Source organism: Spirochaetota bacterium, assembly GCA_030154445.1.
GTDB lineage: Bacteria > Spirochaetota > Brevinematia > Brevinematales > Brevinemataceae > Brevinema_A.
In genome coordinates, this window is record JAGUQW010000004.1 from 1 (window position 1) to 57,671 (window position 57,671).

Below are 57,671 nucleotides of genomic sequence, written 5' to 3' on the forward strand. Positions count from 1 at the left end.
ACACTTTTGTGAACTCTACCCAATATACTCTCATTATTAATGAAGTATTTAATAATATCGCTCACTCAATGTTAGTTAGTATAACTCATTCAATTTCGTTTGTCAACCCTTTTCTAAAATAAATTTTATTTATTTTAGAAAAGGTGAATTCAAAACTGTATGATCACCAACTTAGTAATAAGTATATATTATAACGATCGCTCTTGTCAAGCTTTTTTTGAAATATATACGAATTATTTTTTGAACAGATGTAAATTCTATTTTAGAATTTTTTATATATATCATCAATATCAATAGCTGATTTTTTATCAATTTCAAAAAGATAAGGGCTTAAGCCTAAAAAATATTGTTGATCCAACATTAATTGTCGAGATGCTATATTTACTCCATTGGTAATGATATACCAGTTAGGTAAATTTTGAGATATTATATGATTTTCCATGGTATAATTCAATGGTTGATTTCCATCCCATATATATTCTTGTATCCTATTAACAGTAGCCAAAGAATCAAAATTAGTACTTCTACACACAATATCTATATATGTTTTTATAGTTTTTGTATACATTTCTTCATTAATTAATGGACAATACAAGGAGACCATATAATATGATCACCTTCAATGGCTTCCACAATATTAACAACAACCTCATTAAAAGAATAAGTTTTTTCATCAGCATACTCTACTAATCGTTTATGTGTTACTACACCTTCTGATTTTGCCATATCTAACATTAGATCACAATCTGAAGAAACTACAATAGAATTGATTAATGAAACTTGTTTTAACTGACGAATCTTATGGATGAGTAAATTGCTTTTTCCAAAAGGCAAAATATTTTTGTTTTTAATTCGTTGAGAACCTGCTCTCACTGGAATAATTGCTGTATATGTTTCTTTCATTTTATTTACTACCTCTTATCTAATATTTTACGATATATTTTTCGTATAATATAGTACACTTTATTTAAAACTGGTATATACTTCAACTTTTTAAGAGGATATATAATAATACCTATGATATTTTTATATAGTGTATATAATAAAAAAATATAAATATTAATATTCTGCTCATTTAACTTCAAATAGTCATCCAATATTTTTATATTCCTAAAGGCATCCTTATCTATTTTATTTTGAATCTTCTGACAGACAAGATTTTTTATAGGAATATAAGGATTATTATTTTGTAATGGTGCTAATGGTATCATTGTTGATAACACAGAGTTTTCAATAATAGAATAAAGATTAATCCCTGATAAAGAATTTATAAATTTAATTATAGCTTTATCAAAATTCAAATCGTGATAGAAATCAAATTCAATTTGATTCATAGGATTTTGAGGATCTTCGTAAGCGTATATCCATTTGTCTGTACTTTGAAATTCTATCCCTGTTAAATAAATTTCATTATAACCACAATAAACTGCGTTAATCAATGCACCTGTTCCTGAATTATACCATATATCTCTATCTCCAAAATGTTCTTTTCGATATTTTGTGATAAATTCAGATAATTCTTCTTTACTTGAATCATCTACCTCTATATAATACTTAGTATATAATTTTGAGATTATATTATTTCCTATCAATCCAGTACAGTAAACTTTATTTAATTGATAAAAACCATATGTTTCATAGGCTTTTGCTAATAAAAAAGTATCATATCTTTTTCCTCCGCCAATCATCAGGTAATCTACTTTTTTACCAAGATAATACTTGTCTTCTAACATAAAACGATTGCATCTAAAAACATCCCAATGCTCTGGCAGTCTTCTATAATCAATTTGAGCTAATGAAGGACCATTACCAGCAACAACAAAATTTTTTTTTCATAAAAACACCTATCATTTATTCATTTAATTTTTCTACTACATTATTTTTTTGAACATAACGAATATCATTTTAAAACATAGTTTATTGATTACAAAATCATTTTAAGTATCTATAGTACTGTCAAACTGAGCTGACACCTTATTGAAATAAAGCGTCGTTTTTCTTTTGAAGTTCAATGCCTTCTGATGTTTTCGTTACAATGTTTGTTTCTTGTAATATTTTTTCCAATACAACTACATTAGCATAATCTAAGGAAAAAGTGTCTGGAGTCATCTTTATAAACATATTGTCTGTATCTAATTCTGGAAAAACAAAGAATAGAAAATGATTACTTGAATCACTTGATCCAAAACGAAGAGTCAAATTAGGATTGTACACAGTTTTCTTTAAAAAATTGTTATCAACAACTGCATAAATAGGAAAAGTAGCTATATCTTTTGCATATTCTACTTTATTATTGATAGCAATTGTTCGCCATTCTTTATATTTTTTTATCGCAGCTAATACTTCAACTCTGTTTTCTTTTGAAAACAAAGCAGCATATTCTACCATCAGTGGTGCAAAATAAATAGCTCCAAAGATTTCCCCATCTTCTCCTACGACACCATTTATCTGTAGTTTAATCTCTGATGTCATTTTAAATATTGTATTATAGTGGTACGCTTTTAGATTTGTTAAGATAATCTCTTGTGAATACATAGGTGTTATTATTAAGAGCATAAATACCATTTTTATTATATTTTTCATTTCCTACCCCAAATTTTAATTCTCGTTAATAAATATTTGAAATTATTATAACATATACAAATAAAAAAGACTATATCTCTATAGTCTTTCTTACTTTAAAATATTTCTAACCAAGAGAATAAATTCCATTGTTTTTGCCAACCATTTTTTTTAAAAATAGCTTGAGCTTCTTTGCTATCCAAAAAATCATAAAATCCTTTAGAATCTTGATTTGTTAATCCCTTTTCTGTAAATGCTATACTTGTAGCACGATATATCCTGTATTCAGATTCTATTTCTACCATATCGGTAACATCTTGGGTTCTATCATACCAATGATTCCATATAATCCACGCATCAATGGTAGGTGTATTTTTCCATTCAGCAACAGCAATAGCACTATTTTTAGCAATAAATACCATGTTCTCACGAAAAATATTTATTTTATTAATATCTTTTGTTCTTCCTACAATATCTTCCCACAAACCTACTTGCCCCGCTCCTTGTACAACCATAATGTTCATGCCTTTTTGAAAAAGAGATTTCATGCCTTTAATATTTTTAGGATTACCCTTTCTAACAAGAATAACAGATGGTCTCAAATAAAGAGCTTTACTATTTTTAAGATTAAATTGAGAAGTGAAATCATCTAGCATAATTTCAGATCCTGAAAATACTAGATCTCCTTGAGATTGAGCATTAGTAGCCCACTTGTCTGTAGGACCAGCGATAATATTGACTTTAACTCCTGTTTTTATAGTATATAATTTAGCTACAGCCACCATTGCTGGAGCAGGACCTCCTGGACCAAACACATTCACTTCTGCCATTATATTTGTAGACACACCAAACATCATTATAAATAAAATATATAATTTCATAAAATTCTCCTTTGTATTACATTTCATTATAACTATAGTAATAAAAAATATTTTTGATATAAGATTAATTGACCAAATATTATATACACTCTGAATATGCTCCGAAAAAAAATATAGTTTGTTACAGTTTATCTCATCAAAGATTCTAATAAAGCTCAAAAGTTTTTAAATCGAATTCTATCTCTGTACCTGTTTTCATACTTTTACGCTTCATAATACCCTTTTTCAATTCAGGTTCACCACAGATCCATACATATTTAACATTAGATCTATTTGCATATTGAAGTTGTTTACCAAGATTCATAGTCATATCAGGATAAATTTCAACGCTATATTTTTTTGACTTGGAGTGACCAAGAAAATTTAATAAATCTGGTTCAAAATCAAAATTACCATCTTTTTCTTTGTCGAAGAAAGGGTTTTTTTCTAACAAGCTTGTTACTTTAGTAATAGAATCTTTCATCAGGTCTTTGTTATTGGCGTGGGATATCACAATATTTTCTAACATTCCTACACAATCTAAAAACACATTCTCCATTTCTTTAAGATGATCGGAGACTGTATGAAACATAGATAAGGGCAACTCAGCATCAATAGCTATCATATGTCTTTCTACTACAAGATCTTCATCTGATAACAATTTGTGTCCTCTCAAGAAGGATTCAAAAGTTACATCTCCTATAGCAAAACCAACTCCAGAAACTTCACTATTTTTATGAAAAATACCCACTAGATCGTCGTAACGACCTCCTCCAAATAATGCTCTTGGATTTTCAGGATTTTTGTCATAAGCTTCGAAAACTAATCCTGTATAATAAGCCAAACCCCTTACAATAGAAAAATCATAACGAAGTGGATTTTGAGTTTTGAATATTTTAGCACCTAGTTCTAAAATTTCTTTCAGTTCTTTTGCCCCTTCAGAATCAGGGACTAAATTCGAAGCCTCTTCAAAATTCATAGCAAAAACTTTATGAATTTTATCCACATAATTTTCATCAAATCCTTCTGCCATAAATAATTCAGCAAATTTCTCGTTGCTTATTTTATCTTTTTTATCTATTATTTTTGAAATAGCAAGCAATTTAAACTCTGGTATACCAATAAAATCCATCAACACATCTTTCAAAAATTGTCTATGATTGATCTTTATCTCATACATATCTGTTGTTGCTTCAAAAATACTAAAAATTGAATGCGCTACCCTTAATAATTCAAAATCAGCAAAAGAACCTTTTGCTCCTATCAAATCAACATTCACTTGATAAAATTCACGAAGTCTACCTTTTTGAGGTCTTTCATAACGCATGAAATTTTCTATAGAAAACCAGCGTTGAATACTAGACATTTCACCTATTTTAGCCGCATACATACGAGCAACAGTGGGGGTTAATTCAGGGCGAATTGCAACCTTTCTATCACCCTTATCAGTAAAAACATACAATTGCTGTTCTGCGATTTCTTCTCCACTTTTTGCCGCAAAAATATCAAAACTTTCTAATAAAGGACCTGATATTTTTTCATAAGAAAAACTTGATACTGCTTCTTCTATTAAAGAAAACATATATGATCTAAATCTCATATCTTGAGGGTAAAAATCTCTTGTTCCTGTATAAGAATTTGTAGGTAATTTTTGACTCATTCTTCTCTCTCTTCTTAATCTATTTATTTTACAATTAATTTAACAAAAACAGTAATACCTTCTATATAAATAACATGTACCAACTGTCCTTTTTCTATAATAATATCATCAATGCTACGCGCAGGAAAAGTATCACTAGCATTTTTTATTCTACCCTGTTCACTTGAATTATTAATAGTTTCTACTACTCTTAGTTTTTTTCCTATCAGAGCATCTTTTCCATTTTTGTAACCCACATCTTTTTGACTAGTAACAAATATTGGTCTAATTAATGCTATAGAACCTATAGATAGTATAAAAAAAAATATTCCTTGTACCACTATATTATCAATAAATAACGATGTAAATCCTATTAATAACGCAACAATTGCTGGAAAAATAAAAATTGTTGCGGGAGTAATAAGCTCTAAGAAAAAAAGTGCCCCAGCAATAGTCCACCAAAATATATATAATGTATTACTATCCATTTAAATCTCCTACCCATTATTTATATACTTAATAATCTTATGATTTGTATATTCTTTGCTTTTTTATTTTATTTGATTATATTCTATTATAATATGGAGGTGTTTTATGATTAAAAAAAATATTTCTATGTTAATTGTGTTGATTCTATTTTTGTTTGTATGTAATTTGTATATAAACAATATTGAAGGAGGCGAAAAACCTATAATGCCTTCTGAACCCCATGTTATACCAAAAAACTATTAAGAGGTTATCATATGAAATATATATTATTACTGTTAATAATATCAGGAAACATATGGGGAGTAGCTTCTAACCAAAAGATATACATTCCTATTGCTAGTGGAGAAAACATAGAAAATACTCTTGATTCAAATACTTCTACATCAACATCAAATTCTTTTTACATACAAGAGATAACAGCTGTACGAGCAGGACATATTCCCCAAGGTTCTCAACAAGATATAGCTGTATTTAATAAAGAACATAACTACAGATCTAGACCTTTCAGTAATAAAACCAACTCTTATTGGTTAGACCCTAATTTTCAATTTGGGCCAGGATCTGTTAATGATTTTGGTGGCAATCCTAATGCTGAACAAATGCTACAGCCTTATATTTTTTGATTATCATTACTTAGAAATAGCTAAAATCTCTTAACATTTTAAGAAACTTTTTTGAAATATCAGTATATTACTTAGATAAAGGTTTTTTCATAATCCATACAACAAGAGCAAAAATAATAGCCAACACAATTAATATTCTTGAATATAGTAATCCTTCTACAGGTCTGTTATAAAAAATTTCTACTTGCTTCGTTCCTGCTGGAAGATACATATATTGTTGAATACCATTTGCCTTATAGATATTTAGTGATTCGTTATCAGCTTTTGCCACCCATCCCTCATCAAATAAATCTCCAAAATAAAGTACTGTATCTTCTGTTACATTAACATCCAAGACATAATAATTATACTCAACCCTATCTGGTTCTATTACTAAAGGAGCTTGAATATTTTGATCTTCTAGTATTCCTACTCCAAAATCTTCTATAGGAAGAACAAAGTTTTCTATATCTTGAAGTGAATCTGAAAGATATTTGGGTAAAAACAAATCATATACAAGTTTGACATTATATATTAGTGCAAAGCGAGGTAATTTGTGTTTTAGTTCATAAATGGCCACAGATTGACCATAACTACCCCTAACATTTGTGATAAAAGTTGTATCTTTTTGTATTTGATTTTCAAATATTTTTTCATTGTCTACACCGACTAATAAATATTTAACATTACCTATATACCATAGTCTTTTATTCATTTCCCAGATATCATCATAACTTTGATAATTAGAAATACTCTCAAAAGCACTTTTGAAGAAATTTACATAATTATCATCCAAACGAGATACAGGAATCCGTCCAAACATATTGATATCATAGTAGGGAAAAGCAAAAGTTAGATCATTATTATTAAGAGGATACAGAACTTGCTCCACTACAGACCCCATAGGATTTGGTGAACCTGTTAAATTCGGTAAAAATAAAGAACCTGAAGCTCTATAGGCTTGCGTAAGATTATCTTCTAAAAATACAATCAACTCTGTTCTTGGATATGCTTCTTCCAAATTCACATAAGTTCTTTCTATATAAAAGCGATTTGATACATAAAGATTTTGCATAGCAAGTAAAATTATTACTATAGGGAAAAATTTAATAAATTTAGGTTTGACAAATAAAAAGCTGATTAATCCTGTAATAAAAACAAATAAAGAAGCCATACTTAATATAGAATTAACTCTTCCTGTTAAAGCAGCGTCTATCATTGCTCTATTTTCACGCCCTAATATTTTTCTTATCGTAGTAGCATCACCACCATCTGTGAAAAACAACAATACAAACCACAAAACAGCAATTACAGCTATAGAACCTAGAATAATACGGAAGTTTTTTTTAATTTTTTCTTGATTGGATTCTAATAATTCTTGTACAGAATCTAATCCAATCGCTGCAACAATACTCCAAGAAAGTCCTGTAATACTAAGAAACTTTGCTGGTATTCTTAATTTGTCCATTCCTGGAAGATTGTACCATAACCAAAAGAAAGCTTGTCCTGGAAAATATTTACCAAAAGATAATAACAAAGCTATTAACCCTGCAATAGTAAAAAATCTAAGACCTTTTTTCTGAGATTTCCAAGATAAAGCCACAGCACAAATCATAAAGAACATCAAGAAAAATCCTAAAGAATCTGAATTGCCAGACATTGGTTTATCTCCAATATAAGGAAATTCAGATTCTGTAGAACTTAGTCCATGATATCCAAAAGCAAAACTGTCCAGTAACTCTGAAGGAGGGAAAGACCAAGCCGTAGAAAATTCCCAAGACCCTTGCGTTGACAAAAATTCAGAATTAGCCCAAAATTTGATTGTTGATAGAAAAACACCCAGACCTACAATCACTATAATTAATAAATAAAGAATTTTGTTTTTGAATACTTTTGCGGTGATAAACTCTTGTGGTTTGGAAAAAAGAGCATTAAAAGAAATAGCTTTAGTTTGAACTAAGAGGTATATTGCCCAAGAAACTCCTAGCACAGTTCCATAAATACCTCGTTGTGGTTCACCTATCATCATCCAAGCCCAAAAAATACCACCCCAGAGCCCTGCAAGAATTTTAAAAACTTTAGAATCACTTTGTCCATCTAATAAAACGCTAATACACAATAAAAAAGCGGGAGTCATAGGAATAGCTTCTAAAGCCAACACATGCCCACTATATACCAAAGAAAGAACATGAGGTAAAAAAGTATAAGAAATAGATCCAAACATAGATCCAAGAGCAGAAACACCTAAGCGTTTGATCAATTTAAAAGTAACAAAACCAGAAAGCATCAATGCCAATACATAAACACCTATTACTTTTTCACTGCCTGTTAATTCTAATATCGTGTTATAAAAATCTGGATTAGGAACATTAAAAATAAAACCTATCCAGTAATTTGAAATAAAATGATATCCTTGTCCTGACAATAAAGAACGCACAATCACAGCTCTCATAGAAATATTATCATCCAAACCTTGTAAAATCATTCCTGATAAACTTTCTCTAAACAAAAATCCTATCATCGTTATTAAAATTCCACTAAGTACTATATAACACTTAGTATTAGTATTCAATTTGAACATAATTTTTCCTTGTTTGTTTTATTAATTATTATTTCTCTTCTATTTCTGTATTTTTGTACAAATGCATGAGATTTTTTTTGTAAGTAAGTTTTCTATCTTTATGTTCCAACAAAGCAACAATACGACCCGCATACATCAATCTATATATTCCATCTTTAGACGGATATTTGCATAGCTCTCTTACAAGTGGTTTTCCATGAAGTAAGTATTCTTTATCTCCTTCCCACTCTATTACAGGTAGAAATGCTAAAGCTTCTTCTGGAGAAATAAATTTTTCTTGCCATTTTGTTGCAATATCATCAAATTCAATCGTATCTTTGATATCAATCCCACCTGAAGATACTCTATGAAGAGATATTAAATGTCCCCCCGTCTGAAGCATTGTTGCTAAATCTTTACCGAGAGATCTGATATAAGTACCAGAGCCACAATGAATTCTTGCTTTGATAATATGTTTTTCTGCATCATAAGAGACTCTATCCCACATATAAACAATCACTTCTCTAGGTTTTAGAAGAATTTGTTTGCCTTTTCGAGCAAGATCATAAGCTCGTTGACCATCAATTTTTAGAGCAGAATATTGAGGAGGAATTTGAGAGATAGTACCAGTTAGTGATTCTATATGTGTTTTTATTTCTTCCAAAGAAATATCTTTTATAGGAAGAGTTTCTGTTATTTGTCCTTCTTTGTCATCAGTATCTGTAACAGATCCTAGTTGAATTTCTGTTTCATAAATCTTCACAGAATTCAATAACACATCAAAAAAAGCTGTTGCTTCATTGAACAAAATCGGCAACACTCCTGTAGCCATAGGGTCTAATGTTCCACCGTGTCCTATTTTTTTGATTCCTGTTTCGCGTTTGATTTGACGAACAACATCAAAAGAAGTCATCCCAGCAGGCTTATTCACACCTAAAATACCAATATTACTCATTTTACCTACAAATTATTATTATCTCGTATAACTATATTAAAATTATAATAAGATAATAAGTATACAGAGTTTTATAAAAAAACTCAAGAGATAAACAGATTGATAAACAATCCAGTATAATCCCACATATTTATTTTTGTGTTTTTTGATAAATAATGTTATACTAAAAATCATATCTCAATAAAAGAAGGTTTTATGCCAGCAAGTCATATTATTTCTAGAATACAATCTATAGAAAATCGTATCGTGGAAATTCAAAAAACAGGTCAAGCGTCTCCTAAAAAAACAGCCACTAAAATTGCGGAAGCTCGTCCTAATGGAGATACTTTTTCTGAAATTTTGAATGAAGTCATGCGATCTAAAAATAATTCACCATTAGATGTTATCAATGAAGGTAATGATATTCTTCCTAGCACATTACTTGGAAATCGTACTGACTCATTAATGCAATTGTACCAAGAATCTGGGATTATGCCTACTTCAAAACCAAAATCTATTATAGGTAATGAAATTCAATCAACAAATCCAAAAACATGGGATAATATTATAGAAAATGCAGCATCTGTTTATAAGGTAGATTCACGATTAATACATGCTGTTATACAGGCAGAATCAGCATATAATATTAATGCTGTTTCTCGTGTTGGAGCTGAAGGTTTGATGCAATTAATGCCTTATACAGCAAAACGAATGGGAGTAACAGATTCTTTTGATCCTGAACAAAACATCTACGGAGGGGCAAAAGTTCTTAAAGAAATGCTTACTCGTTATGATGGAGATCTTGTAAAATCATTAGCAGCTTATAATGCAGGACCAGATGCTGTTGACAAAGCTAATGGAATACCAAATTATAAAGAAACACAGGAATATGTCCCCCGTGTTTTGAATTATTATTATAATTTAAAACATAACTAAGTCTAACAAATAACGAGGAATATTATGGGTCAGTGGATAAAAGTTGCAATGTTATTACTTATTAACATTGCTATTGCAGGGTCAATGCTTTATTTTTTAGATTATATGAGAGTTATTAACTATTCAAGTATTGTCAGCCAAATTACCAAGCAAAAAATTTCTGCGCCTATACGCGTTGAAGATATTCTTTTATTAGAAAAAGAAGAACTCAACAAAAAATGGGAATTATTAACTATTAAAGAAGTTGAGTTATCTAATCAAGATCAAACAATTATTGCTAGTAATCTTAGTTTGGAAACAGAAAAGACAAAACTTCAAGATGAAAGAGAAGCCTTCTTAAATGAACAAGTATTAGTCAAAATACAAAAAGAAGAAGCAAATACTTATGATTTAAAAATTGCTGATGTTGCTACACAAATTTCAGGAATGCCTCCTCAGACTGCTGCAGAATTATTGAATTTGCAAGAAGATCTTCAAGTAGTTGATGTATTTAAAAAAATGGATGAACTAGCTATTGCTAATGGTCAAGCTTCTACCGTTCCTTTTTTGTTGACTCTACTCGATAGAGAAAAAGCTGCTCGTGTACAAACCTTTATGCTTGCTAGTCCAAATGATTTATAAATATTAAAATATAACACAATATATAGGAGTCTGGTATGTCATTAATCAAAAAGATTAGAGATTCTCAGTTTCAAACCTTTCAAACAGGACAAACAAAATCTTGGGAATTCCGAAAAACTCAATTAAAAAAATTGAAAAGTTTACTTATCCAACATCATGATGAAATTATTTTAGCATTAGCAAATGATCTCGGTAAAAGTGAATTTGAATCCATATCAGCTGAAATTCTTCTAATATTAGAAGAATTAAATATTTTTCTAAAACATGGTCAAGAGTGGAGTAAAACAAAAAAAGTTGCTCGAAACACGATTACATTAGATGGTCAAGGGGAAATCGTAATAAATCCCTTTGGTCTAGCATTAATCATTTCTCCTTGGAATTACCCTCTTCAATTAAGTTTAGTACCACTTGTAGCTGCTATAGGAGCTGGTAATTGTGTTATGTTAAAACCATCCCGAGATACTCCACACACATCTGCTATCATGGCAAAAATAATCAACAACAATTTTGATTCTTCTTATATTTCAGTTGTGTACGATGAAGTTAATACTCAAGAATTGCTTGAATTAGAATTCGATAAAATTTTCTTCACAGGTTCTCCTAAAGTTGGAACAATTGTTATGGAAAAAGCTGCTCAAAACCTTACAGATGTAACACTTGAGTTAGGCGGAAAATCACCGGCTATTATTGATAATCTTTCTACAACTAATTTGAAAAAAAGTTTGAAGCGTATTATTTGGGGTAAATTTCTTAATAGTGGACAAACATGTATTTGTCCAGACTATATTCTCTTGAATAAAGAATTGGAATCAACAGTCGCAAAATTACTGCCAGAAATCATGAAAGATTTTATTGCAGAAAAACCTCAATGTAAAATTATCAATAAAAAAAATTATGATAGAATGATGCATTATCTCAAAGATTGTGAAATAATATTTGGTGGAAAATCTTCAGAAGAAAATTTATCCATGGAATTAACTTTTGTCAAACCATCAAGTTTAGATGTTCCAGTAATGCAAGAAGAAATTTTTGGGCCTATTTTGCCTATTATTACATATACAGATATAAAAGATGCTCGCCGTCTTATTAACAAAATTTGCCCTTATCCATTGGCTATGTATATTTTTTCTGATAATAAAGAATTTACTAGTTACTTTTTAAATAACATTTCCTTTGGTGGTGCTTGTGTTAATGATACTATCTCCCATATTTTAGTACATGATTTACCATTTGGTGGTGTTAGAACAAGTGGAATAGGTTCTTATCATGGAAAATATGGTTTCTTATGTTTTTCTAGACAAACATCTATTTTTAGAAAAGGATTTGTATTTGAGCTACCATTCAGATACCCACCTTATTCTAAAAATTTGACTATGATCAAAAAAATTCTCAAAAAAGCTATGAAATAATATACAACACTCATCTTATTTCTATAGAAAAAATTATATTTAAAATAAAAGTCCCTCTCTAGTATAAAAACTAAGAGGGACTTTTATTTTTTTTAATTATAAACATATGTATGTGTAGTCTTAATATTATAGTTTCCAGGAAGAGACTGCATCTTTTCGAATGAATATTTTTCCTTCTCCATTATTAGTTCTATCTTCTTCTAAAATACTCCTATTACTATCTTCAATAAAATGATAATTTTCATTAATAAATGTCATAAATTTCATATCACTATTAAGTTGATGATCAAAAGTGAATTTTCTAATTATTAACACCTCAGGAAGATACTCGTAGACTTTATCTTGAAAACTTTGATCTAGAAAATGATAAAAATTATAATAAACATGTTTCCATCGTGTAGAATAAGTATATCCAGTCCATTGACTTAACATTACTGTAGGAGTCTTTGTTGGATTATTTATAGTGAGTTGTTTGAGTTGTTCAAAAAATTCTATTTTAAAACTAGTAACAAAATAACGAATAGGCATATTGATCGTTGTCATAAAAACGGCTAGTATCATCAAATACAAATAAGTTTTTTTTAATACAGGATACGAAGACAAAGTGTTCCATATCAATGGTATTGATAAAATAATAAAAGGAATTATATAGATATTATAAGAAGGATAAACTCTTATCAAACCTATTCGCGAAAGAATACACAAAACAGTAGTGAGCGTAAGTACTTTTTCTTGAGAAGATATTTTAGAAAGTTGCTTTTTATACAAAATTATTACCCAAGCTATAAACGGCATATAAATTATTAGATGTGCGGTAAATGAGTCTAAGTAGTTTAAACCTAGCACAATATTTCCACCTAACATACTCCATATCCCTAGGAATATTTTGTGTATCATACTTAAATCTCTAGGTTCTCCAAAAGTGTAAGCTCTTGAAGAATAGATACTCGTAGGGAAAGTAAAATTCCAATAAAACCAATCTGAGAAAGAGTTAGTACAATACAAATAAATCACAAAAGGAAGTAAGGCTAATAAAAAACCAATAAAAGCAATAATTCCTTTTTGAATAATATTCATAAAAATTTTATCTTTTTGATATTGTATTAATGCTAAAATAGGAATTATCAATACTAAAAAAGCATAAGGAGAAGAAATACTAAAACTAAAACCTAAAATCACCCCATAAATCATATAATAAAAAAGAGAGTTTTTGTGATATGTATTCATAATCACTAGAATCAATAAAAGATGCCCAAAAAGAGCAATTTGAGGTTGATTAATAAAATAAGAATGGGGTGGATACGCTATAAAAATTAAATATAAAAAAGAAGCACCTAATGATAATTTTTTATTATAAATAGGAAGTAAAATATGATAAATCATAATAGCCACTACAAAATACCATAGACTAAGAAAAATTGCTTGCCAAACAAAGAAAAATTCCATTGAAGAAAATAACAAAGCATAAGGAAAATAAATAATATAATAAAAAAAGAAGAAAAATCCTATATTCTTTGTATCAATAACATCTCTATAAAGAACGCCTCCACTAAACATGTTTTGAGCAATTTCAATATAAATATAAAGATCACCTATCCAGTTCATGTGTATTTGATTGAACAAAATAAAAGAAAAATAATATAAAACACTTAAAAACAAGATGATATAAGGATGGTTAATACAGAATTTTTGTATCTTTTGCATAAAGAGCTCCGATTTAATAATGAAGTATTGTAATATATTATATTTTATCTACGATCCTACAGATTTAAAATGTGTGAAAAAATTCCTTAATCACAAAACTACGAGTATCTTAAATTAAGGAGACCTATAGTGAAAAAATACCAAGTATTATTATTTCTTGTATTATATTTTGTATTATTGAATAATTGTACTTCCAATAATAATTCGTTTTTATCTAATATTCAAGGTTCTTATTCTTTAAACGAAGATCCTTATATTATTTTATTAATTTATCAAGATGGAAATATGTTCACTAATAATAACTTCATTTTCAAATTTGAAAAATCTATTGATAATTATTCTGCTATTTATCAAAACATAATAACATATAATTATTATCCTGTAAGATTATGTAATCAAAATTTATTAATGGGAGAAAATTATTTTTCTGAAAATCAAGTGCTTTTTAAAAATATGACACTTTTTGGATTTAAACAAAATTAATTTTTTGTAAAATTTCTTGCAATTTCATCCATATCAGAAACTAATGCTCGTTGTTGGGCTATTTTATATTTTTTTAATTCATTATTTTTTAAAATTTCTATAGATTTTTTATCTTTTACAAGTTTATTATATTTTATTCTTTCTTTTTCCATTTTTTTAAATTTTTCTTCAATTTGAGGATCTAAGGATCTAGTCAATTGATTGACCTGAACTTGAAGATGATCTAAATTTCTCAATGATTGTATAGATACTTCTTTTGTTTTCATTTCAGAGTATATAATTTCACGAGACAGAATCACTTTTTGAATATTATCATCTTTTCTTAACAATAATTGTTGATATTCAGAAGCTGCTTTTGTTAAGATATTTTTTTGTTCTAATTCTAGTTTTTCTCTTATATCTAAAATTTTTTGTAATTTAAAATTGAATTTACGCATAAAACATTTTACAAAAAAAACATAATAATATCAATCTTTTCACATATTAATGTGTATATTATAAATAACGGAGGTAAAAAAAATTCTACTTAGTCTATAATACTATAATTATTAAATTAAAAAATATTACTGTAACTATTGACTTATTGCAACATTGTATGTTACAATAAATCCTGTAAGGAATTATACTAAATGAAAAAATTACTAATTTTTGTTTTATCTGTATATCTATTGTTTCCAATATTTGTCTATAATATAAAAGATGTTTCCCGTGTTCATGTAATGAAATTTACTGGTTCTTTTGATATTGTATACCAAGATGTCAAACAACTTTCCAATGATCTAACAGTTATTCAAAATATTATCTTTGATAATGACTTTCATTTAAACAATCCAAATTTCTCTGACGAATTAAAAACATTCAAAAAAAATACCTATCATTCTAATGTGTCATATCTGGCACATTCACCTCGAGCTCCTCCTATTATTATATAAATTAATATTGTAAGTATATTACAAGTATTATATATATCATATTAGTGGAGTTTCTCATGAAAGAACTAAAAGAACACAAAGAATTTATTATTAAAACATCTATTGTTTTTAGTATTTTTGTAGGTGGCTTAGTCATTCTCAAAATTATTGAAGAAATATTCGATGTATTATTTGATATTATTGGTTTCTAAAGTAATATAATGCATACTTTTTTATTCTTACTTATTCTGTTTTCAACAACTTTTCTATGCTCTTCAAATATTTGGAGTGATGATATTTGGTTCATATTCCCTTCTAAGGGGCAACCTGTTTCAGGGATCATAGATATAAAAATTTATCCGCCACAGTCATCTGTATCTATTAATATTTGGATAGAGCATGATCAAACAGACTCTATAGTTTGGATGGGAACAGTAAGCTCAGAAAATAATTACACTATATCTGTAGATACAAAAAGATTCAAACCTGGTAAATACAAAATCGAAGCTCTCTATTATTTATATGGAAAAGATTACGATGGCGATATTGATATTTGGGTTAATGGACCATAGTACTTATCTTCTATAAGAATAAACACTTTTCTTATTACTATGAACTAAATATAAAAATTAAGGAAAAAATTATGAAAAATCTAAACAATCTTAAAAAAACAATCTTACTTGGAGCTCTTTTAATCTCTTCTACTACCGTATTTGCTGATGATATTTGGTTCATCTCTCCTCAGCCGGGTCAACCTATCCAAGGTAATGTTCAAATCAAAATTCAACCACCTTACGGAAATAATATTCCTGTAAATGTTTGGATGGAATACGATATGGGTAGAGAACATATTGTTTGGCAAGGTCAATTAACTCCTCAGAATAGTTATACTGCTACTGTTGATATTTCCAAATTTAAACCTGGTAAATATAAAATCGAAGCTCAATATTTCATTCAAGGTCGTGATTTTGATGGTGATGTTGAAGTTTGGATTGGTGGTAATACTGATCCTAATGGTCAATATTACCCTCAACAATAAATAATATAAATTAAGGGAATAATTATGAAAAATATACACAAAATATTTTTATTTGGAGCTATTTTACTCTCTTCAAACCGTTTATTTGCTGATGACATTTGGTTTATTTCTCCTCAACAAGGACTCTCTATCCAAGGACCATTAACTATTCAAGTTGCACCACCATATAATGGTAAAGCTACTGTTCATGTTAAAATAGAACACGGTAATGGTTGGGAAAGAACAATATGGAGAGGTAAATTAACTCCTAAGAATAATTATACCACCATAGTAGATACTTCTAAATTCAGACCAGGACCTTATGAATTAAAGGCCAAATATTGGATCTGGGCAGAAGATTTTGATGGTGATATTGAATTTTGGATTGGAGATCCTCAAGGTCAATACTATCCTCAATAAGAATTATCATTAATTAAAACAAATATTAGAAAAGCCCTACTAAAATTAGTAGGGCTTTTTTCTTTATAAAGACTATTTTTATATTTCTACAAATGATATTTATAAAATAAAATCATGACAATATAGTTAAAAGATCTACTTTATTAAAAATATATCACCTTTTGTTGTAGATTGTACTAAATCAGCGGCTACTACAGGTGCTGTTATTAACACATCATCTTTTTCTCCAAATCCTATACCTACATAAAAAGTTAGTCCATTATGTATAAAACTATATACTGCAACAATAGCATTTATTTCGATTTCTACAAAAGTAAAAGGAATTCCAGCAATAGTAAAAGCACCATTTTTATCTACATTTACAACAGTACCTGCAATTATACTCACAGTAGGAGTTAAAGATTTAAACCAAATAACAGACGGCTCACTTGTTTTCCATGTTCCTTGAAATTCAGTTAGAAAAATTAATCGAGGATCTGTTGTTTTTGAACATTGAGAAAATAATATTAATAAAAACAATATGCTTATATTTTGTTTCACCATCACCTCTTTTATATAAATAGTATTATAAAAATTATTTACTATATACTAATAATGATCAAAAATATCTTTAACAAAATTATTAACTCTTTTATCTAATATAGATTTATCTTGATTTATAGTAATATTAGATTTAAAAAAGGGAGATATTTTTAAAAGTTTCATCCCTGTAAATAATACCATCGCCTCTATCCATTTGGTATATTGTGAAAATTCTTCTTGTATAAAACCATCTTTAGAGTAGGCACTTTCAGGAGCACCTAGAGTCATAATGATAATCAATTCTTTATTCTTTAATTCAGAATTTTTATCAGAATCAGGTTCTGTATAAGCAAAATCTTTCAAAAAAACTTTCTCTCGCCAATGAGTTAATAGACTCGGCATTCCTACCCAATATACTGGAAAAAGCAAAATAATTCTATCTGTTTTACGAAGAATATCTTGTTCTATAGCTACATTAATATTAAAATCTGGATATAATTGATCAAGATTTCTAACATCTAATAAGAGATCCAAAGAATTAATTTTCTCAAGAATCATCTTATTTACAATAGATTTATCTTGATCAGGATGAGAAAACCATAGTGTTGTTTTCATTATTTCCTCCATATGTAAGATATTATATAATAAATAATTTTTGTTAATTATATCTAAAATAATGTGTTTATTTTATTCAATAAAGATACTACTTTTTCTTCTGTAGAAGATTCTGCAATCAATCGTATAATAGGTTCTGTATTTGACAAACGAAGATGTATCCAAGATCCGTCTTCTAAATCCAAACGCAATCCATCTTCTACATTGATGTCAGCATTAGGAAAGATAGATTTCATTTGATCAAATAATTTATTCAAATCGCCATTAAAGTTATATTTTTCTTTTTTCATTACTACAGGAGGTAATTGCGATACGATCTCAGAAAGTGATTTTTTTTCTTTTGCCAATAATTCCAGAATCAAGGCAATACCAACGAGAGAATCTCTTCCTGCATTAACAGCTGGATAAATAATTCCACCATTTCCTTCTATTCCATAAAAAGATTTTTCTAAGGCTACTTTTTTGACAACATTAGCCTCACCTACTTTGGATCTAAAATATTTTCCTTGATATTGTTTGTTAAGTAAAGCTCCAGCACTAGAAGTACTCATATTCAGTACAATACTACCGCGTTCCCCTCTCATTAAGAGGGCTTGTAATGCAAGAACAGGGGTAAGTTCTTCACTCAACACATATCCCTTTTCATCCGCTACAACCAAACGATCTGCATCCGGATCTTGAGCAAAAGCGACATCTACTTTTTTAGACAAAATAAGATCTTTCAAATGTGTTAAATGTACAGGAATAGGCTCAGCAGGTCTTTCGAAACATCCATGTGGTTCATCATAAATATAAAAAGCTTTTATTCCTAAAGAATCAAATAATTTTTTAGTAGTCATAGATCCAGAGCAATTGACAGGATCTAACAATACTGTCAATCCAGAATTTTTAATAAGATCTACATCTACTGCTTTCAAAACAGCTGAAAGGTGCTTATCCACTACGAAATCATCCATAGAATAAGAACCAACTTTATCCCATAAAGGCATCTTTAAAGGAGCTGCTATATATTTATTGATAATTACAAGATCGTCTTCATCCGTAAATACTCCACCCTTTTTGACAAATTTGAAAGCATTCCACTCCAAAGGATTGTGCGATGCTGAAATCATAATTCCTGCATCAAAACCACACTCACGAACTCCATACAAAATAGTTGGCGTAGGTACCATACCAGCATCAACAACATCCAAACCCATTATATTCAAGATGCTTGCAGATAAACGAGCCATAACATCTCCAGTAGGTCTACCATCACGCCCCATTAATACTTTTTTACCACCTTTTTCAAGAACATAGGCAGCAAAAGCATGAGAAAATTTGATAATAGTATCCATATCAAGACTATCGCCCCAAATACCACGGACTCCTGAAACACTAACTTTTAAACTCATCTTTTTTCCCTTGGGTCATTTGCCCTTTTACCTTAGAATATTCAATATAAATACATCTCTGATATATCATTATTTTTCTTCATATACCTTATCAAGGATAGATATTCTATTGGTATATAATATTATTTTTTAATTTATCTAAAATTCATTTTTTACTATACAAACAAATTTAAGACTCTCTAATAATTCTTGAATTCGTTGCTGAAGTAAAGTGATATCCTTATTAATTAATAAAATATCGAATTCTTTAATAGAATTAAGAAAGAGTATTCTCATATCACCGATATTTTGTTTTTGTTCTATTTGTGTATCTGTCTGTAAAAAATAGGAAACTTCTATATAAGTACTTATATAATAAATCATACAATCTCTTGTTTTATCCCTAGTAATCATACCACATTTAGAAATCAAACTTTGCAATTTAATAAAAAGATTCATGAATTCTTGATCTGTAATCTTATTCAAAACATATAATTGATCATCGATAAATTTATTGATATTTTGATAATGATCTTTAAGTTCTGATTTTTCTCTTAATTCATCTTCACGAATAAGATCTTCATGACGAATTCTTTTTATGTGTATGTTATTCCACATACTAAAAATAATCGCTATAATAGGAGCTATAGTTGTCCCAAGAATCCCAGCGTAATCCCATATATCTTTTTTGAGAGTAAAGCTAGATCCTTTTTCCATCAATAGATAAGTCATATTTGTTATTTCATTTGTTATTGTAAGCATTTGAGAATTCCTTAGGACATCTAATATTTATTATACCATACTATGTTTTCAAACTATTAATCTTTGGTTTTAATTCTAATAATAATAACGGAATCATTATACTCAAAATTAAATTTTCTACCCTACGATTCTTCAGTATATCTATGATAAACATATGAAATAAATAAATATAAAAACTATTTTTACCAATTAATCCCAAAATATCTAATACTATTGTTGCAAATCTATTATGAACAAATAGATAATATAAACATAGTAACAAATAAATAAATAACACCGCATACATATCTGTAGCATAAGAAAACCAATACCAATATGAAGGGAGTACTACATTTTTGAAATTTTTATATACTATCAAATACAATACAAAAGCACTAGCTATACTTAAAATCCAATAATGAAATTTTTTCCAGTTGTATAAATACTTGTATAAAAAATCTTTCAAAGATATATTATCTGTATTTAAATGTTGGAATAATACCCCTAAATATAAAAGCATTAAATGTCTAATAGGAACTAATAAAAACAAAAATAGGTACTGCTTGAATAATATAAAAACTATCATAGATTGCAAATCTTATATCGCCAGGAATTATGTGAGTTAATATAACTAGAATCATAGCTGTTCCTTTTAAGAAATCTAAACTATTATCTCTAAATATCATAAATCTCACCTCTTATCAACATTAATATATTATTATCTATTTTTATTTAATCGTCATTTTTAACTTCTTCTTGTTTGATTTTATCCAAAGCTAATGTTTCTTCGAGTAGAGCTACTAACATTTCATCTTTAGAATACTTTCCAATAACTTCTCCTTTGCGGAAAAGCACGGCACTAGTTTTACCAACAGCAATACCTAGATCAGCCTCTCTAGCTTCTCCAGGCCCATTGACTACACAACCCATAATAGCAACTCTAATATAAGATTTGATTTGACTTGTTTTTTCTTTAAAAGCATGCACCGCTTCCAAAACATCATATTCCACACGAGCACAAGTTGGACAAGAAATAATTTCTATGCCCTCTTGCCGTAGTCCTAAGGATCTCAAAATAAAACGACCTGCTTCTACTTCTTGTACAACATCTCCAGTAATAGAAACACGCAAAGTGTCTCCTATTCCCTCTTGTAACAAAGTACCCATACCGATAGCATTTTTGACAACAGCTTGCATTCCATCACCAGCTTCTGTTACCCCTAAATGAATAGGATAATTACAACGAGTCGCAAAAAGTCTATTTGCTTCTATCATGGTAAGCACATTACTCGATTTGAAAGATATTTTAATATCTTGAAAGTCCAAATCTTCTAGTAATTTGATATGTTCAAAAGAAGACTCTACCATCGCCTCTGCTGTTGGATGTGGATATTTGTGTGGATTAAGTGAACCAGCATTAACACCTATACGAATAGGCACATTTCTTTCTTTAGTAGCTTTGATAACATCTTTTACATGATTCAAATTAGATATATTACCAGGATTCAAACGCAAGCCATCCACCCCAGATTCTAAAGCAATAAGTGCCAATTTGTAATTAAAATGAATATCAGCAATTATAGGAAGAGGTGATAGCCTTTTAATCTCGGCTAAAGCTAAGGCTGAAGCTTCATCAGGAACACCTAAGCGAACAATATCACAACCAGCCGAGGACAAACGGAATAATTGATCCACAGAAGCTTGTACATCTACTGTTGGAACACTTAACATTGATTGTATTGATATTTGATTAGCATTACCTATTTTGACATCACCAACAGAAATTTCTCTTGTTTTTCTACGCTTAATATTACTCATTGTTTCCTCTATAATATTATACATAAAAGGGATTTGATAGACAAATCCCTTTTATGTATAATATTGTAATAATTTAAAATTTAACCACTTCAGATTGAAAAATTTCCCTAACTTCAGCCATTGAAAATGTACCATCATAAAGCGGTGCTTTCACAGCTGCTCCAATAAGACCTTGTGTTTCATACTGTGATAACATAGACAAATCTTCTTTGGTAGAAACATTATTAGCAATATACAAATCTACAATATCGAGATCTAGTAAATTTTCAATAGCATCCCTATCTGGATGAACCATAGGCCCATTTTCTGTGTGATTACAAAAGAATATTTCATCAATACCAAATTCAGGTAAAGATCGAACTAAATCTACAGTCCTTTTACCAATAGCATATGTCATATTTTTGGTATAAACAAAACCATCTAAAGAATCTATCCATAATGCTACAGGGCCTATATTGTTAGCTAATATGTTACGAAGAAATTTTTTATTTTCTATCAAGGAAGTTGCAGACACAATTTTTGTATATTTACGCTGTTCAAAAATACGAACACTACGCAAATCTCTAATACCACCACAATAATAAATTCTTTCTTTAGTATTATTATCTAAATAATCTAATTGTTTATTATATTGTGGTTTTCCAAGTACAACACCATCCATATCTTTTAGAAAAATCGATTTTGCACCCTGATCTATCCAATGCCTTATATGTAAGGTTGGATTTTTTATACGAGCTGACATACCTTGTCTCTCTGGTATCCCAAACTCTGTATTTCCCTGTTTAATCTCAACAATCGGAACAAGTTTCACGTTCCGCCTCCCAATCTAATACTAAACTCATATATATTTGAAATTTATATATTTTAGACTTATAGATTTTTTATAATTTACTCAATATATTTCTCATAGTAACCCCTCAATCACACACAAGAATCGCACAAATTATGCACAAATTATACACTTTTATTTAAGTTTGGTCAAGGATATTTTATAAAATAATATATATATTTTATCTTTATTACTATTGCTACTATTAATAAAAAATTTATTTGTCCGATAAGGAAAGACAAAGAGTATTTGTGAGGAAAAATTATGTCTTCAACGCCCTATCATATAGCCAACACTAATGATTTTATTCCAATCATTTTAGACATTATTAATCAAAAATATCCTAAAACAGTTGTATTACAAGGCGATCTTGGTGCTGGTAAAACAAGCTTTGTAAGAAGTTTTATAAATCAACTGCAGGATAACACAATCGTCTCTAGTCCTACTTTCACACTAATGAATATCTACCATATCCACAATCTTACCATACATCATTTTGATCTCTATAGACTGACTAGTGTAGAAGAAGTTTTGGAATGGGGTTTTGAAGAATTCGTTACAGAATGTGATTTCGCTTTTGTAGAATGGGCTGAAAGAGCTTGGGAATTAATACCCTCTCCCTATACTTTAATAAATCTGAAACATGGTGAGTCTGAAACAGAACGGACGCTTAACATTTCTATTATTACATAAATAAAAAAAAACTTTCTTATAGCTTAAGAAAGTTTTTTAATTGAAATATCACACAATAATTTTTAATTATCATATTTATTTTTTACTTACAATTATACGAGCTGCACCTCTATACAAAGCTCCTGATAAATATTTTGGATTTACACCCTTTTTGCTAGAATTACGGATCAAATCATTATAACGAACCATTCTTCCAGATTGATTCATAGAGTAAATTTCAGGATAAGAAAGATTCATTTTTGCACGAGCAACACCCCTACTACCATAATGAAGATATGTTATTGTTTGATTTTCATCAACGGATTCAACCACACCTATATGTGAAAATTCATCATCCCATAGACCATTTTTATTTTTATCATAAGTATTGTCAAAAAAAACAATATCGCCTGCTTGAAGATTTTTGTGATCCAGTAGTAAATTATTTATGTTCAAACCATCCCAAATAGCGCTAACACCGCTATCACCTTGTCCATATAAATTTAATAGATTCAATCCTGCTGCATGAAATAAAAACGCTATAAATCCTGAACAGTCCCCATTATATTTGAATCCATTGATAGTAGCAAATTCTTTGAGTCCCACTAATTTTGGAGATTTATTTAATAATTTATTATAAAAAGTAATGTTATCATTAGCAAAAATTGGAAAACTCACCATACATAACACCAAACTAGAAATAAATTTTTTCATTATTTCCTCCCATTTTTATAAACATCGGTATTTATGATAAAAAAACTATAATTAATTAGAGTCTTCTATTATTAATTCGATTTTATTTACTTTTCATAAAAATAAATATACAATATATACATATTAAGGAGAATTTATGTTAGGAATTATTGGCGCTATGCCTGAAGAAATTGTACTTATTTTAGAAAATATAGAGAATCCATCAGAATCTATTAAAGGGCATATGACATATTATACAGGAAAATTAGGCAATCAGCAAGTAGTTCTCTGTCAATCTGGTATTGGTAAAGTAAATTCAGCTCTTGTTGCTGCTACATTAATCTATAGTTTTAATGTTACAGCTATCGTTTTCACAGGAGTTGCGGGTGGGGTTTACCAAAAATTAAATCTTGGAGATATTGTAATCGGTACGGATTTTTTATATCATGATTTTGATGCTACTGCCATTGGTTACAAATTATCACAAATACCTGATGATAATGAAGTTTCTATATTTCAATCTGACACTCAATTATCTCAAAAATTCACAGATCTTGCTATTGAGATGTTTGGAAAAGACAAAATTTATCGTGGGCGTATTGTTAGTGGAGACGATTTTGTAGCCTCTCAAGTCAAAATTAACAAATTAAGAGAGCTATTTGATGCTTATGCTACAGATATGGAAAGTGCTTCTGTTGCTCATGTATCTAACAAATGTAATATTCCTTGTTGTATTATCAGAGCCATTAGCGACAAAGCCGATGGTGTTGCAGCGGATACTTATACTAATTTTTTCAAAGAAGCTGCCAAAAATTCTGCTACATTAGTAGTAGAATTCACTAAAAAATATTCTTTATAAAATTGATTTTATTAATTAACAAAAAAAAGACAGTAATATATTACTGTCTTTTTTTATATTTAAATATAATTTGCTATTCGTGCATAATACTAAAATTTCTCCAAGAAGATTTAGTTAAATGTTTACCTTTTTTATTAACATATATTACTTTTAACAAATATTTACCATTTGCCCAAGAGCTAATATCTATCGAGTCTTTATAATTTTGGTCAGGAGATAATAATAATGTTATCATATTTTTACCCTCTGATCTTTCAAAAATTTCTATATTGATATAGCGACCCGCCTCTATATCTTCTGGATTTGGTTCTATAAATACAAACAAACTATCTTTCTTAATAATAGAATGTTCTTGTGGTTGTAATATTTTAGGAGGTGTTCCCCAGATTATTTGAACAAAACCTAGCACTATTATCATATATATAATTCTTCTCATAATAACCTCTACTCTACTTTACTTTAAAATAGACACTATTAACGAAAAGATCAATTATATATAACTTCTATAGAGTGAAATTTATAAAAATTTGAAACATGTTATATATTAGGAATAAGTTTTGAATAACAAATTACCATCTTTATCTATCACAACACTAGTTGGTATTATAGATATAAATTCATTCAATGCTATATCAGATTCTTTGAAGTGCACTCTAATATAATTTTCTGTATAAGCCTCTCTAATACCTTGTTTCGCTGTTTCTGTCAAAGCTTTGTAAGGCTTGCCCAAACAATATTCTTGAGCAAATTTCAAGGCTGTTTCTTGATAAACAACACGGAGCCTTTCTTCTCTATTTTTTTTTATAGAGGGAGCAAAATCATGCATCCGAGCAGCTGTTGTCCCTTCACGACGAGAATAAGGAAAAATATGGATGCGAGAAAATTGTGCTTTACGAATAATTTCTAAAGTTTCTTCAAATTCTTCTTCTGTTTCATTTGGAAATCCAACAATAATATCTGTTGTAATTCCAGCATCAGGACGAATCGCTCTGATTTTTGAAATTAATGCTAAAAAAGTATGGGAGTCATAATGTCTAAACATTCTTTTCAACACACTATCCGATCCTGATTGCACTGATAAATGAAAATGTGGAGCCATTTTTGGATGAGCCAAACAATCCAACAAGATAGGATCAAATTCATCTGGTTGTAAGGAAGACAGTCTCACACGAAAATCACCATCAAAAGCTAATAAAGATTGCACCATAGTTCCTAGATAACCTTCTTCTGATGCATAATCACTGAGATTAATACCTGTAAGAACAATTTCTTTGTAACCAGCTTCAAGCAATAATTGAAATGCTTTACGAATTTTCTGAGGTGATTGACTTCTACTACGACCACGAGCAAAAGGAATTTTACAAAAAGAACAAAATTTATCACAACCGTCTTGAATTTTTAGAAAAGCTCTTGTTCTTTCAAATCCTGATACTTCAGGAAATTCTGTATCATCTTTCCCATCAACTAATTTTTGTCCTAAATTTAGAAGAGGTAAATACTCATGTATACTAAATTTTTGTTCATTTCTCAAAATAAGATCTATATAATTTTCTTCTGCTAATTCCATTCCATCGGTAGTGGCATAACAGCCTGTTGCTATTACTTTTTTACCTTGATTTTTGGCTCTACGCATATACTTACGGCCTTTATCATCTGCTTTAGCAGTAACAGTACAAGTATTCACAATGACAATATCTGCATCTTCTTGTTGATCACAGATTATATATCCCCTATCTTTGAGATTTGCTGTAATTGCATTTCCTTCAAAAGTATTTAATTTACAACCCATATTAATCATATGTATTTTTTGGGATTTATTTTCTATCATATTTGACCCTTAATATAAATTATCTAGTATTTCTTTGGTAAGATTTATTGCTTCAAATCCAAAATCTTTTAATAATCCTTCACGGGTATCTGTATTCGGAAATTGATCATTAATATTTTTAATCAATAAAGAAGTGTTTTTGTCTATTTTATTTTGCAAATATTCTCCTATACCACCAGTAGCGATCCCCTCTTCTAATAAAACAATATGTTTTTTCGCATTAAGATAGGTAATAACTGTATCATTGATAGGCTTTGCAAATCTCAAATGATAAATAGCGTAATTTTTATGATGTTCTGTTAATAATTTTTGTATCATTAAAGCTTCTTCTAATAAAGAGCCAAAAATCACAATCACTCCATCATTACCCGATACAAGTTCTATTCCTTGCCCTAAGATAATATCCTCTGTAGACTTATCCCAAATAGGTGCTATATCTTTAGGATAGCGTATTGCTACTGGTTTTCCCCAAATAAGTGCTTGCGTTAACATTAGTTGTAATTCTTTTTCAGTAAGAGGACTCATAATAATCATATTAGGAATAATACGAAGATAAGCAATATCAAAAATACCTTGGTGTGTTTTGCCATCACCAGGGACTAAACCCGATCTATCCAAACAAAAAATCACTGGATATTCTGCAATAGCAACATCGTGTAATACTTGATCATAAGCTCGTTGTAAAAAAGTAGAATATATTGCTACAATTGGTCTTTTACCTTGTATCGCAAGACCTGCTGCACAAGTAACTGCGTGTTGTTCTGCAATACCAACATCAATAAAACGATTAGGAAATTGTTTGGAATAATTAATAAGACCTGTTCCTTCCCGCATTGCGGCAGTAAGAACAATAATATCTTCATTCTTTTCTGCTAAAGTGCAAACTATCTCACCAAATATACTAGACCAAGATTTTCCTTTTTTTGGATTCAAAGAAATACTATCATCTTTGGCTGAGATTCCATGATAATTAATAGGATCTTTTAGTGCATCTACCGATCCTCTGCCTTTTTGGGTAAGTACATGAAGTAATAAAGTTGTTTTGTGATTTTTAACTTCTTCAAAAATACTAATCAATTGAGATAAATTATGTCCATCAAAAGGCCCTAAATAATGCACCCCGAGATTTTCAAAAATATTCTGTCTATTAAAAAATCGTTTTTTAATAGATGATTTTATGGCAAATAATAGATCATGAATCCAGCGTCCTATCTTAGTATAAGACAGGATGCCAGACACTTCTTTTTTTAAAGATAGGTACATTTTGTTCGTGCGTAGGATATTAAGATGTTTAGAAATACCACCTACATTTTCGGAAATAGACATTTTATTATCATTTAAAATAATCAATAAAGGAACTTCTCTCCAAGATGCATCATTCAAAGCTTCATAAACCATACCACTGGTAAAAGATCCATCACCGATAATAGCTACCGTTGAACTATTATTTTGATCAATTTTTTTTGCTGTTGCTATTCCCACTCCTAAGGATACAGAAGTAGAACTATGTCCTGCATGAACAATATCATGTTCACTTTCCATGGGCGAAGGATATCCAGACATGCCGTTTTTTTTACGAAGTGTTGGAAATTTATCTTGTCTTCCTGTAAGGATTTTATGTACATAAGATTGATGCCCTACATCCCAAATAAAAGCATCTTTAGGTGAGTCAAAAACATAATGTAAGGCTACAGTTAATTCTACAACACCCAAATTTGGAGCCAAATGTCCTCCAGTTTTGGTAACATTATCTATAAGAAAATCCCGAATTTCATCTGATAATAAAGACAATTCTGCGAGTGATAATTTTTTTAAATCTGAAAGATTATTAATTGTTGGTAATATACATTTATTCATAGATATTATTATAACATTTTATTATTTATTATTCAATAACAAATATTTATTAATATAAACAAAAAAAACCTCTCCTAAAATAAGAGAGGTTTTTATTATTATATCTATTTATCTACAAAAGATTATACTTTTGTTTCTTCTGTATTTTTTGCTAACACTTCAGATGCGTCATCTAAAGTGTTAATTGTTTCGATAGCAGGAAATACACGAGCAGGATGTGTTTTTCTAAATTCATCTAAAATTGGAAATTTAGGTCTATTAACATCACCTAATATAGCTATCACTTCAGTAGAAGAAAGTGTTTCTTTTTCTAACAAAACTTCAGCAAGATCTATTAATTTATCTTTATGTTCGTTTAACAAAATCAATGCTCTTGCATAAGCTTCAGAAACGATTCTTTTGATTTCTGTATCTATATCTTCATGTGTTTTTTCAGAGTATGTCTTTCGGCTTGAGATATCTTTTGCCAAGAATACAGGACCTTCACTTTCACCATACTGGATAGTACCTAAAAGATCACTCATCCCCCATTCACACACCATAGCTCTAGCATATTTTGTAACATGTTCTATATCTCCACGAGCACCTGCAGATATATATTCTTTACCGAACATAATTTCTTCAGCAACACGACCACTCAAAGCCATGATGATATTTTCTTCAACTTTTTTCTTAATAAAAGAATATTTATCATTTTGTGGAAGGAAAAAAGTAACTCCAAGTGCTTGACCTCTAGGAATAATCGTAACTTTATGAATAGGATCAACTAATGTCAAATAGTGCCCAGAGACAGCATGCCCAGCTTCATGATAAGCTGTTGTAAGCTTATCTTCGTCTGTCATTACCATAGAGCGTCTTTCTGGTCCCATCATGACTTTATCTTTTGCATATTCAAAATCATTGGCTGTTATTTCTTTTCGATTTTCACGACCAGCTTTTAAGGCAGCTTCATTAGCAAGATTCTCTAAATCTGCTCCTGTAAATCCTGGAGTACCTTTAGCGATTATAGAAAGATCTATATTTTCAGCTAATTTTTTCTTCTTTGAATGTACGACCAGAATAGCTTCTCTCGCTTTTACATCTGGTCTATCTACAATAACTTGTCTATCAAAACGACCTGGTCTTTTTAAAGCAGGATCGAGAATATCTGGTCTATTAGTAGCTGCGATAATAATTAATCCCTCAGAAGAATCAAAGCCATCCATCTCTACAAGAATTTGATTGAGTGTTTGTTCTCTTTCATCATGTGAACCACCCCAGCCTGATCCTCTAGCACGACCAACAGCATCAAGCTCATCTATAAAAATAATAGCAGGAGCTTTTTTACGCCCATTAGCAAAAAGATCTCTAACTCTTGAAGCACCAACACCAACAAACATTTCAACAAATTCAGAACCTGAAACACTGAAGAAAGGAACATTCGCTTCTCCAGCAACAGCTTTAGCTAAGAGTGTTTTACCTGTTCCTGGAGGGCCTACCAAAAGAACCCCTTTTGGTATTTTTGCTCCTAAATCTAGAAATTTCTTAGGGTGTTTTAAAAATTCTACAACTTCTTCCAAATCATCTTTGGCTTCTGTTACACCTGCAACATCTGAAAACATCTTTTTCTCACCAGTATCACTATGAAGTCTAGCTTTAGTTTTACCAAAATTCATTGCTTGACCTGGTCCACCACCACCACCGCCTTTAGAAAAAGAAGACCAAAGCATTAATACACCAGCAGAAATAATTAAAATCCACCAAAAAGAAGAACTAGTACCCGATGATTGGACAATCTTACCTTTAGTAAGAATGTTTTTTTCTTTTAAAAGTGGTAATAACATAGGATCATTCATAGGCATAATAGTCAAAAAGTTTTTGACTACATTTGTATTTTTACTAGTATATATACCTTCAATTTTTTGACCTTGAATAGAAATAGATTCAATATTATCATTTTCTAATTGTTGAAAAAACTTAGAATATTCAACTACTGTCGCTGGAGATTCAAGTTTTGACCATACCACAAAAAGACCTAAAGTGATTAATAAAAATACTCCTATAGTCAGTCCTTGATTTCCATTAGATGGGAGTTTTTTTTTAGTTTTCTTTTTATTCATTAGATATTCCTTGTTCAGTATTTTTATAGGTTTTTCAATGTCTTAATATAAATATACAAATCATTTACAATAAAAGTAAATGATCTTTACACCCAATAACCAATATATGGTAAATTTCTAAGATATTGATTGTCATCTAATCCATATCCAATAACAAAATGATTTGGAATGTCAAAGCCTATCCAATCAGCTTTAATATCAACTCTTCTATTTTCTATTTTGTTTAATAACACAGCTATCTTACAAGACATAGGGTTATGAAAATTCTTTATATGTTTCAAAATATGTTCAAAAGTTAAGCCTGTATCTAAAATATCTTCAATTATTACAATTTTTTTACCTTCAATATTTTCAGAAAGATCTCTTGTAATTTTAACATGACCTGAGCTTATATTATCTATATAACTCTGTGTTTCGATAAAATCCATACGAACTTTTCCCGTAAGACAACGAAATATATCTGCATAAAAAGGAATAGCACCCTTGAGATTAGCTATAATTACAGCCTCATCATCACCTATATAATCATTGATGTTTTGAGCTATCTCTTTGACTCGTTGTGCTATCTGCTCTTGAGTAAATAAAACTTCTAATTTTTTCATCCAAAATATTCCTTATGATAAAATAATATGTTTATAAGCTTTCTATATATAGTCCTAATTGACTATCTACAGCTCTTACACTAGGAATAATATAAACAAAATTATAAGCACACAAACCTACAACAAGATCATTTTTTATAATCACTTGTGCCAAAGATCTTTGAGATAGTGGAACTTTTTTGTCTTTTAGAATTTGTCTCATTGTTTTAGTACCTTCATTCCAAGAAATACGCTCTCCAACATAAGGTGATCTCAAAAACAACTCATCTTCTATCATATAAAATAGACCATATCCAACAACTTGCTTTATTTTCCATTCTAATAATTCTAATGATATTACTTTAGTATGAATGATAAATGATTTTTTTTCAAGCATTTTATATTGATTTTTTAAAATAATTACAATTTTACCTTGTTCTTTTAATATCTCACCACCAGAAGAACTATATAATACAATACTATGATCTTGATTGTCTTGTAACATAATAATAATTTTTAGCAATTGAGAACGAGAAATACTTACTCCAAAAGCATGTATTATTTTGTATTGTATCAATCGTTTTTGTATTATTACATGCTCTTGAAGAAATTGTTGTACGGAACATTTATTATTATGGAATAATTCTGATTCTTTTTTTTTTGTATAAGAGCACAGAAAATCTTCTTCTTCTACCCTCGATTCTGATAAGCTTATTATTTTGTTATCAAAACCATTTATTTTTTGTTTTAATAGAGGTATAATATTTAATCGTAAAAAATTACGAAGATAAATAGTGTTTTTATTAGAACTATCTTCTATATATAATATGTCGTTTTCTTTAATATAGGATTCGATTTCTTCTTTAGAAATAAAAAGCATAGGTCTTATTATTTCCAAAGAAGAAATATTATCTAATACTCGTTTATGAGGAATAAAAATATTTAATGATCCTCTTAAAATTTTTAAGAAAACTGTTTCTATAAGATCATCTTTGTGATGTGCTGTTAGAATTTTAGTAATATGGCGCATGTTAGCAGCTTCTGTAAAAAGTCTATAGCGTTCTTTTCTAGCATTATTTTCAAAATCAGCCATATTCAAAGACAAAGCTACTGCTGTCAACTCTTGAAATTCTATTCCTAAATTTTTACAATAAGTATTAATCGCTTCCGATTCATGTTTACATTCTAGTCTTGTTTGATGATTAACATGGAAGACAATAATATTTTTTGAAATAGTAGTACAAACATGAAGTAAAAACATAGAATCCTTCCCCCCAGAAACAGCAAGAGCTATTTTGGAAGAAGGTGAACTCTGTTTAAAAATCTCTACTAATAGATGAGTAAGTTTTATAATATTTGTCATTGCTCATTTTTGTGTTGCAAATTTTTGCATATTATCAAATAATCTATCATCGATTGAGTCATATCTGGAGACATTGATAAGGCTTGGACTTGTTGATTAATTTGCTCTCTATCCTCTTCTGATACATTTATAAAAGGGACTTGGGGTATATACGAAGGTTCTAGATCAATAAATGGATGATGAGATTGCTGAAAACGAAGAGCGTGTATTTTGAATCGATTGGGTATTTTTTCCAAATAGTCTGCTACATAAGCTGTTAGTGCTGTTTGTGTACTTCCATCAGTAACATGTACTAACAAGCGTCTTTTAATCTCTCCAGTTTCTTGACCATTTTCGTCTTTTTTGGGAATATACTCACACTTGGCTACTTGACTTCGTTGTGCCATTTTATCACCAACAATATCTTTCCATATTAGGCGGATTTCAGCAACAATTTTGACATTTAAGGGTATCCTTTTTTCTATCAAACGAACGAATTGTTTTAGAGCCTTAAAAGATGACGATTTATAATGCAAAGGATACCTCTTTATTGTGTATATTATCTCCTAAAAAGATAGCGTTTCAACATGTTTACACTCATCTATTTTAGGTATTTTGTAGTACCATCATATTACAAAGATAGATTTATTATTAGATTAAATTTTTACTAGACACCCAAACTATTAGACACTTATTGATTTGCTAAAATTATAATAAAAGTATTAATTATTGTTCTTACTTTTGATAAATTTTTGTACCATCTCTTGGACATCATCAATAGAACCTTTTTCTTCAAAAATATAGTAAGATACCAAATCTAAGTATTGAAGAATCAATTCTCCTCTATGAGTATGTGCTACAATATTAGGAACGGAAAGCTTAGTGTCTAAAGTCCAATACACATTAGGAAGCATAACTAATGTGTTTTTTTGAATAGGGTGCACTTGACAGTCGGGTCTTTTTACTAACTCTTCAAAGACTTCTTCCGTACAGTACAAATCTGGTTTGTAAGTATCTGTATCATGCATAATTTGAGAAATCACTTGTTCGATATTTTGTATGGTAGACATATAACACCTCTTAATTATATATTAAAACATATCTAATTATACTAAATATTAATAAAAAAAACAATAAAGATCTCATAAAAAAAGATAAAAAAAAACTAATGCTTCTTATAAATATTCCGATATTTATAGAGCAGTACTCTGTAGATTGAAAGAGAGAGTAATACTCTGGGAGGATACTATTATGATGCGTTCACTATGGACAGCAGCTTCTGGAATGGTTGGGGAACAATTCCATATAGATACAATTTCAAACAATTTAGCAAATATTAACACCACAGGATTCAAAAGAACTCGTGCTGAATTTGAAGATCTTCTATACCAAACACAACGCCTAGCTGGAACACCTTCTTCGGAAGTCACCCAAAATCCTATTGGAATCCAAACAGGCCTCGGCGTAAAAGTATCAGGAACACAAAAATTCTATACGCAAGGTAGTTTACAACAAACAGGGAATGTTCTTGATATTGCTATCGAAGATGAAGGATTTTTTGCTGTTGAAATGCCTGACGGTACTACCGCATATACAAGAGATGGTACTTTTAAAATAGACGCAAATAGAGATATTGTTACCTCTCAAGGTTATTATTTATTACCTAAAACTCAACTTCCTGATGATTTTGAAATCACCTCGCTAAGTATTACTCCAACAGGTACTGTTAGTGTGAAAGTTTCTGGTGAAAATGATCCTCGTGAAATTGGTAATATCACTTTACAGCGTTTTATCAATCCAACAGGATTAACTAATCTTGGAGAAAATCTTGTCAAAGAAAGCCCAGCTTCAGGATCTCCTGTAGAAGGAATTCCAACTCAGCAAGGTTTTGGCGCATTGAGACAAAGTTTTTTAGAAATGTCTAATGTCTCTGCTATTACTGAAATGGTAGATATGATCGTTGCACAAAGAGCTTATGAATTCAACTCTCGTGCTATCCAAACAAGTGATAACATGTTAGGTTCTGCCGTGTCTTTAAAAAGATAAATAATTAAATAAAAATATAGATAAAAACAACCAACATTAGTTTTGGTTGTTTTTTTATGTTTATTATTCTATAATGATACATATAAAAAATTAATATCATCCTTGAATTATTAGAGAGGTATCTATGAGATATCCTATGCAATTTATTTTACCTGCTTATACTTATAAAAATGTTAGTATCCATTCTGAAGATTTTCCACAAGATATTGATAAACAACTAACATTCTGTGGAAAACGGCATTGTTTTTCTACAGTCATATCATTACCCCCTGGAACTTATCATTATCAATTTGATGCAGATGGCGTGCTAATTCCTGATACCTTAAGAACTATCTCTAGTGAATTTGCGACTATACATATTGGATCTACAGATAATAACGGTATTATTTTTGATATTGACAAATCATTTGTAAAAAACAAGCATTTGGTCTTGCTCATAGGCTTGGACTGTACTGTTTGGAAAAATGCTGTTTTGAATATTCAAACCCTGCAAGGTATGCAAACAATACACGGACACAGTACTTTTATAGAAGGTTCTTTTGATTATCAAATGTTTGTTATTGATATCACTCAAGAAGAATCTTTATTCGCTTTTTTTGAATTAATAGGATATGCTGATAATTGTTTTTTTGGAGCTAATGGCATCAAACAAACAGAATGGGCTATTGAACCTTTCGAAATAAAAGAACATCTCTCCCCCCCTATCCCTCCCTCAGATATTGTTGGTATTTATCATTTATCAAATAAAAAATCTGTTGTAGATTTTGAAAAACATAATTCTTATTTCACCAAATTTCCTATAGATTATATTTCAGGAAATATTCCTGAAAATTCTCTATTAAAAAAAGAGTTTAATCAATTCACAAATCTCCAAAATATACTTCCTCTTACCTGTTTGTTGAGAGATATTTTCTTAGAAACAGAAGACTTTAATCCTAGCTTGGGTCTTTTAGGTCGTTTTGCTTATGAACACAGACAAGATATGGCAGAAATATCTTTCTCATTATCAGATGATCTTGTTTCTTTTTGGGATCTTACCAAAAGGAATTTTAAAGTAGCTGCACGAGGGATAGGATTTCAATTATTAGGATCTATGACCCCTCTTATTTATTTTGGGGAAGAAATTGGACTTCACAAAACAGGCGAAGATAGAAATATGCTCTGGACAAAAATAAAATGGAACAAAGATCTTTATAATTTCTATCAAAAACTATTGAAATTAAGAATAAAATATCCTGTATTAAGACAAGGTAGATTTAGACTCATTTTACAAGACTGTTGTTTGTGGGGAATTGAACGCTATATGGATGGGGAGGATTCTATTTATATTTTTGCCAATCATTCTAAAAATAATATTATTATTGACCTTACTCAAATAATCAGTTATTCAGGACCTATTATTGAATTACTTTCCAATCATCCTCTCAAGCGTAAAAAAGTATGCACTGTTTTTGGAGAATCTCTTGTAGCCTTCAAATCTAACAAATCTAAAAGTAAAATTATTTGTATAGGGCAAGAGGATGATGAAGAATAAGAGTATCTCTTAATTCATCACGAGAGACATGTGTATAAATTTCTGTTGTCGCCAAACTATTATGACCTAGTAACTCTTGTATCATTCTCAGATCAGCACCATGTGATAACATATGCGTTGCAAAAGCATGTCTTAACATATGAGGATGTAGTTTTGTAATATCCAAGTTTTTAGAATATTGATTAATTACTTTCCATACAAACATTCTTGACACATGTTTTCTAAATTTTGATGTAATCACAAAATTACACAAGATACCTTTCAAATACTCCTGTCGTACAGGAAAATACTTTCTAATCAGTTGTTTCAAACGATTTCCCATAGGAATAAGTCTTTCTTTGTTACCCTTTCCCAAAACTCGTATTATTTCTTCTTCTATATATATATTGTTTATTCTTAATTGGCATAATTCTGATACACGAATACCACAAGAATATAACAATTCAAAAATCATCGCATCTCTTAAAACAGGAAATGAACCGTCATTATTATCAAAAAATGCAAACACATCATCAAGCTCATCTTCACTTACGATATTAGGTAATTTCTGCACTAATTTAGGAAGATTTATTAATCCCATAGGATCATCATCCCTTATTTCCAAGCGTTGTAAATCTTTGTAAAAAGATCTAAAGCATGATATTTTTCGAGACATCGTTTTAGGGGAAAGAAACTCTCCATAGCTTTCTTTTGAATTTTTATTTAGCGTAATCAAATAATTAGTTATTTCTTGATAGACAACATCTTTAATATCCCGCCCTAAATATAATTCCAAATCTACAAGATCCTTCTGATAAGCAATTATTGTATTAAGAGAGTAATTCTTTTCATATTTGAGGCGTCTCAAATATTGAGTTATAGAATTTTTAACATTCATTATATTTTTCATTATATGTACTCTTTATATTTTTATACTTTATTAAAGGATCGGAGTTTTTTATCATTTGTATATATTTTTCTAATGTTTTTTTTAAAAAATCCGATGATTATAATAGGGAACAACTATTGAAAGAGAGGATACTGAAAATGGTAAAAAGTCTTTATACTGGTGCTAGTGCTATGATTGCACTTCAAGAATCCATGAATTCTATTTCACAAAATTTATCAAATGTTAATACAGATGGATATAAAAGAGAAACCGCAGTAATGAAAGCATTTCCAGAAATGCTTGCTCGAAGAGTTAATGATGATGGACAAGTCAAATTCCCACTAGGATCTTTTGACAAAGCTCCTATCGCTGGTAAAATTGGAACAGGTGTAGAATATAACGAATCCTATATTCGTTTTGAACAAGGTAGCTTATCTCAAACAGAGGGGCAATTTGATTTTGCTTTAGAAGGTGATGGATTTTTCTCTATAGAAACACCTAATGGTATTCGTTATGCGAGAAATGGTAAATTTACTATTTCAGGAGATGGTTTTGTTGTTGACAATAATGGAAACTATCTCTTGGGGGAAGAGGGTCGTCTTCAAGTAGCTCGTAACAACTTTAAAGTAGACAAAGAAGCTAATATTACTATAAACCCAACTATTCCATATGATGGATTTACAACAGTTGTTGGTAATGAATGGCAACCAGAACAATCACTAGGCAAATTAAAAATTGTTGATTTCAAACACTCTCGCTATCTTGTTCGTGAAGGTAATCACCTTTATGCGGAAAGTAAATTTTCAGGTAAAGCTCAAGATCTTGAAAAACCTCGTGTATTACAAGGATTTTTAGAGAAATCTACAGTGCAACCTGTTGATGAAATGGTGCGTATGATAGAAGTACAACGCTTGTATGAAGCCAACCAAAAAGTAATTCAAACAACAGATGACCTTCTTAGCCAAGCTGTTAACAAAGTATTAAAATAACAAAAAAGCTCCCTTTATAAAGGGAGCTTTTTTTTGTGATTTCTATTGTTTATTTCAATCCTATTGCATAACCCAAACTAGCATAAATACTATAATTAAATATATTTGAAGAATTATGACCATTGTAATTTACAAATAAATTATTTTTACCAGTAGGTATTACAAAGTCTATTTTATGTCTCAATCCTACCATCATACCTGTATTAAAAACTACTTGAAATCCACCAGGAAGAATTAATCCTACATTAAAATTATCGCCTAAGCGACTATGATCAACACTGTTATTATGAAAAAGCGTACTTCCTCCCATAGAGAACCCAACAATATCAGCCATAATACGGAAACGATCGAAAAGTTGACCCAACTGAAAAGTAGAACCTATAGAACCTGAATATCCTTTTAATTGAACTGTAGTATTATAGTCTTTTAAATATACATCACCAATACTACTAAGATTTGCAAAAGTCATTGCAAATCCTACACGAGTATCTGATCCATACACCATTTTGTCATTTGACATTTTATAGTACAAATATCCTAATTCTACATTAAACCCACCACCATTATATTTAGCTCTAGTATCATCAACTACACGATCTGTAATCCCAGATTTTTTTTGAGATTCGATCTGAAAATAATCATACCCACCACCAAAGTTAATCGTAAAGTTATGTGTTTTAACATTCGAGTACCCCTGATTTACTAATAGTAGGGACAATATTAGCAATATTTTTCTCATAGCTCTTCTCCTTAAGATATATTACATTTATATTACATTTGATTTTTTAAAAGCTGAATCTCATTTATATTAAAGTGTATAGTCCAAATATAATCATATTATTACCATAAGGGAAATTTTTGAATAAAATGAATTTTTATATTATAATTAATCTATGAAAAATAAAATAAAATACACTTTACAAAATCATCTATCACTCCCTTTATATCTTGCTATTAGAAGATTACTCCCCAAATCTAATTCACCAGGGGTCGTATTACTTCCTAGATTAGCCTTCCTTTCTATTGTCTTAGGTGTCTCAGCCTCTATATTAATTCTATCATTAACAAATGGATTGCATCATAATTATCTCCAAAAATTAGCTGAATCTGATTCGCATTTGTCTATTATCTCTATTGGAAAAGGCATTCCTGCTTATCAAGAAATCATTAAAAATATCAAAACACATCCTGAAATAGTAGCAGCATATCCCTATTCTCAAAATGAAGCCTTACTCAAGTATTATGGAGAAACTACAGGTATTGTTATAAAATCTTATCCTCAAGAATTTGTAAAAGATAGATCATTTAACACTTATTTTCGATTACTCAAAGGAGAGTGGAGTTTTAATAATCCTCGAACTATTGCTATTGGGGAAGCCCTCTCCAAAAACATGGCTATCTTTGTAGGGGATTTTGTAGAAATTATGACTTTTGATGAAGTGCTGGGAACAATTGTTTATCGTTTTAAAGTGTCTGGAATATTTACTGCTAATGATGGATTATTAGACAAAGGATTGGCTTTTATTGGTTTTGATGACGCTAGTGAGATTTTTGATTTTGAAGGTTACTCACCTTCTATTGGTATAAGAGTAATTGATTATCAAAAATCTGAAACAATTGCACAAAATTTGAGACAAAATTATAAAATACCTTTTAGTATTAGCACATGGAAAATCACCAATCTTAATACACTCTTGGCACTAGCTAATGAAAAACAAATAATTCGAGTTTTATTAATAATTTTTTTCTGTGTAGCTTTCTTTGGGATTTTGTCAGTAATGACAGCTCTTGTTACCGACAAAAGAGATGAGATTGCTCTTCTCAAAACACTAGGCATGACCCCTCAAGAAAACTTTAGATCTTTTGTATTCACAGGTTTGATCTTGGGCATAGCAGCATCTATTGTAGGAACAATCATAGGGATATTCATAAGTTTGAATTTTAATAATTTGATTTCAAGTATTGAATATATTATTAATTTTGTATTATCTATCATTGGCTACATCACACAAAAAAATATAAACACTTTTAATTTTTTAAATCAAAATGTATACTATCTAAAGAAATTTCCTATTCGTATTCAATTGATAGATATCATCTTTTCTTCTTTGTCTGCTATTTTGTGTACTCTACTGGCAGCTATTTATCCAGCTTATATTTCTAAAAATTTTAAACCTGCTGAAATATTACGTAAAAGAGCTTTTTAATATAAGGAATTATAATGAATATTATTTCAATAAACAATTTATCAAAAAGCTATAATTCTCCTCAAGGTAAAATATCTGTATTATCCAATGTTTTTCTTAATGTAAATCAAGGTGAATCGGTGGCTATTGTAGGAGAAAGTGGAAGAGGAAAAACTACTTTATTATATTTGTTATCAGGATTGGATCAAGCTGATCAGGGTAGTATTTTAATTAATAATTACCAAATAGACAAATTAAATGAAACTGAATTAGCATTATTCAGAGCTAATAATTTTGGATTTGTATTTCAGCATCATTTTTTACTTAATGATTTGGATGCTTTGGACAACACCATATTACCATTAAGAATTTCTAAAAAATTTACTAAAAACAGTCTGCAAGAAATTATAAAATTATTTCATTATTTTGGATTAGAAAAACGATTGTATCACTTTCCTGACGAATTATCAGGAGGGGAAAAGCAACGATTAGCCTTGATTAGGGCATTAGCTATTAAGCCTTTAATTATTTTTGCTGATGAACCAACAGGATCTTTAGACAAAGATAATGCTAAATTATTAGAAGATCTATTATTTGAATTAACAAGAGAACAAAAAACAACTCTTATTTTATCTACTCATAATAAAAATCTTGCTCAAAAATGTGATAAATTATATACTATAGATGATCTGGAGCAACAATAATGCACTTGATAGATAGCTTCACCTCTACTTCAAAAATCAATCTTTATCTTGATATTGTAGGAAGAGACCCTATAGATGGCTACCATTATATAGAAAGTATTTATTATGAAATCCCTTGGGGAGATGATTTTGAAATTTACTCTTCTCAACAAGATTATGTTGAATTTATTGATATTTCTTTGGAAGAAATTCCTCAAGAAAATACGGTTACTAAAGCATTAAAACTATTCAAAGAAAAATTCAAGATCACAGAATCTTATTATATCAAAATTAAAAAAAATGTTCCTATGGGAGCGGGATTGGGAGGAGGTAGTGGTGATGCTGGCTCTTTATTAAAATGGTTGGCTCGTAGATTTGATATAGAAATAACAAATTGTATTTCTATAGCTCAAAAGATAGGGAGTGATGTTCCCTTTTTTCTATATGGAAAGATGGCTTTAGTAGAAGGAAAAGGAGAAATAGTTACTCCTTTAGAAAACACTTTAAAAGGAATGCATCTTGTAATTATTTATCCCAATATTCATGTATCTACCAAAAAAGCCTTTGAAATTATAGCCCAAAATAATTGCATCACTAATAGCAAATCACAACAATTAAAAAATTTAAAAAAAAATAAATTAGAACTTGACAACCTAAAAAAATTAATATATAATATATTCAATAACAGTTTACAAATTTTAAATCAAGATTTGTATGAATTTCGAAAAAATTTAGATGATTTTTTATCTCCTGACATTATAATGATGACTGGTAGTGGATCAAGTTTTATTCTTTTTTATCAAGATAAAGAAAACATGGATCATATAAAAAAAAAGATAGCGCATAATATTAATCATTCAAAAATTTTTATCCATTCTATTTGAGCTCATCTTATGGATATGGAAGGAGACCCACATGGAAATTACAGATATCCGTATCAAAAAAGTTGAAGGCGATGCAAACAAATTACAAGCATACGCATCAATAACATTTGATGATAACTTTGTTATACATAATATCAAAATCATCGATGGACGCGAAGGATTATTTATTGCAATGCCTTCTCGTAAAACGCGTAGCGGAGATCTTAAGGATGTTGCACATCCTATCAACTCTGAATTCCGTGATCGTATGCAAAATGCTATTTTAGAAGCTTACCACGCTGAATAATAGCTTTTTATAAAGTATATAATACTTTGGGGTGTAGCCAAGTGGTAAGGCATCGGTTTTTGGTATCGACATTCGGTGGTTCGATCCCATCCACCCCAGATTAATCCCTATTCATATGAATAGGGATTTTTTATTTTATTTTTCTATTGAAAAATAAATCTCTATATTGTAAGATATATTATAATTATAACTCAAAGGAGAATTTATGAGTGGTAAATCTGGTTTGAAGCTAATTACTGGAAGAAGTAACCAAGCACTAGCAAAGAATATTTCCGCATATACTGGAATTCATTTAACAGAAACTTATATTACTGAATTTGCTGATGAAGAACTTTTCGTTCGTATTGAAGAAGATATCAGAGGTAGAGAAGTTTTTGTTATTCAATCCACATCTAATCCAGGGTATAAAAATATTTTTGAGTTATTGGTAATAGTTGATGCCCTTAAAAGAGCATCCGTCGGTCAAATAACAGCAGTAATACCTTATTATGGATATGCTCGTCAAGACAGAAAAACAGAATCTCGTGTTTCTATTACTGCCAAATTAGTTGCAAATCTCCTTGTTGAAGCAGGTGTACATAGAGTCATGACCTTAGATCTTCATGCTGCTCAAATTCAAGGATTTTTTGATATTCCTGTAGATCATCTATTCGCCTCTTCTATTTTTCATAAATATGCAGAATATCATCTAAAAGCAAATGAAGATTGGGTTGTTGTATCACCTGATGTTGGAGGATTAGAAAGAGCTCGTCATTTTGCAAAACTACTTAATGCAGGAATTGCTGTTTTTGACAAAAGACGCGAACAAAAAAATAAAGCTGAAATTCTAAATTTAATCGGTGAAATTAATGGTAAAAACACTATTCTTATTGATGATATTATAGATACAGCTGGAACTATCTGTCAGGCAGCAAATCGATTAAAAGTCTTAGGAGCAAAAAGTGTTCATATTATGGCATCTCATGGCGTATTCTCCAAAGAAGCCTCTACTCGATTAAAAGAAAGTAGTGCAGATAGTGTTATTATTACAGATACTATAGAAATACCAGATTATAAAAAAGAAATTATCGGTGATAAACTTCATGTATTAAGTTCTGCCGAATTATTTGGGGAAGCAATAGAGCGTATTCATATGAACAGATCTCTCAGCAATCTTTTTTATGAATCAAAAAAAGTATAATAATAATAAAGCTCCTTATTTGAAGTAAGGAGCTTTTTTTGTATTTAAAAGATATTGCTATAGTCTATTTTTAAAATTTTGAGAAACAACAAGATATTCAGATAATTTCATAATATCTTCATTATCTATCATTTGATCCAATACATCAATTTCTCTTTTAATAAAAGACAATGTTCTTCTAATATTATCAGAATTTTCAATAATACTTTGTGCAGAATATTGTTTTTTCGTACATGTTGGCATTAAAAAATTTCTAAGATCTTTATTATAAAATCCAAAAAACAATGTGTCTGCCCAGCTATCTTCTTGCAAAATATGAGTAAACATATGAGAAATCAATGCAACTGATTGAGATGTTTGAGATAATATTTCATCAAAAAATTCCGCAGAAGTAGGGACAATTTTAGCATCTACTATATTCCAAAATTCTCTCATGGTTTGTAATACTTTAGTACTGGTATCACTAATTATAGCCACTATCTGATCTTTAAATACATCACCTCTAATAGTGAATTCATTAGGAATATCATTTAAAAAAACAAAACAACTTACATAAGGATTGTGAGACTCTAATAAATCTAATATTTCTTCAAATAATTTAGATTTAACAGGTTGGAAATCTATGATATAAGTTCCTCTGGAGAGTAATGATTTGATATTTTTTATTGTTGTAACAGTTTCTTGTGAAGATTGATTTATAACAACAAAATCAGCTCCTTCATAAATCATTGTTTTTTGAGAAGGAGAATCTGAAATAAGGCCTTGTTGTTTTGCTTGTAATATTTGATCTGTAACAGAATCTGCACACAAAATCTCACACATAGGATATTTTTTTTTAATACCTTCAACTAAAGAAGCTGTAAAATTATCCCAGCCTATAATAACAATTTTTTCTATTTCGATTACAGACATTTAACCCTCTAATTTTAATATTATTACATATAGATATATAAATTATTCTATATTATTTTTGTTGAAAAATCAATTTATTTACAATTTCATTATACAAGTAAATCGTTTGCAAGAATTTGATTAATGAGTTATACTATGTGTAATATTTTTATTTGAGGTTTCTTTATGAATTACCAAACACAAACATTGAAACAAAAAATTTCTATTATATTATTATCTATTATTATTATGATATTAGCGATTATTCCTGCAGTTAATAATTACAAATACAATGACCATAGCAAAAATTGGTTAAATCATGATTATGGAAAAAATTTATTATCTTCTACAGAAGAATATTCTGTCTTTATGACAGAAGGCGGTGATAATCAAGTGTTTTCATCTCTATATTTCACCTATGCCGTAAAATTAAGACAAGATCTTTTTCCTTATGACCAAAAAGGAAATATTTTTAAAAAAATCTATGGAGATCTTCGTTATATTATCTATGATAATTTACAAATAAGATCTGATATCGTAAATAAAGCTCTTTTTACAGGACAAGAACCTTTTTATGTAGATATTAGAAGTCAAAAAAATCCTTATTTCGTCCCTTATGCTTTGGGGAAACCAGCTACTTATCTTACATGGGAATTAGCAAATCAACATATTTTAGGGAATTTCTATTATAAAAATTACGGACTAATGCATAAAGCACAAGAAATACGATATGCTATTATTGATTATATAGAAACACTTGGTTCTGCTAATATTAATGAAATCAAAATATATCTTAAAGAAAAACTAGGACGAAATATCAATGATATTGAATTTAATTTTTGGTTAGATCAATTAAAACAAGATGATTATATTTCTCAAAAAAACAACATTATCATATTTCTAAAATCTTATCCAAAACCTTTTAAAAAACAGCCTATTGATAATTTTATTATTAGATGGCAAGAAATAAAAAATCTTGAATATTATGATTATCTTTCTCGTGAAATTGTTATAAGTTATTCTTATGAACAAGTTAATTTATTAAAAAATCAAATTATAGAATTACAAAAAATAAGAAGAGTAGAAAATTCTAAAAACAAACAAGAACAACTTGATAAAAAAATATCTACTCTTTGGAATCAATTAACAAAATACGCTGAAACTATCAAAAAAGTTGGATATGACTCTGCTGGAACATTGCACAATCTTGGTATTTTTTATTTAAATGTTCCAGAAACATTTGATTTTATTACCAATGATTATGTTCCTATCGCTATAGAAACATGGGAACAAGCTCTTAATAGTGCTCCTTACTCTTGGTCTACCTATAATATATTATTATGGGCTTATGTAAAACAGGCAATTATAGAACCTCAAAATTCAGATTTTTATTTTGAAAAATTTGATTATTATGTAAATAGTATGACAAATAATATGACTCATTGGAAATCTATGAGTAAAAATATTTCCAAAAACAAAGTATACAAAGCTATTGAACAATTAATTAATATAAGACAACAAAGTTCAAAATTGACTGGCGAACATCTTATAAAACAAAAAGAACAAATTACTCAAATGATTAATAATTCTCAAGAATTAGATTTTCAATTATTACAATCTTATTTTACAACAATTATTAATCAACTTAATTTCTTAGACAATACGACCGCTAAAATAGAATTTAATAATTTGTGGTATAAAGCTTGGACAGTATACCAAAACAATCCTGAATTTTTTCAATGGCATATCACTACATTAGGAGAATTAAGTGGTTATAAAGATTTAATATCTCAAAACTTATATCTTATTACAGCACAAGATGCTGAGAAACATATGCCTTTATTAACAAAAGTAACAGAGGTAGAATTACCTCTATTTATTAGTATGTTTAAAATTGGAAATACTACACAAAACACCACATTGCGTATTAAATACAAAATAAAACTTTTAGAAGCTTCTAAAAAAGCACTACCACAAGATCAATATATACAAATCAAACAACAAATTGATAATATTAATTAATATAAGATATGAAATTACTAAATACATCTATATTTGACTCTTCTGCTTTACGAAAAGCTGATAAAAATATTTTTTATCTTTATTTTATTTTTGTTGGAATTGGGCTTATTTTTATTTATAGTGTTTCTCGTTATGCAATTCGTGATACAGAATTAAATGCTAATACAATTTTTTTCAAACAATTTGTTTTTGCTATTATTTCTATTGTATTAATGTTACTATTTATTCAAATCGATTATCGTATCACTCGTATTATTGTTAAACCTATTTTTTTTCTATCACTGATTTTACTTATTTTAGTATTTATTCCTGGGATAGGTCTTCAAATAGGATTAGCTCGTCGATGGATAGATTTTCGTTTTTTTTCTTTTAATCCTTCAGAATTTGCTAAAATATCCTTAATTATTTATCTTGCTCATATTTTTGTAAAAAAACATGAGCATATTGCTGATTTCACCTCAGGCTTATTACCCCCCCTTCTACTTGTTGCTATAATGTTTTGCATCATACTGTTACAATCAGGATTTTCTATTGGTGCTATTATTGTCATTGTTATGTTTACGATGATTTTTGCTGGAGGGGCGTCTCTTAAACACATAGTTAGTATTATTTTATTGACTATTCCTATCATGATTCTTGCCATATGGAATGTTACCTATCGTAAAGACAGGATTCTTGCATATATAGATCCATGGCAAGATCCCAGTGGTATAGGTTATCAATCTATAGAATCTCTAAAAGCACTAGCTCATGGTGGATTTTTTGGAGTAGGATTGGGAAATAGTATTCAAAAAATATCTCGTTTACCAGCAGCACATACAGATTTTATTTTTGCAATAATAGTAGAAGAAACAGGACTTATTGGAGGAATTACTTTAGCAAGTCTTTTTCTTTGGTTTTTTCTTAATGGATTGAAAATCTCATTTAGAACTAAAGATCCTTATGGCAAGCTTTTAGCATTTGGAATTGTTACATTAATTACTACCCATGCCTTATTAAACATGATGATTAATATGGGATTACTACCTCCTACAGGAGTATCACTTCCTTTTATTAGTTATGGTGGATCTTCTTTTGCTATGCTTTCTATTGCTACTGGTATTTTACTTAATATTAGTTCTCACATTTCACCGAGATAACTTTATTAGTTTTATAGATGACAATATGGTGTATTTTTGAATTAATTTTAAAATCATGTTATATTATAAATATAATTAGGAGTATTAAAATGAAAATATTACAAACCTCATCCTTTATTCAACAAAATATTCAATCTACAAAAAATCAAAAAACAGATGCAAAATATCCCTCTACGAATATTAAAAAATCTGATAGCAGTAATCTTAAATCATCTTCACTGAATATTCAATCTCTTAAAACAATTCATACTCTGCAACAAGATCATGTGCAAACTCAACGATTATTAGGTTCTTTAACTCAATTAATAGAATCTCTAAAATCATTCAAACAAACACCTAGTGTTTATGAAGAAAATATTAAAAACAGTCTTTTAGAAATTAAAAAAGATTTCCCAGAATTCACTAAAAAAATCGAACAACACATAAATAATCCTGAACAAATGATAGTACAAGCGAATAAAATAAAAAATGAAATTACTGCCAAAATAAATACTCAAAAAAAAGTTATTGCTCATTATTTGATTTCTGAACAAAATAAAGATGCTGTACAGAAAAAAAGTGTAACCACTAATGATACTCAAAAAATCGTTCAAAAAATTACTGATAAATCTTTATCACCCTTACATAATTCTCAAGCGATACAAATCACAAAACTTTTAAATTCTTAAAAATTTTTCCTAAATAGGAGTTTTCTACTATGTTTGATATTTTAAAATTACTTGAATACCCTAGTACTTCTTCTGTTTTTTTTGTTGCTGAATTAGGTATTAATCATGATGGTAATCTTAGTATTGCCAAACAAATGATAGACCAAGCAATAGAAGCCAAAGCAGATGCTGTAAAATTTCAATTATATGAAACAGATTTATTTTATAATAAACTCATTGCTCCTGAAGCTCATCAACTTTTCAAAACTTTTCACATTCCTTACGATCAATTTATTATTCTTAAAAAATATGCAGAATCTCGTGGTATGCTAGTATTCGCGGCTCCATTTGATACACAAACATTACAACAACTTATCAAAGATTCTATATTTCCTATCAAAATTGCTAGTGGAGATGCATTAACTGAACCATGGATCGATAATTTATTAGATAACAAAATTCCTTTCATCATTTCAACAGGATCTCTTGAAGAAAAAGAAATTCAAAAACTTGCTCATAAACTAGAAAACACCCTTTCTGCTATGTTATACTGTGTATCTGAATACCCAGCACCACCAGAAGGTTTTGATATTAGATATATTCAAACAATGCAACAATATCTACCAAATCAAGCTATTGGATTTTCTGATCATTCTCAAGGAATAGCATTATCATTAGCAGCTGTTGCTCATGGAGCAAAAATTATAGAAAGACATTTTACTTTATTTCCTGAACGAAATGATTTGGATCATCCTTTATCTTTATCACCAGAAAATTTTCATCAAATGGTAACTTCCTCTCGTATGATAGAAAAAGCTCTTGGAACAGGAATAAGAAATACATCACCTATAGAAAAAAATATTAGAAATCTTGCAGGAAGAGATATATTTGCTCATATTAATATACCAGCAAATACTCCTATTTCTGAAGAAATGATTATTTTTCAGCGTCCAGGAAAAGGTATTAGCTCTCAAGAATATAATTCTCTTTTAGGCAAATTATCTCAAAAGGATATTCCTAAAGGAACTTCTTTAAGGGGAATTTTGTTATAATATAATAACAAAATAATAGGTATTTAATATGAATAATTTAATCGTTGTTTTAGATGATTTAGGTCAAAAAGCTATAAATTTATTACAAAATTCCCCCCATACTATTAGCTTTGATCTAAAGGATCTTCCTCTAGCTACAGCTATTATTACTCGATCCACTAAAATCACCAAAGATATGATTCTTGTTTCACCTAATCTCACAATAATTTCTCGTGCAGGGGTAGGAATGGATAATATTGATGTAGAATTTGCACATTCTCAGAATATTCTTACATTCAACGCAAAAGGTGGAAACGCTGTTAACGCTGCAGAAACTACCATGGGTTTAATTCTTTCACTAGCACACAAAATTACCTATGCTCATCATTTACTATATGGACATAAAAAATGGGAAAGAGGATTGTTAACAGAAGGATTTGAAATAGCTAACAAAACATTAGGTATCATAGGTTGTGGTAATGTCGGTTTGCGTGTTGCACAATTCGCTTATGCTTTTAATATGCATGTTTTGGTGTATGATCCTTATCAATCTAATATCCCAGCTTTTGCTACACGAACACAAAATTTAAAACAATTATTAAGTGAAAGTGATTTAATAACACTACACACACCATTAACCAAAGAAACAATGTACATGATAGATGAACAAGAGTTATCGTACTGTAAAAAAAATGCTTATATTATTAATGCTTGTAGAGGAAAGGTAATCAAAGAAAGTGCCTTGATTAATGCTCTAAAAAATCACCATATAGCAGGTGCTGCATTAGATGTATTTGATAAAGAACCTATTCCAGAAAATTCTGAATTATATGATTTAGATAATATTATTATTATACCTCATCTTGGTGGTGCTGGAATTGAATGTAGAAATCGGGTATCTCAACTTGCTGTAGAAAATGTGTTAAATAAACTTTAGGATCTATAAATGATAGAAACATCTAGTATATCAATAATAATAGATATTTTATGTACCAGTATGCTTATTTATACAATTTATTATTTTTTTAGGGGTACTCATACTGCAACTATTGGAAAAGGATTGATTATTTGTATTGTATTGTACAGTATTTCTGTGATAACCAACCTTAATACAATAACTTGGTTATTTTTGAGATTCTTTAATGAACTCCCTATTATCATAGCTATTATTTTTCATCAAGAAATTAGACATTTTTTTTCTAATCTTGGAAGAAATCATCAACAAACTCATAATTCCCAGCTTTTTTCTCATCAACTTTCTATTGCTTTACAAGAATTATCTGATCAGAATACAGGGGCACTTATTATTATTGAAAGAAATATGCTCTTGAATGATCTCACGAATAATGCTGTTATGTTAGATGCTCGTTTTAGTATTGAGTTAATACATTCTATTTTTTACAAAGGAACTCCTCTGCATGATGGAGCTGTAATTATTAGAAATGAACATATACTCGCAGCCAAAGTATTACTTCCTGCTGTTTTTTCTGCTTCCTCTACTGGAACAAGACATGGGGTGGGAACTTCTATATCAAAAGAGAGAGATTGTATTGTTTTTATTGTTTCTGAAGAAACCGGAATTATTTCTTATGCTAAAGATGGTCTTCTTACTTCCATTCCAAATATGATTTTAGAGGACATTATTCATGAAACTATCCAATAAATATCAAAAATTTATTTTTTCAGATCCTGTTGGTAAGGCTATCTCTATAATACTAGCTTATTTTTTATGGTATTATGTACAAAATTTTTCTATAGAAAAATTGTATATTAGTCTTCCTGTTACTATTATTAATATTCCTCAAAATAAAATAATTGAAGCAACCAATGATATTGCTATTAGAGTAGAAATATTAGCTTATGAAGATGTATCTCGTCGTATTGAAAATATCAAAGCTATTATTGATTTATCTAATTATACTACAGGTACCAAATCTTACCCTATAACACTATTAAATTTACCTAAAGATATTGAAGCTAATATATCTCCCGAATTCAAACGCATTAGTATTTATGATATTATAAATAAAACAGTTCCTATCACTATTAATATAAAATCTAATAGTACACTAACTAATATCAGTTATAAGCCTAAAGAAGTAACTATTTCTGGATCTTCTAAAATAATAGAACAAATAAAAGCATTAACTACAGAAGAGTTAAAAATTAATAATTCTATACAAAATATTATATCAACTAATCTCAAAATATATTATCCTAATAAGGTTAAATTATTAGATGCTACTAGCGTTGATATTATATTGAATTTTAATCTTACAAATTACACCAATGAAGTTATTATACCTGTCAAATACATCGGTCAACAAAGCAATCTTCAAATTTCTTTTACCACAAATATGTATTTAAAATTTGTAACAACAAGTTCTAATATAGAGCCATTATTATTAGAAAGTTTTATGACTTTAGATCTTAGTAATATTACTAATTCTGGAAAATATAATATACCTATTAATATTTCTGTACCAACTAATGTTCATCTTATTGATCCTCCTATAGTAGTGCCTATAGAGTTATTTGATCCTTCAACAATAATAACTCTACCTATGAGAGAAGAAATTATACCAGCAAATACATCTTCAAATGAATTTGAAACTTTTAATGATTCTATACTTAAAGAATCAAAAGAAATCACTAATTATAATTTTAATACAAATATTACAAAAGAAACAAATCTGGAAAATAACTCTATGTAGAGGTATAAATGATAAATGCACTGATTCTTACTGCTGGAGGCTTGGATTCCTTACTTACCATCAAATTAATGGAACAAACTAAGATCCCTTTTCAAGTTGTTCATTTTGATATAGGATTAACACACAATAAACCTATTGTCGCGGGATTAAGAATTTCTAAATATTTTGGATTAGAAAATATTATTCGAAACAGTATAGAGATTGAAAAATTTGATGTTGCCAAAGAATTCTATGCTCAAATTTTAAATATCAAAAATTACAAAAATTACAATCCATGTTTAGAATGTAAAATATTTATTTTAAAAAAAGCCAAAGAATATATGAAAGAAATTGGTGCTCAGTTTATTGTTACAGGAGATGTCGTAGATCAACGCCCTTTAATACAAGGTAAATCAGCACTATTAACAACAGATCAGCAAGCAAATGTAGAAAACATTGTTTTTAGACCTTTATCAGCTAATATACTACCTCAATCGCCCCTACTATCTTCTTTTCCTGAATTATTAAAAATATCACATGATTTCACAAGTTTTTCTCAAAAAAGAATTGAATTGGCACAAAAATTAAATATTACCTACACTCCATCTGTCTCTGAACAATATTTTGACAAACACAAAGAAGAATTAGCCATGGGTAAAAAAGCATTTGAAATATTTGAAAAACAAAAAACAATCAATATTACTCATGCAAATCGTATAGGATTGCATTTCAAAATAGATGACACGACAAGGTGTGTTATTGGAAGAACACCTTTTGAAAGTAACTATCTCAAAAAATTCTATGAAAAATTAAAAAACAAAGATTTTGCTTTTTGTTCAAATACTCCTAGTTTTTTATTTGGATTTATGTATGGTTCTAATAACATAGAAATTCATGAGACAATAGCTCTGAAAATATTTAGTGCTATTGTCTTCCAATATCATAATTCATCAAATATTCAATTATTCAATCGTGAAAATCTATTATTAGGGAGTCAAGTGATAACTCCTTTTTCACAAATAGAAATAAAACAATATATTTTGTATGCCAATGAAATGTATTGTCCTATTAATTCTTTAGATATATAGCAAAATATTTACAAATCACTTGCTTTTTTATATGTTACATATTATACTATTTAACATTATATAAATAATTTATATTATTTTCGGAGTTTTCTATGATTATTTTTTTACTAACTATTTTTATTATTTCTATTGTACTATTAATTCCTACAATATTATTACAAACTAATGGAGCTAATAATGGAATGTTATCCTCTAATATTACAGCAGGAGCATTTGGTGCTCGTTCTAATGAAGTGTTAGTAAAATTCACTAGTTATTGTGTTGCTGCTTTTATTCTTTCAGCTCTGTTATTATCTATCCACTTCATTCGTATAAATACTGATTTTGTTGAAACAGATGTTCCTGCTCAAAGTGAAATGACTGAAACAACAGCTAATCAAATCACAGAAGAAGAAGCTAGTGCTCTTCCTATAAAAGAATAATCAATAATAACAAAATCAAAATCAAAAAAAGGTATTTTTATACCTTTTTTTTGATAATAGAGGTTCTCATGAAACATGTCGCTATTATTGTAGCAAGTGGATCTGGTTCTCGATATCATAGTACTATCCCCAAACAATTTACTCATATTAATAATAAAATGGTACTAGAATATACCATCGAAAAATTTATGAATATTGTAGATGAAATTATTATAATGGTACATCAAGATTATCAAAAATCTATGGTGCAATATTTTTCGCATCTATCCAATATACAAGTATGTATTGGTGGTAAATCACGACAAGAGAGTGTTCTTAATGGTCTCAAATATCTACAAAAACATACTCCAGATATTGTTACTATTCATGACAGCGTTAGGCCTTTAGTATCCCAAAGCATGATTTTGGATTCTTTGGCTACTGCCCAAAAATATAATTCAGCTATTCCTATTATCCCCATTGTAGATTCTTTATGGCAAAAAAATGAGACTCATACTCTTTCTACATCTTGTGATAGAAATTTATTTGTCTGTTCTCAAACACCTCAAGCTTTTAATTACAAACAAATCCTCCAAGCACACATGCATGCCAAAGATATTCTTTCACAATTTAGTGATTGTGCTGGTGTATATACAAATTTATTTCATAATGTACATACTTACGAAGGCAATAAAAACAACATCAAATTAACTACTACGGATGATCTAGCTTTTATTAAGTTTTCACTACATTAATAATAATTATTTACTTGACTATCTATGATTTAATTATTATTATTGATTATCAAATCAAAATAATACTATTTGCAGGGAGTTTTTTATGTACATACAAAAAAAATATAAAGTTCTATTCGCTAGTAGTGAAGCTGTTCCTTTTGCAAAAGTCGGAGGATTGGCTGATGTTGTTGGTGCCCTTAGTAAAGCTTTAAATCAAAAGAAACAAGATGTTCGTATTATTATTCCAAAATATCGTTCTGTTACAGAATATATGAAAAAATATCATATCAAAGCAGAAAATATTTATAAAGTAGATATTGAATTTAATGATACAGTATATCCTTTTACTATAGAAGAAGTCTCTTATCAAGAAAATAAATTTATTTTTATTGATATTCCTGAATTTTTTGACAGAGATAATCCCTATATAGATACAACTACGGGTAAAGATTACAACGATAATCTCAAGCGTTATGTGATTTTTAATAGGGCTGTTCTTGAAGCGTGTAAAGTTATTTCTTGGATACCAAATATTATTCATTGTCATGATTGGCACATGGGTTTAATTCCTTTATTCAAAAAAGCACTGCCTGAATACAGCACTGTATTTCATCAAACAAAAACTGTGTTTACTATACACAATTTATCTTATCAAGGTGTTTTTTCTGTCGATCAATACCCAAGTCTAGGTATTGATTGGAAATATTTTCATATTAATGGAATCGAATATTTCAGACATATTAATTTAATGAAAAGTGGTATTGTCTTTTCTAACGCTGTAAATACCGTTAGTAAAAAATACGCAGAAGAAATCAAAACAGACGGTAAAGGATCTGGATTAGAAGGTATCATTAGAGAAAAAACAAAAAATGGTATTTTTTATGGTATTATGAATGGTGTTGATTATACAGAATGGGATCCATCGGTAGATTGTATTTTAAAAAAAAAATATTCTCTCCTATACAATGCCGATCACCTCGATAGAAAAGCTGAAATAAAAAAAAGATTTACCAAAGAAAATGGTATAAAAATTAATAAAAAAACTCCTCTCATTGGTATTATTACAAGACTATATGACCAAAAAGGAATGGATATTTTTTTAGAATGTATAGAAAAATTATTACAAGATAATATAGCTTTTACAATTCTAGGAACAGGTAAAAAAGAATATGAAGACAAATTAACCGCTTTATCATTGAAGTACTCTTCTCTCATGGATGTTATGATAGGATTTGATGTAGATCGTTCCCATGAAATCGAAGCAGCATCTGATATTCTTTTAATGCCTTCTCGATTTGAACCATCTGGACTTAATCAATTATATAGTCTTCGTTACGGAACAGTACCTATTGTTAGAAAAACAGGGGGGTTAGCTGATTCAGTTACCGATGGAAAAACAGGTTTTGTTTTTGAAGAGTATCACCCCGAAGCTTTATTAAAAACGGTTTTCAAAGCTATTAATATCTGGAGAAATAACAAACCTCTATGGGAAAAAATTGTCAAAACAGGTATCAAAGAAGATTGGTCTTGGAAAAGATCCGCCAAAGGATATTTAGACATGTATAATGAAGTTTCATCTGTACCTAGTTGATTTAAAATCACTAAAAAAATAATACACTTTATCAATAGATAAGGTGTATTTTTTTGTATATTAGTAATATCTATCATATTAAGTATTTGAAACTTACTAAAATTTCTAGTCAAAATTTTGACGAAAGTTTAATAATAACTCATAATATTAAATAAAGAAAAGTCTCTATCAAAGAAATTTTTTTTAAATAATATCTAGGAAAAAGATATGCACTTAAATAAAGTTCTTGTTTTAGCTGGTGGTTCTTCTGTAGAAAAAGAAATTTCAAAACAATCCGGAATCAATTTGTATCAAGCTCTCTCTGAAGCTGGTTTTGATACAACTATAATAGATCCTACGCAAGATGACTTTTCTTTTGATTTTCTCAAAAAATATGATGTTATCTATCCTATTTTACATGGTAATAAAGGTGAAGATGGATGTATTCAAGGAGTTTTAGAAACTCTCAATATTCCTTATGTTGGTTGTGATGTGCTTTCTAGTGCTATTACCATGAACAAATCCATTACCAAAAAAATATTTCAATCCTTAGATATTCCTTGTGCTAAAGGTTTTACCACTACTTCTAATATACAAGACAATTTAACAAAAATAGAAGCTATTAATTATCCTGTCTTTATCAAACCTGTAAGTGAAGGTTCTAGTATTGGCTCTCTAATCCTTCATAACAAAGAAGAAGCACAAGATCTCTTGCCTAAGCATCTACAACAATTCCCAAATTCTCTTGTGGAAGAATTGCTCATAGGTAGAGAAATGACCGTAGGAATTATAAAACAAAACAATCAAATACAAATACTACCTATATTAGAGTTAAAACCTAAAGCTGAATTTTACAATTTTGAGACAAAATATACCGCTGGTATGACTGATTTTGTCATGCCAGCACCTATGGATCAAGAGACTTTAAATCTTATCCACTTTCATGTAACAACAATTTTCAAAGAATTTAATTTAAGAGATTGTATTCGTGTTGATTTGATGCTTACTGATAAAGGACCTATTTATTTAGAAATAAATACAGCTCCTGGCATGACACAAACTAGTGATATACCATTAATGCTAACAGCAGCTGATATTAATATAAAAGATTTCGTTACTCAAATGATTAAAAATGCACAAGAGAGGAACTTTAGTTGAACAAAAAAATATCAGCCTTGTTAATTGTTATTATATCCATTCTTAGTGTTATTGTTCATCAATCAATCTATGATATTTTAAATATCTTTACAGATAGTTTTTCTATTAAAAAAATTGATATCACAGGTGCTACTTATTCTCATAATGATAATTTTGATCAAATTATTACTGAAAATACTAATATCATACAGGGTAATCTTCCAAAATTAAATATAATAGAACTAAAAAATCAATTAGAACAATTAGAATTGATTAAAACAGTAGATATTAGCAGAGACTTGCCTCATACTCTTAAAATAAAAGTAATAGAACGAACTCCTATTGCTATCGTAAAGACAAAAAATTCATCTTATAAAGTAGATAACAGTGGTTTTATTTTATTATCTATTACAAATATTTTACCTTTTGTCTTGCCTGTTATTAATGTTGATTTTGGAATTGCCTTAAACAATAATCAAATTGTTGATGAACATCTTGTAAAAACATTATCAACATTAAATAGTACTAATATAAATTTGATTGATAAAATAAGCATTGATAAAAATCGAGAAACATATTTTACTTTAAAAAATATAACACCACAATTCTACATTGAAAAATTAATACTTACAGAAAATTTTCTTCTCAAAGCTCAGCGTATAGGTAAAACAATTAATAGTAC

61 protein-coding genes, 1 tRNA gene and 1 pseudogene (1 of these 63 running past the window's edge) are annotated in these 57,671 nt (G+C 29.2%); 33 read left to right on the top strand and 30 right to left on the bottom strand.

Annotated elements, in window-relative coordinates; translation table 11 throughout:
- Positions 1-262: 262 nt before the first annotated feature.
- The 6 genes and pseudogenes from KFW21_01940 to KFW21_01965 form a co-directional block, all read right to left on the bottom strand.
- Positions 263-903: pseudogene (locus KFW21_01940) on the bottom strand (acylneuraminate cytidylyltransferase family protein).
- Positions 904-911: 8 nt separating this feature from the next.
- Complete coding sequence (locus KFW21_01945; GenBank protein MDK2818192.1) at positions 912-1,787, bottom strand: hypothetical protein; 876 nt, start codon at positions 1,785-1,787, stop codon at positions 912-914.
- A 187-nt stretch (positions 1,788-1,974) separates the two neighbouring features.
- Entirely contained in the window at positions 1,975-2,583 is a 609-nt protein-coding gene (locus KFW21_01950) for a hypothetical protein (protein MDK2818193.1), read from the bottom strand.
- 95 nt (positions 2,584-2,678) lie between these two features.
- Positions 2,679-3,443, bottom strand: coding sequence for a substrate-binding domain-containing protein (locus KFW21_01955; protein MDK2818194.1), 765 nt, complete (start codon positions 3,441-3,443; stop codon positions 2,679-2,681).
- 145 nt (positions 3,444-3,588) lie between these two features.
- Positions 3,589-5,082 (bottom strand): ATP phosphoribosyltransferase regulatory subunit, encoded by a 1,494-nt coding sequence (locus tag KFW21_01960; GenBank protein ID MDK2818195.1) that lies wholly within the window; start codon positions 5,080-5,082, stop codon positions 3,589-3,591.
- A gap of 23 nt (positions 5,083-5,105) precedes the next feature.
- Positions 5,106-5,549, bottom strand: coding sequence for an NfeD family protein (locus KFW21_01965; GenBank protein ID MDK2818196.1), 444 nt, complete (start codon positions 5,547-5,549; stop codon positions 5,106-5,108).
- 255 nt (positions 5,550-5,804) lie between these two features.
- Between KFW21_01965 and KFW21_01970 the strand changes: the two genes are divergently transcribed.
- Positions 5,805-6,173: a hypothetical protein gene (locus KFW21_01970; protein MDK2818197.1), complete on the top strand. Its 369-nt coding sequence runs from the start codon at positions 5,805-5,807 to the stop codon at positions 6,171-6,173.
- Positions 6,174-6,240: 67 nt separating this feature from the next.
- On the opposite strand, the gene KFW21_01975 is transcribed toward KFW21_01970, so the two are convergent.
- Both KFW21_01975 and truB read right to left on the bottom strand, forming a co-directional pair.
- A complete protein-coding gene (locus tag KFW21_01975; GenBank protein ID MDK2818198.1) occupies positions 6,241-8,733 on the bottom strand; it encodes a hypothetical protein in 2,493 nt (830 codons plus the stop codon).
- Positions 8,734-8,761: 28 nt separating this feature from the next.
- On the bottom strand, positions 8,762-9,667 hold the full coding sequence (gene truB / locus KFW21_01980) for a tRNA pseudouridine(55) synthase TruB (GenBank protein ID MDK2818199.1): 906 nt from the start codon (positions 9,665-9,667) through the stop codon (positions 8,762-8,764).
- A gap of 195 nt (positions 9,668-9,862) precedes the next feature.
- Between truB and KFW21_01985 the strand changes: the two genes are divergently transcribed.
- From KFW21_01985 to KFW21_01995, 3 genes are read left to right on the top strand one after another with little or no spacing between them, the layout of a single operon-like run.
- The gene (locus KFW21_01985; protein MDK2818200.1) at positions 9,863-10,582 is read left to right on the top strand and encodes a lytic transglycosylase domain-containing protein; all 720 of its coding nucleotides are present in this window, start codon (positions 9,863-9,865) and stop codon (positions 10,580-10,582) included.
- A 24-nt stretch (positions 10,583-10,606) separates the two neighbouring features.
- Positions 10,607-11,203 carry a hypothetical protein gene (locus KFW21_01990; GenBank protein MDK2818201.1) on the top strand — a complete coding sequence of 199 codons (597 nt, stop codon included), beginning with the start codon at positions 10,607-10,609 and terminating at the stop codon, positions 11,201-11,203.
- A 35-nt stretch (positions 11,204-11,238) separates the two neighbouring features.
- Positions 11,239-12,612, top strand: a complete 1,374-nt coding sequence (locus KFW21_01995) for an aldehyde dehydrogenase family protein (GenBank protein ID MDK2818202.1) — start codon at positions 11,239-11,241, stop codon at positions 12,610-12,612.
- A gap of 126 nt (positions 12,613-12,738) precedes the next feature.
- On the opposite strand, the gene KFW21_02000 is transcribed toward KFW21_01995, so the two are convergent.
- Entirely contained in the window at positions 12,739-14,316 is a 1,578-nt protein-coding gene (locus tag KFW21_02000; GenBank protein ID MDK2818203.1) for a hypothetical protein, read from the bottom strand.
- A 129-nt stretch (positions 14,317-14,445) separates the two neighbouring features.
- Between KFW21_02000 and KFW21_02005 the strand changes: the two genes are divergently transcribed.
- Positions 14,446-14,799, top strand: coding sequence for a hypothetical protein (locus tag KFW21_02005; GenBank protein MDK2818204.1), 354 nt, complete (start codon positions 14,446-14,448; stop codon positions 14,797-14,799).
- Here KFW21_02005 and KFW21_02010 read toward each other — a convergent pair.
- Complete coding sequence (locus KFW21_02010) at positions 14,796-15,236, bottom strand: hypothetical protein (protein ID MDK2818205.1); 441 nt, start codon at positions 15,234-15,236, stop codon at positions 14,796-14,798. The genes KFW21_02005 and KFW21_02010 overlap by 4 nt on opposite strands.
- 192 nt (positions 15,237-15,428) lie before the next feature.
- On the opposite strand from KFW21_02010, the gene KFW21_02015 reads away from it, so the two are divergent.
- From KFW21_02015 to KFW21_02030, 4 genes are all read left to right on the top strand, one after another.
- On the top strand, positions 15,429-15,731 hold the full coding sequence (locus KFW21_02015; protein ID MDK2818206.1) for a hypothetical protein: 303 nt from the start codon (positions 15,429-15,431) through the stop codon (positions 15,729-15,731).
- Between the two features lie 200 nt (positions 15,732-15,931).
- A complete protein-coding gene (locus KFW21_02020; GenBank protein MDK2818207.1) occupies positions 15,932-16,282 on the top strand; it encodes a hypothetical protein in 351 nt (116 codons plus the stop codon).
- 71 nt (positions 16,283-16,353) lie between these two features.
- Complete coding sequence (locus KFW21_02025; GenBank protein ID MDK2818208.1) at positions 16,354-16,749, top strand: hypothetical protein; 396 nt, start codon at positions 16,354-16,356, stop codon at positions 16,747-16,749.
- A 24-nt stretch (positions 16,750-16,773) separates the two neighbouring features.
- Entirely contained in the window at positions 16,774-17,148 is a 375-nt protein-coding gene (locus KFW21_02030) for a hypothetical protein (GenBank protein ID MDK2818209.1), read from the top strand.
- Between the two features lie 135 nt (positions 17,149-17,283).
- On the opposite strand, the gene KFW21_02035 is transcribed toward KFW21_02030, so the two are convergent.
- The 8 genes from KFW21_02035 to KFW21_02070 form a co-directional block, all read right to left on the bottom strand.
- Positions 17,284-17,688, bottom strand: a complete 405-nt coding sequence (locus KFW21_02035; GenBank protein MDK2818210.1) for a hypothetical protein — start codon at positions 17,686-17,688, stop codon at positions 17,284-17,286.
- Positions 17,689-17,736: 48 nt separating this feature from the next.
- A complete protein-coding gene (locus KFW21_02040) occupies positions 17,737-18,285 on the bottom strand; it encodes an NAD(P)H-dependent oxidoreductase (GenBank protein MDK2818211.1) in 549 nt (182 codons plus the stop codon).
- A gap of 53 nt (positions 18,286-18,338) precedes the next feature.
- Positions 18,339-19,679, bottom strand: coding sequence for a phosphoglucosamine mutase (locus KFW21_02045; GenBank protein ID MDK2818212.1), 1,341 nt, complete (start codon positions 19,677-19,679; stop codon positions 18,339-18,341).
- Positions 19,680-19,817: 138 nt separating this feature from the next.
- Positions 19,818-20,420, bottom strand: a complete 603-nt coding sequence (locus KFW21_02050) for a hypothetical protein (GenBank protein ID MDK2818213.1) — start codon at positions 20,418-20,420, stop codon at positions 19,818-19,820.
- Between the two features lie 40 nt (positions 20,421-20,460).
- Positions 20,461-20,865 (bottom strand): hypothetical protein, encoded by a 405-nt coding sequence (locus KFW21_02055; protein MDK2818214.1) that lies wholly within the window; start codon positions 20,863-20,865, stop codon positions 20,461-20,463.
- A gap of 61 nt (positions 20,866-20,926) precedes the next feature.
- Entirely contained in the window at positions 20,927-21,085 is a 159-nt protein-coding gene (opgC, locus tag KFW21_02060) for an OpgC domain-containing protein (GenBank protein ID MDK2818215.1), read from the bottom strand.
- A gap of 46 nt (positions 21,086-21,131) precedes the next feature.
- Positions 21,132-22,217, bottom strand: coding sequence for a flavodoxin-dependent (E)-4-hydroxy-3-methylbut-2-enyl-diphosphate synthase (gene ispG, locus KFW21_02065; GenBank protein MDK2818216.1), 1,086 nt, complete (start codon positions 22,215-22,217; stop codon positions 21,132-21,134).
- 73 nt (positions 22,218-22,290) lie between these two features.
- Positions 22,291-23,028, bottom strand: a complete 738-nt coding sequence (locus KFW21_02070; GenBank protein ID MDK2818217.1) for a hypothetical protein — start codon at positions 23,026-23,028, stop codon at positions 22,291-22,293.
- 282 nt (positions 23,029-23,310) lie between these two features.
- On the opposite strand from KFW21_02070, the gene tsaE reads away from it, so the two are divergent.
- Complete coding sequence (tsaE, locus tag KFW21_02075; protein MDK2818218.1) at positions 23,311-23,739, top strand: tRNA (adenosine(37)-N6)-threonylcarbamoyltransferase complex ATPase subunit type 1 TsaE; 429 nt, start codon at positions 23,311-23,313, stop codon at positions 23,737-23,739.
- Positions 23,740-23,814: 75 nt separating this feature from the next.
- Here the strand turns inward: tsaE and KFW21_02080 are convergent, their stop codons facing one another.
- Positions 23,815-24,432, bottom strand: coding sequence for a CHAP domain-containing protein (locus tag KFW21_02080; GenBank protein ID MDK2818219.1), 618 nt, complete (start codon positions 24,430-24,432; stop codon positions 23,815-23,817).
- 136 nt (positions 24,433-24,568) lie between these two features.
- Between KFW21_02080 and KFW21_02085 the strand changes: the two genes are divergently transcribed.
- Positions 24,569-25,270, top strand: a complete 702-nt coding sequence (locus KFW21_02085) for a 5'-methylthioadenosine/adenosylhomocysteine nucleosidase (protein MDK2818220.1) — start codon at positions 24,569-24,571, stop codon at positions 25,268-25,270.
- A gap of 73 nt (positions 25,271-25,343) precedes the next feature.
- On the opposite strand, the gene KFW21_02090 is transcribed toward KFW21_02085, so the two are convergent.
- From KFW21_02090 to KFW21_02125, 8 genes are all read right to left on the bottom strand, one after another.
- Positions 25,344-25,706 carry a hypothetical protein gene (locus KFW21_02090; GenBank protein MDK2818221.1) on the bottom strand — a complete coding sequence of 121 codons (363 nt, stop codon included), beginning with the start codon at positions 25,704-25,706 and terminating at the stop codon, positions 25,344-25,346.
- A 108-nt stretch (positions 25,707-25,814) separates the two neighbouring features.
- Entirely contained in the window at positions 25,815-27,098 is a 1,284-nt protein-coding gene (gene mtaB, locus KFW21_02095; protein MDK2818222.1) for a tRNA (N(6)-L-threonylcarbamoyladenosine(37)-C(2))-methylthiotransferase MtaB, read from the bottom strand.
- A gap of 9 nt (positions 27,099-27,107) precedes the next feature.
- Entirely contained in the window at positions 27,108-28,955 is a 1,848-nt protein-coding gene (gene dxs / locus KFW21_02100) for a 1-deoxy-D-xylulose-5-phosphate synthase (protein ID MDK2818223.1), read from the bottom strand.
- A 122-nt stretch (positions 28,956-29,077) separates the two neighbouring features.
- Complete coding sequence (gene ftsH / locus KFW21_02105) at positions 29,078-31,054, bottom strand: ATP-dependent zinc metalloprotease FtsH (protein ID MDK2818224.1); 1,977 nt, start codon at positions 31,052-31,054, stop codon at positions 29,078-29,080.
- An 86-nt stretch (positions 31,055-31,140) separates the two neighbouring features.
- On the bottom strand, positions 31,141-31,656 hold the full coding sequence (gene hpt / locus KFW21_02110) for a hypoxanthine phosphoribosyltransferase (protein MDK2818225.1): 516 nt from the start codon (positions 31,654-31,656) through the stop codon (positions 31,141-31,143).
- A 31-nt stretch (positions 31,657-31,687) separates the two neighbouring features.
- On the bottom strand, positions 31,688-32,998 hold the full coding sequence (gene tilS, locus KFW21_02115) for a tRNA lysidine(34) synthetase TilS (protein ID MDK2818226.1): 1,311 nt from the start codon (positions 32,996-32,998) through the stop codon (positions 31,688-31,690).
- A complete protein-coding gene (locus KFW21_02120) occupies positions 32,995-33,513 on the bottom strand; it encodes a DUF721 domain-containing protein (protein ID MDK2818227.1) in 519 nt (172 codons plus the stop codon). Before KFW21_02120 ends, tilS begins: the two co-directional genes overlap by 4 nt.
- Before the next feature lie 186 nt (positions 33,514-33,699).
- Entirely contained in the window at positions 33,700-34,047 is a 348-nt protein-coding gene (locus KFW21_02125) for a hypothetical protein (GenBank protein ID MDK2818228.1), read from the bottom strand.
- Positions 34,048-34,228: 181 nt separating this feature from the next.
- Between KFW21_02125 and flgG the strand changes: the two genes are divergently transcribed.
- Both flgG and KFW21_02135 read left to right on the top strand, forming a co-directional pair.
- Complete coding sequence (flgG, locus tag KFW21_02130; protein MDK2818229.1) at positions 34,229-35,023, top strand: flagellar basal-body rod protein FlgG; 795 nt, start codon at positions 34,229-34,231, stop codon at positions 35,021-35,023.
- Positions 35,024-35,147: 124 nt separating this feature from the next.
- The gene (locus KFW21_02135; protein MDK2818230.1) at positions 35,148-36,557 is read left to right on the top strand and encodes a hypothetical protein; all 1,410 of its coding nucleotides are present in this window, start codon (positions 35,148-35,150) and stop codon (positions 36,555-36,557) included.
- On the opposite strand, the gene KFW21_02140 is transcribed toward KFW21_02135, so the two are convergent.
- Positions 36,523-37,446 carry a tyrosine-type recombinase/integrase gene (locus KFW21_02140; GenBank protein ID MDK2818231.1) on the bottom strand — a complete coding sequence of 308 codons (924 nt, stop codon included), beginning with the start codon at positions 37,444-37,446 and terminating at the stop codon, positions 36,523-36,525. The two genes, KFW21_02135 and KFW21_02140, sit on opposite strands and share 35 nt — an antisense overlap.
- A gap of 137 nt (positions 37,447-37,583) precedes the next feature.
- On the opposite strand from KFW21_02140, the gene KFW21_02145 reads away from it, so the two are divergent.
- Positions 37,584-38,414, top strand: coding sequence for a flagellar hook-basal body protein (locus KFW21_02145; protein MDK2818232.1), 831 nt, complete (start codon positions 37,584-37,586; stop codon positions 38,412-38,414).
- A gap of 49 nt (positions 38,415-38,463) precedes the next feature.
- Here KFW21_02145 and KFW21_02150 read toward each other — a convergent pair whose 3' ends face one another.
- Complete coding sequence (locus tag KFW21_02150) at positions 38,464-39,153, bottom strand: hypothetical protein (protein ID MDK2818233.1); 690 nt, start codon at positions 39,151-39,153, stop codon at positions 38,464-38,466.
- 154 nt (positions 39,154-39,307) lie between these two features.
- Between KFW21_02150 and KFW21_02155 the strand changes: the two genes are divergently transcribed.
- The 6 genes from KFW21_02155 to KFW21_02180 all read left to right on the top strand — a co-directional run bounded on the left by KFW21_02155 (position 39,308) and on the right by KFW21_02180 (position 43,633).
- The gene (locus tag KFW21_02155) at positions 39,308-40,621 is read left to right on the top strand and encodes an ABC transporter permease (GenBank protein MDK2818234.1); all 1,314 of its coding nucleotides are present in this window, start codon (positions 39,308-39,310) and stop codon (positions 40,619-40,621) included.
- A gap of 14 nt (positions 40,622-40,635) precedes the next feature.
- Positions 40,636-41,304, top strand: a complete 669-nt coding sequence (locus KFW21_02160; GenBank protein MDK2818235.1) for an ABC transporter ATP-binding protein — start codon at positions 40,636-40,638, stop codon at positions 41,302-41,304.
- Positions 41,304-42,167 carry a 4-(cytidine 5'-diphospho)-2-C-methyl-D-erythritol kinase gene (gene ispE, locus KFW21_02165; GenBank protein ID MDK2818236.1) on the top strand — a complete coding sequence of 288 codons (864 nt, stop codon included), beginning with the start codon at positions 41,304-41,306 and terminating at the stop codon, positions 42,165-42,167. Before KFW21_02160 ends, ispE begins: the two co-directional genes overlap by 1 nt.
- 31 nt (positions 42,168-42,198) lie before the next feature.
- On the top strand, positions 42,199-42,453 hold the full coding sequence (spoVG, locus tag KFW21_02170) for a septation regulator SpoVG (protein ID MDK2818237.1): 255 nt from the start codon (positions 42,199-42,201) through the stop codon (positions 42,451-42,453).
- A gap of 27 nt (positions 42,454-42,480) precedes the next feature.
- A tRNA-Gln gene (locus KFW21_02175) sits at positions 42,481-42,552 on the top strand.
- Between the two features lie 106 nt (positions 42,553-42,658).
- The gene (locus tag KFW21_02180; GenBank protein MDK2818238.1) at positions 42,659-43,633 is read left to right on the top strand and encodes a ribose-phosphate pyrophosphokinase; all 975 of its coding nucleotides are present in this window, start codon (positions 42,659-42,661) and stop codon (positions 43,631-43,633) included.
- Positions 43,634-43,690: 57 nt separating this feature from the next.
- Here the strand turns inward: KFW21_02180 and KFW21_02185 are convergent, their stop codons facing one another.
- The gene (locus KFW21_02185; protein MDK2818239.1) at positions 43,691-44,545 is read right to left on the bottom strand and encodes a prephenate dehydrogenase/arogenate dehydrogenase family protein; all 855 of its coding nucleotides are present in this window, start codon (positions 44,543-44,545) and stop codon (positions 43,691-43,693) included.
- A gap of 165 nt (positions 44,546-44,710) precedes the next feature.
- On the opposite strand from KFW21_02185, the gene KFW21_02190 reads away from it, so the two are divergent.
- From KFW21_02190 to KFW21_02250, 13 genes are all read left to right on the top strand, one after another.
- On the top strand, positions 44,711-46,546 hold the full coding sequence (locus KFW21_02190; GenBank protein MDK2818240.1) for a hypothetical protein: 1,836 nt from the start codon (positions 44,711-44,713) through the stop codon (positions 46,544-46,546).
- Between the two features lie 8 nt (positions 46,547-46,554).
- On the top strand, positions 46,555-47,685 hold the full coding sequence (gene ftsW, locus KFW21_02195) for a putative lipid II flippase FtsW (protein ID MDK2818241.1): 1,131 nt from the start codon (positions 46,555-46,557) through the stop codon (positions 47,683-47,685).
- Between the two features lie 89 nt (positions 47,686-47,774).
- A complete protein-coding gene (locus KFW21_02200; protein MDK2818242.1) occupies positions 47,775-48,353 on the top strand; it encodes a hypothetical protein in 579 nt (192 codons plus the stop codon).
- A 29-nt stretch (positions 48,354-48,382) separates the two neighbouring features.
- The gene (locus tag KFW21_02205) at positions 48,383-49,384 is read left to right on the top strand and encodes an N-acetylneuraminate synthase family protein (GenBank protein ID MDK2818243.1); all 1,002 of its coding nucleotides are present in this window, start codon (positions 48,383-48,385) and stop codon (positions 49,382-49,384) included.
- 28 nt (positions 49,385-49,412) lie between these two features.
- A complete protein-coding gene (locus KFW21_02210) occupies positions 49,413-50,300 on the top strand; it encodes a hydroxyacid dehydrogenase (protein ID MDK2818244.1) in 888 nt (295 codons plus the stop codon).
- Positions 50,301-50,309: 9 nt separating this feature from the next.
- On the top strand, positions 50,310-51,026 hold the full coding sequence (locus KFW21_02215) for a diadenylate cyclase (protein ID MDK2818245.1): 717 nt from the start codon (positions 50,310-50,312) through the stop codon (positions 51,024-51,026).
- Positions 51,010-52,077, top strand: a complete 1,068-nt coding sequence (locus KFW21_02220; GenBank protein MDK2818246.1) for a hypothetical protein — start codon at positions 51,010-51,012, stop codon at positions 52,075-52,077. Before KFW21_02215 ends, KFW21_02220 begins: the two co-directional genes overlap by 17 nt.
- Positions 52,078-52,085: 8 nt before the next feature.
- Positions 52,086-53,144, top strand: a complete 1,059-nt coding sequence (locus KFW21_02225; GenBank protein MDK2818247.1) for a hypothetical protein — start codon at positions 52,086-52,088, stop codon at positions 53,142-53,144.
- A 92-nt stretch (positions 53,145-53,236) separates the two neighbouring features.
- The gene (locus tag KFW21_02230) at positions 53,237-53,566 is read left to right on the top strand and encodes a preprotein translocase subunit SecG (protein ID MDK2818248.1); all 330 of its coding nucleotides are present in this window, start codon (positions 53,237-53,239) and stop codon (positions 53,564-53,566) included.
- A gap of 68 nt (positions 53,567-53,634) precedes the next feature.
- On the top strand, positions 53,635-54,300 hold the full coding sequence (ispD, locus tag KFW21_02235; GenBank protein ID MDK2818249.1) for a 2-C-methyl-D-erythritol 4-phosphate cytidylyltransferase: 666 nt from the start codon (positions 53,635-53,637) through the stop codon (positions 54,298-54,300).
- An 85-nt stretch (positions 54,301-54,385) separates the two neighbouring features.
- Complete coding sequence (locus KFW21_02240) at positions 54,386-55,873, top strand: glycogen synthase (protein MDK2818250.1); 1,488 nt, start codon at positions 54,386-54,388, stop codon at positions 55,871-55,873.
- 207 nt (positions 55,874-56,080) lie between these two features.
- Positions 56,081-57,010 carry a D-alanine--D-alanine ligase gene (locus tag KFW21_02245; GenBank protein MDK2818251.1) on the top strand — a complete coding sequence of 310 codons (930 nt, stop codon included), beginning with the start codon at positions 56,081-56,083 and terminating at the stop codon, positions 57,008-57,010.
- Positions 57,007-57,671, top strand: the 5' portion of a protein-coding gene (locus KFW21_02250; protein MDK2818252.1) for an FtsQ-type POTRA domain-containing protein. Its footprint extends 70 nt past the window's final position; 665 of the gene's 735 nt are visible here — the first part of the coding sequence; its start codon is at positions 57,007-57,009; its stop codon lies off the right edge, out of view. The genes KFW21_02245 and KFW21_02250 overlap by 4 nt, the downstream gene beginning before the upstream one ends.

Bases quoted from the DNA above. Each gene is read 5' to 3' on its own strand.
- KFW21_01950 (MDK2818193.1), bottom strand. From the start codon at position 2,583: ATGAAAAATATAATAAAAATGGTATTTATGCTCTTAATAATAACACCT.
- KFW21_01955 (MDK2818194.1), bottom strand. From the start codon at position 3,443: ATGAAATTATATATTTTATTTATAATGATGTTTGGTGTGTCTACAAAT.
- KFW21_01960 (MDK2818195.1), bottom strand. From the start codon at position 5,082: ATGAGTCAAAAATTACCTACAAATTCTTATACAGGAACAAGAGATTTT.
- KFW21_01965 (MDK2818196.1), bottom strand. From the start codon at position 5,549: ATGGATAGTAATACATTATATATATTTTGGTGGACTATTGCTGGGGCA.
- KFW21_01970 (MDK2818197.1), top strand. From the start codon at position 5,805: ATGAAATATATATTATTACTGTTAATAATATCAGGAAACATATGGGGA.
- KFW21_01975 (MDK2818198.1), bottom strand. From the start codon at position 8,733: ATGTTCAAATTGAATACTAATACTAAGTGTTATATAGTACTTAGTGGA.
- truB (MDK2818199.1), bottom strand. From the start codon at position 9,667: ATGAGTAATATTGGTATTTTAGGTGTGAATAAGCCTGCTGGGATGACT.
- KFW21_01985 (MDK2818200.1), top strand. From the start codon at position 9,863: ATGCCAGCAAGTCATATTATTTCTAGAATACAATCTATAGAAAATCGT.
- KFW21_01990 (MDK2818201.1), top strand. From the start codon at position 10,607: ATGGGTCAGTGGATAAAAGTTGCAATGTTATTACTTATTAACATTGCT.
- KFW21_01995 (MDK2818202.1), top strand. From the start codon at position 11,239: ATGTCATTAATCAAAAAGATTAGAGATTCTCAGTTTCAAACCTTTCAA.
- KFW21_02000 (MDK2818203.1), bottom strand. From the start codon at position 14,316: ATGCAAAAGATACAAAAATTCTGTATTAACCATCCTTATATCATCTTG.
- KFW21_02010 (MDK2818205.1), bottom strand. From the start codon at position 15,236: ATGCGTAAATTCAATTTTAAATTACAAAAAATTTTAGATATAAGAGAA.
- KFW21_02015 (MDK2818206.1), top strand. From the start codon at position 15,429: ATGAAAAAATTACTAATTTTTGTTTTATCTGTATATCTATTGTTTCCA.
- KFW21_02020 (MDK2818207.1), top strand. From the start codon at position 15,932: ATGCATACTTTTTTATTCTTACTTATTCTGTTTTCAACAACTTTTCTA.
- KFW21_02025 (MDK2818208.1), top strand. From the start codon at position 16,354: ATGAAAAATCTAAACAATCTTAAAAAAACAATCTTACTTGGAGCTCTT.
- KFW21_02030 (MDK2818209.1), top strand. From the start codon at position 16,774: ATGAAAAATATACACAAAATATTTTTATTTGGAGCTATTTTACTCTCT.
- KFW21_02040 (MDK2818211.1), bottom strand. From the start codon at position 18,285: ATGAAAACAACACTATGGTTTTCTCATCCTGATCAAGATAAATCTATT.
- KFW21_02045 (MDK2818212.1), bottom strand. From the start codon at position 19,679: ATGAGTTTAAAAGTTAGTGTTTCAGGAGTCCGTGGTATTTGGGGCGAT.
- KFW21_02050 (MDK2818213.1), bottom strand. From the start codon at position 20,420: ATGCTTACAATAACAAATGAAATAACAAATATGACTTATCTATTGATG.
- opgC (MDK2818215.1), bottom strand. From the start codon at position 21,085: ATGATATTTAGAGATAATAGTTTAGATTTCTTAAAAGGAACAGCTATG.
- ispG (MDK2818216.1), bottom strand. From the start codon at position 22,217: ATGAGTAATATTAAGCGTAGAAAAACAAGAGAAATTTCTGTTGGTGAT.
- tsaE (MDK2818218.1), top strand. From the start codon at position 23,311: ATGTCTTCAACGCCCTATCATATAGCCAACACTAATGATTTTATTCCA.
- KFW21_02080 (MDK2818219.1), bottom strand. From the start codon at position 24,432: ATGAAAAAATTTATTTCTAGTTTGGTGTTATGTATGGTGAGTTTTCCA.
- KFW21_02085 (MDK2818220.1), top strand. From the start codon at position 24,569: ATGTTAGGAATTATTGGCGCTATGCCTGAAGAAATTGTACTTATTTTA.
- KFW21_02090 (MDK2818221.1), bottom strand. From the start codon at position 25,706: ATGAGAAGAATTATATATATGATAATAGTGCTAGGTTTTGTTCAAATA.
- mtaB (MDK2818222.1), bottom strand. From the start codon at position 27,098: ATGATAGAAAATAAATCCCAAAAAATACATATGATTAATATGGGTTGT.
- dxs (MDK2818223.1), bottom strand. From the start codon at position 28,955: ATGAATAAATGTATATTACCAACAATTAATAATCTTTCAGATTTAAAA.
- ftsH (MDK2818224.1), bottom strand. From the start codon at position 31,054: ATGAATAAAAAGAAAACTAAAAAAAAACTCCCATCTAATGGAAATCAA.
- hpt (MDK2818225.1), bottom strand. From the start codon at position 31,656: ATGAAAAAATTAGAAGTTTTATTTACTCAAGAGCAGATAGCACAACGA.
- tilS (MDK2818226.1), bottom strand. From the start codon at position 32,998: ATGACAAATATTATAAAACTTACTCATCTATTAGTAGAGATTTTTAAA.
- KFW21_02125 (MDK2818228.1), bottom strand. From the start codon at position 34,047: ATGTCTACCATACAAAATATCGAACAAGTGATTTCTCAAATTATGCAT.
- flgG (MDK2818229.1), top strand. From the start codon at position 34,229: ATGATGCGTTCACTATGGACAGCAGCTTCTGGAATGGTTGGGGAACAA.
- KFW21_02135 (MDK2818230.1), top strand. From the start codon at position 35,148: ATGAGATATCCTATGCAATTTATTTTACCTGCTTATACTTATAAAAAT.
- KFW21_02140 (MDK2818231.1), bottom strand. From the start codon at position 37,446: ATGAAAAATATAATGAATGTTAAAAATTCTATAACTCAATATTTGAGA.
- KFW21_02145 (MDK2818232.1), top strand. From the start codon at position 37,584: ATGGTAAAAAGTCTTTATACTGGTGCTAGTGCTATGATTGCACTTCAA.
- KFW21_02150 (MDK2818233.1), bottom strand. From the start codon at position 39,153: ATGAGAAAAATATTGCTAATATTGTCCCTACTATTAGTAAATCAGGGG.
- KFW21_02155 (MDK2818234.1), top strand. From the start codon at position 39,308: ATGAAAAATAAAATAAAATACACTTTACAAAATCATCTATCACTCCCT.
- KFW21_02160 (MDK2818235.1), top strand. From the start codon at position 40,636: ATGAATATTATTTCAATAAACAATTTATCAAAAAGCTATAATTCTCCT.
- ispE (MDK2818236.1), top strand. From the start codon at position 41,304: ATGCACTTGATAGATAGCTTCACCTCTACTTCAAAAATCAATCTTTAT.
- spoVG (MDK2818237.1), top strand. From the start codon at position 42,199: ATGGAAATTACAGATATCCGTATCAAAAAAGTTGAAGGCGATGCAAAC.
- KFW21_02180 (MDK2818238.1), top strand. From the start codon at position 42,659: ATGAGTGGTAAATCTGGTTTGAAGCTAATTACTGGAAGAAGTAACCAA.
- KFW21_02185 (MDK2818239.1), bottom strand. From the start codon at position 44,545: ATGTCTGTAATCGAAATAGAAAAAATTGTTATTATAGGCTGGGATAAT.
- KFW21_02190 (MDK2818240.1), top strand. From the start codon at position 44,711: ATGAATTACCAAACACAAACATTGAAACAAAAAATTTCTATTATATTA.
- ftsW (MDK2818241.1), top strand. From the start codon at position 46,555: ATGAAATTACTAAATACATCTATATTTGACTCTTCTGCTTTACGAAAA.
- KFW21_02200 (MDK2818242.1), top strand. From the start codon at position 47,775: ATGAAAATATTACAAACCTCATCCTTTATTCAACAAAATATTCAATCT.
- KFW21_02205 (MDK2818243.1), top strand. From the start codon at position 48,383: ATGTTTGATATTTTAAAATTACTTGAATACCCTAGTACTTCTTCTGTT.
- KFW21_02210 (MDK2818244.1), top strand. From the start codon at position 49,413: ATGAATAATTTAATCGTTGTTTTAGATGATTTAGGTCAAAAAGCTATA.
- KFW21_02215 (MDK2818245.1), top strand. From the start codon at position 50,310: ATGATAGAAACATCTAGTATATCAATAATAATAGATATTTTATGTACC.
- KFW21_02220 (MDK2818246.1), top strand. From the start codon at position 51,010: ATGAAACTATCCAATAAATATCAAAAATTTATTTTTTCAGATCCTGTT.
- KFW21_02225 (MDK2818247.1), top strand. From the start codon at position 52,086: ATGATAAATGCACTGATTCTTACTGCTGGAGGCTTGGATTCCTTACTT.
- KFW21_02230 (MDK2818248.1), top strand. From the start codon at position 53,237: ATGATTATTTTTTTACTAACTATTTTTATTATTTCTATTGTACTATTA.
- ispD (MDK2818249.1), top strand. From the start codon at position 53,635: ATGAAACATGTCGCTATTATTGTAGCAAGTGGATCTGGTTCTCGATAT.
- KFW21_02240 (MDK2818250.1), top strand. From the start codon at position 54,386: ATGTACATACAAAAAAAATATAAAGTTCTATTCGCTAGTAGTGAAGCT.
- KFW21_02245 (MDK2818251.1), top strand. From the start codon at position 56,081: ATGCACTTAAATAAAGTTCTTGTTTTAGCTGGTGGTTCTTCTGTAGAA.